The sequence below is a fragment of the Flavihumibacter stibioxidans genome, assembly GCF_014332695.1.
GTDB lineage: Bacteria > Bacteroidota > Bacteroidia > Chitinophagales > Chitinophagaceae > Flavihumibacter > Flavihumibacter stibioxidans.
On record NZ_MBUA01000030.1, the window covers coordinates 115,343 to 173,013 of the forward strand.

45 protein-coding genes and 1 CRISPR repeat array (2 of these 46 running past the window's edge) are annotated in these 57,671 nt (G+C 47.9%); of the genes, 27 read left to right on the top strand and 18 right to left on the bottom strand.

Annotated elements, in window-relative coordinates; translation table 11 throughout:
- Window position 1, top strand: a 1-nt sliver of a protein-coding gene (locus BC349_RS18600; protein ID WP_187258301.1) for an endonuclease/exonuclease/phosphatase family protein. Its footprint begins 776 nt before the window's first position; a 1-nt sliver of its 777-nt coding sequence is all that appears in the window; the start codon falls outside the window, past its left edge; only part of the stop codon is in view: it crosses the left edge, with 1 base visible at window position 1.
- Between the two features lie 138 nt (window positions 2-139).
- Here the strand turns inward: BC349_RS18600 and BC349_RS18605 are convergent, their stop codons facing one another.
- The 5 genes from BC349_RS18605 to BC349_RS18625 all read right to left on the bottom strand — a co-directional run bounded on the left by BC349_RS18605 (window position 140) and on the right by BC349_RS18625 (window position 6,438).
- Window positions 140-2,140, bottom strand: a complete 2,001-nt coding sequence (locus tag BC349_RS18605; protein WP_187258302.1) for a protein-disulfide reductase DsbD family protein — start codon at window positions 2,138-2,140, stop codon at window positions 140-142.
- A gap of 86 nt (window positions 2,141-2,226) precedes the next feature.
- Complete coding sequence (locus BC349_RS18610) at window positions 2,227-2,679, bottom strand: protein-disulfide reductase DsbD domain-containing protein (RefSeq protein WP_187258303.1); 453 nt, start codon at window positions 2,677-2,679, stop codon at window positions 2,227-2,229.
- Window positions 2,680-3,174: 495 nt separating this feature from the next.
- Window positions 3,175-3,849: a phosphoribosylformylglycinamidine synthase subunit PurQ gene (gene purQ, locus BC349_RS18615; RefSeq protein WP_187258304.1), complete on the bottom strand. Its 675-nt coding sequence runs from the start codon at window positions 3,847-3,849 to the stop codon at window positions 3,175-3,177.
- A 49-nt stretch (window positions 3,850-3,898) separates the two neighbouring features.
- Window positions 3,899-4,888: a hypothetical protein gene (locus tag BC349_RS18620; RefSeq protein ID WP_187258305.1), complete on the bottom strand. Its 990-nt coding sequence runs from the start codon at window positions 4,886-4,888 to the stop codon at window positions 3,899-3,901.
- Window positions 4,889-4,899: 11 nt separating this feature from the next.
- Entirely contained in the window at window positions 4,900-6,438 is a 1,539-nt protein-coding gene (locus tag BC349_RS18625) for a hypothetical protein (RefSeq protein WP_187258306.1), read from the bottom strand.
- A 194-nt stretch (window positions 6,439-6,632) separates the two neighbouring features.
- On the opposite strand from BC349_RS18625, the gene BC349_RS18630 reads away from it, so the two are divergent.
- Window positions 6,633-8,624: a KUP/HAK/KT family potassium transporter gene (locus BC349_RS18630; RefSeq protein WP_187258307.1), complete on the top strand. Its 1,992-nt coding sequence runs from the start codon at window positions 6,633-6,635 to the stop codon at window positions 8,622-8,624.
- The gene (locus BC349_RS18635) at window positions 8,621-9,406 is read left to right on the top strand and encodes an alpha/beta fold hydrolase (protein WP_187258308.1); all 786 of its coding nucleotides are present in this window, start codon (window positions 8,621-8,623) and stop codon (window positions 9,404-9,406) included. Before BC349_RS18630 ends, BC349_RS18635 begins: the two co-directional genes overlap by 4 nt.
- 28 nt (window positions 9,407-9,434) lie before the next feature.
- Here the strand turns inward: BC349_RS18635 and BC349_RS18640 are convergent, their stop codons facing one another.
- Window positions 9,435-14,417, bottom strand: a complete 4,983-nt coding sequence (locus BC349_RS18640) for a PKD domain-containing protein (RefSeq protein ID WP_187258309.1) — start codon at window positions 14,415-14,417, stop codon at window positions 9,435-9,437.
- 117 nt (window positions 14,418-14,534) lie between these two features.
- Window positions 14,535-14,978, bottom strand: a complete 444-nt coding sequence (locus tag BC349_RS18645; RefSeq protein WP_187258310.1) for a hypothetical protein — start codon at window positions 14,976-14,978, stop codon at window positions 14,535-14,537.
- Between the two features lie 170 nt (window positions 14,979-15,148).
- Between BC349_RS18645 and BC349_RS18650 the strand changes: the two genes are divergently transcribed.
- From BC349_RS18650 to BC349_RS18735, 17 genes are all read left to right on the top strand, one after another.
- Complete coding sequence (locus BC349_RS18650) at window positions 15,149-16,537, top strand: S41 family peptidase (RefSeq protein ID WP_187258311.1); 1,389 nt, start codon at window positions 15,149-15,151, stop codon at window positions 16,535-16,537.
- A 117-nt stretch (window positions 16,538-16,654) separates the two neighbouring features.
- A complete protein-coding gene (locus tag BC349_RS18655; RefSeq protein ID WP_187258312.1) occupies window positions 16,655-17,815 on the top strand; it encodes a serine hydrolase domain-containing protein in 1,161 nt (386 codons plus the stop codon).
- 17 nt (window positions 17,816-17,832) lie between these two features.
- On the top strand, window positions 17,833-19,002 hold the full coding sequence (locus tag BC349_RS18660) for a threonine aldolase family protein (protein WP_187258313.1): 1,170 nt from the start codon (window positions 17,833-17,835) through the stop codon (window positions 19,000-19,002).
- 105 nt (window positions 19,003-19,107) lie between these two features.
- Entirely contained in the window at window positions 19,108-19,431 is a 324-nt protein-coding gene (locus BC349_RS18665; protein WP_187258314.1) for an antibiotic biosynthesis monooxygenase family protein, read from the top strand.
- A gap of 16 nt (window positions 19,432-19,447) precedes the next feature.
- Complete coding sequence (locus BC349_RS18670; RefSeq protein ID WP_187258315.1) at window positions 19,448-19,903, top strand: MarR family winged helix-turn-helix transcriptional regulator; 456 nt, start codon at window positions 19,448-19,450, stop codon at window positions 19,901-19,903.
- A 234-nt stretch (window positions 19,904-20,137) separates the two neighbouring features.
- Complete coding sequence (locus BC349_RS18675; RefSeq protein ID WP_187258316.1) at window positions 20,138-20,995, top strand: alpha/beta fold hydrolase; 858 nt, start codon at window positions 20,138-20,140, stop codon at window positions 20,993-20,995.
- Window positions 20,958-22,148 (top strand): subclass B1 metallo-beta-lactamase, encoded by a 1,191-nt coding sequence (bla, locus tag BC349_RS19870; protein ID WP_222840228.1) that lies wholly within the window; start codon window positions 20,958-20,960, stop codon window positions 22,146-22,148. Before BC349_RS18675 ends, bla begins: the two co-directional genes overlap by 38 nt.
- A 12-nt stretch (window positions 22,149-22,160) precedes the next feature.
- The gene (locus BC349_RS18690; RefSeq protein WP_187258317.1) at window positions 22,161-22,700 is read left to right on the top strand and encodes a GNAT family N-acetyltransferase; all 540 of its coding nucleotides are present in this window, start codon (window positions 22,161-22,163) and stop codon (window positions 22,698-22,700) included.
- Window positions 22,697-23,077, top strand: coding sequence for a diacylglycerol kinase family protein (locus tag BC349_RS18695; protein WP_187258318.1), 381 nt, complete (start codon window positions 22,697-22,699; stop codon window positions 23,075-23,077). The genes BC349_RS18690 and BC349_RS18695 overlap by 4 nt, the downstream gene beginning before the upstream one ends.
- A gap of 4 nt (window positions 23,078-23,081) precedes the next feature.
- Complete coding sequence (locus BC349_RS18700) at window positions 23,082-23,654, top strand: Crp/Fnr family transcriptional regulator (protein WP_187258319.1); 573 nt, start codon at window positions 23,082-23,084, stop codon at window positions 23,652-23,654.
- A 65-nt stretch (window positions 23,655-23,719) separates the two neighbouring features.
- A complete protein-coding gene (locus BC349_RS18705; RefSeq protein WP_187258320.1) occupies window positions 23,720-24,865 on the top strand; it encodes an FAD-dependent monooxygenase in 1,146 nt (381 codons plus the stop codon).
- 47 nt (window positions 24,866-24,912) lie between these two features.
- On the top strand, window positions 24,913-25,743 hold the full coding sequence (locus BC349_RS18710; protein ID WP_187258321.1) for a helix-turn-helix domain-containing protein: 831 nt from the start codon (window positions 24,913-24,915) through the stop codon (window positions 25,741-25,743).
- A gap of 63 nt (window positions 25,744-25,806) precedes the next feature.
- Window positions 25,807-26,688: a hypothetical protein gene (locus BC349_RS18715; RefSeq protein WP_187258322.1), complete on the top strand. Its 882-nt coding sequence runs from the start codon at window positions 25,807-25,809 to the stop codon at window positions 26,686-26,688.
- A gap of 32 nt (window positions 26,689-26,720) precedes the next feature.
- Entirely contained in the window at window positions 26,721-27,116 is a 396-nt protein-coding gene (locus BC349_RS18720) for a VOC family protein (protein WP_187258323.1), read from the top strand.
- On the top strand, window positions 27,113-27,736 hold the full coding sequence (locus BC349_RS18725; protein WP_187258324.1) for an L-2-amino-thiazoline-4-carboxylic acid hydrolase: 624 nt from the start codon (window positions 27,113-27,115) through the stop codon (window positions 27,734-27,736). Before BC349_RS18720 ends, BC349_RS18725 begins: the two co-directional genes overlap by 4 nt.
- Window positions 27,737-27,808: 72 nt before the next feature.
- Window positions 27,809-28,393, top strand: coding sequence for a GDP-mannose pyrophosphatase NudK (nudK, locus tag BC349_RS18730; protein WP_187258325.1), 585 nt, complete (start codon window positions 27,809-27,811; stop codon window positions 28,391-28,393).
- A gap of 19 nt (window positions 28,394-28,412) precedes the next feature.
- The gene (locus BC349_RS18735; protein ID WP_187258326.1) at window positions 28,413-29,225 is read left to right on the top strand and encodes an alpha/beta hydrolase; all 813 of its coding nucleotides are present in this window, start codon (window positions 28,413-28,415) and stop codon (window positions 29,223-29,225) included.
- 139 nt (window positions 29,226-29,364) lie between these two features.
- Here the strand turns inward: BC349_RS18735 and BC349_RS18740 are convergent, their stop codons facing one another.
- The 4 genes from BC349_RS18740 to BC349_RS18755 all read right to left on the bottom strand — a co-directional run bounded on the left by BC349_RS18740 (window position 29,365) and on the right by BC349_RS18755 (window position 34,913).
- Window positions 29,365-30,300, bottom strand: coding sequence for a hydrogen peroxide-inducible genes activator (locus tag BC349_RS18740; protein WP_187258327.1), 936 nt, complete (start codon window positions 30,298-30,300; stop codon window positions 29,365-29,367).
- An 85-nt stretch (window positions 30,301-30,385) separates the two neighbouring features.
- Entirely contained in the window at window positions 30,386-32,053 is a 1,668-nt protein-coding gene (locus BC349_RS18745; protein WP_187258328.1) for a putative transporter, read from the bottom strand.
- Window positions 32,054-32,056: 3 nt separating this feature from the next.
- The gene (locus BC349_RS18750) at window positions 32,057-33,922 is read right to left on the bottom strand and encodes a phosphoenolpyruvate carboxykinase (GTP) (RefSeq protein WP_187258329.1); all 1,866 of its coding nucleotides are present in this window, start codon (window positions 33,920-33,922) and stop codon (window positions 32,057-32,059) included.
- 82 nt (window positions 33,923-34,004) lie between these two features.
- Window positions 34,005-34,913 carry a S66 peptidase family protein gene (locus BC349_RS18755; protein ID WP_187258330.1) on the bottom strand — a complete coding sequence of 303 codons (909 nt, stop codon included), beginning with the start codon at window positions 34,911-34,913 and terminating at the stop codon, window positions 34,005-34,007.
- Between the two features lie 125 nt (window positions 34,914-35,038).
- Here BC349_RS18755 and BC349_RS18760 point away from each other — a divergent pair, with 125 nt between their 5' ends.
- Complete coding sequence (locus tag BC349_RS18760; RefSeq protein WP_187258331.1) at window positions 35,039-36,511, top strand: sulfatase family protein; 1,473 nt, start codon at window positions 35,039-35,041, stop codon at window positions 36,509-36,511.
- A gap of 255 nt (window positions 36,512-36,766) precedes the next feature.
- Here the strand turns inward: BC349_RS18760 and BC349_RS18765 are convergent, their stop codons facing one another.
- The gene (locus tag BC349_RS18765; protein WP_187258332.1) at window positions 36,767-37,627 is read right to left on the bottom strand and encodes a class I SAM-dependent methyltransferase; all 861 of its coding nucleotides are present in this window, start codon (window positions 37,625-37,627) and stop codon (window positions 36,767-36,769) included.
- A 115-nt stretch (window positions 37,628-37,742) separates the two neighbouring features.
- Here BC349_RS18765 and BC349_RS18770 point away from each other — a divergent pair, with 115 nt between their 5' ends.
- Entirely contained in the window at window positions 37,743-39,032 is a 1,290-nt protein-coding gene (locus BC349_RS18770) for a hypothetical protein (protein ID WP_187258333.1), read from the top strand.
- 30 nt (window positions 39,033-39,062) lie between these two features.
- The gene (locus BC349_RS18775) at window positions 39,063-39,851 is read left to right on the top strand and encodes a PhzF family phenazine biosynthesis protein (protein ID WP_187258334.1); all 789 of its coding nucleotides are present in this window, start codon (window positions 39,063-39,065) and stop codon (window positions 39,849-39,851) included.
- A 44-nt stretch (window positions 39,852-39,895) separates the two neighbouring features.
- On the opposite strand, the gene katG is transcribed toward BC349_RS18775, so the two are convergent.
- Window positions 39,896-42,136, bottom strand: a complete 2,241-nt coding sequence (gene katG, locus BC349_RS18780; RefSeq protein WP_187258335.1) for a catalase/peroxidase HPI — start codon at window positions 42,134-42,136, stop codon at window positions 39,896-39,898.
- Window positions 42,137-42,374: 238 nt separating this feature from the next.
- On the opposite strand from katG, the gene BC349_RS18785 reads away from it, so the two are divergent.
- From BC349_RS18785 to cas2, 4 genes are all read left to right on the top strand, one after another.
- Window positions 42,375-42,647, top strand: a complete 273-nt coding sequence (locus tag BC349_RS18785) for a DUF4242 domain-containing protein (protein ID WP_187258336.1) — start codon at window positions 42,375-42,377, stop codon at window positions 42,645-42,647.
- 330 nt (window positions 42,648-42,977) lie between these two features.
- A complete protein-coding gene (gene cas9, locus BC349_RS18790) occupies window positions 42,978-47,579 on the top strand; it encodes a type II CRISPR RNA-guided endonuclease Cas9 (protein WP_187258337.1) in 4,602 nt (1,533 codons plus the stop codon).
- A gap of 111 nt (window positions 47,580-47,690) precedes the next feature.
- Window positions 47,691-48,596, top strand: a complete 906-nt coding sequence (cas1, locus tag BC349_RS18795; protein ID WP_187258338.1) for a type II CRISPR-associated endonuclease Cas1 — start codon at window positions 47,691-47,693, stop codon at window positions 48,594-48,596.
- A complete protein-coding gene (gene cas2, locus BC349_RS18800) occupies window positions 48,589-48,924 on the top strand; it encodes a CRISPR-associated endonuclease Cas2 (RefSeq protein ID WP_246457062.1) in 336 nt (111 codons plus the stop codon). Before cas1 ends, cas2 begins: the two co-directional genes overlap by 8 nt.
- A gap of 91 nt (window positions 48,925-49,015) precedes the next feature.
- Window positions 49,016-53,290: a CRISPR direct-repeat array (repeat unit 47 nt; unit sequence GTTGTCTGTAACCGAAGCTACCACATAATTTGAAAGCAAATCACAAC).
- Window positions 53,291-54,173: 883 nt separating this feature from the next.
- On the opposite strand, the gene BC349_RS18805 is transcribed toward cas2, so the two are convergent.
- The 5 genes from BC349_RS18805 to BC349_RS18825 form a co-directional block, all read right to left on the bottom strand.
- Entirely contained in the window at window positions 54,174-54,650 is a 477-nt protein-coding gene (locus tag BC349_RS18805; protein WP_187258339.1) for a hypothetical protein, read from the bottom strand.
- 180 nt (window positions 54,651-54,830) lie between these two features.
- Window positions 54,831-55,181 (bottom strand): ASCH domain-containing protein, encoded by a 351-nt coding sequence (locus BC349_RS18810; RefSeq protein ID WP_187258340.1) that lies wholly within the window; start codon window positions 55,179-55,181, stop codon window positions 54,831-54,833.
- A gap of 35 nt (window positions 55,182-55,216) precedes the next feature.
- The gene (locus tag BC349_RS18815) at window positions 55,217-55,966 is read right to left on the bottom strand and encodes an HIRAN domain-containing protein (protein WP_187258341.1); all 750 of its coding nucleotides are present in this window, start codon (window positions 55,964-55,966) and stop codon (window positions 55,217-55,219) included.
- Window positions 55,967-55,968: 2 nt separating this feature from the next.
- The gene (locus BC349_RS18820) at window positions 55,969-57,453 is read right to left on the bottom strand and encodes a class I SAM-dependent DNA methyltransferase (RefSeq protein WP_187258342.1); all 1,485 of its coding nucleotides are present in this window, start codon (window positions 57,451-57,453) and stop codon (window positions 55,969-55,971) included.
- Between the two features lies 1 nt (window position 57,454).
- On the bottom strand, window positions 57,455-57,671 hold the 3' portion of the coding sequence (locus BC349_RS18825) for a hypothetical protein (protein WP_187258343.1). Its footprint extends 128 nt past the window's final position; only the last 217 of its 345 coding nucleotides appear in the window; the start codon falls outside the window, past its right edge; its stop codon occupies window positions 57,455-57,457.

Consider the following 57,671-nt stretch of genomic DNA (forward strand, 5'->3'; position numbering starts at 1 on the left):
GGGGGATTAAGCAGTATTGTTGTATTAGCTCATGATTTCACCCGTCGGGAGGGTATTGGAAGTTATTCGCTGTGCCCACCCGACGGGAGAAATCTCCACCCGACGGGTGAAATCTCCACCCGACGGGTGAAATCAACGATTAGTATTTGCTGCTGTCGGCGGCCTTTTTACCGCATTCCAGCCAATCGAGGTAATCCTTCTCATTGGGAGTATAGCCGATTGGTTTGTTCAGGAGCCGTTCTTCCGGCGAGATGATCACATAAAGGGGCTGGGAGGCATTGCGGAAATTCTCAACTTCCATGGTGGCAAACTTATCCCCCACAGTAATGATGTTCTTCTTCTCCCCCTGCGCGTTGGTAAAAATAAATTGCTGGTCTTCCGGTAATTTCTGTCGATCATCCACATACAAGGACACGAGGATGAAATGCTGACTGATCAACTCTTTAACCGCAGGCTGTGTCCAAACATTTTCTTCCATTTTGCGGCAGTTAACACAGGCCCATCCCGTGAAATCGATCAGCAAGGGCTTGTTCTGTTCCCTGGCCAGCGACAGCGCTTTTTCATAATCATTTACCACCTGCGGTTCCACCCCTTTACCGGAGGCGGCCTCATGACCATATACACTATAAGTGAGTGGTGGCGGGAAGCCGCTGATCAAAGCCCGGTTGGCATATTTCGTATTGGTTACACCCGGCAACAGGTAAATGGTAAAAAGACTGAAGAATACGGCAGCGATCAAACGGACAGGTCCGAGTTTCCTGACCGGCGCCTCATTTTTAAACCGCAGGATTCCAAAAAGGTACAGGCTTAAAGCGGTTCCGATCAGTATCCAGATGCCAAAGAACACTTCGCGGGGAAGTATGCCCCAGTGTTTAACCAGGTCAGCATTGGAGAGGAATTTGATCGCCAGTGCCAGTTCCAGAAAACCAAGGACAACCTTCACGGTGGTCAGCCATCCCCCGGATTTCGGCATAGCACTAAGCCAGTTCGGGAACAGGGCAAAAAGGGCAAAAGGAAGTGCCAGTGCCAGTCCGAATCCAGCCATTCCAATAGTCAATTGCATGGCGCCTCCGTCTGAGGACAGGGAGCCCGCCAGCAGGGAGCCAAGGATCGGACCAGTACAGGAAAAAGATACCAGGGCCAGGGTCAAAGCCATAAAGAATATCCCGATGGTGCCGCCAATGCCCGATTTATGGTCAACGGAGTTGGAGAAACTGCTGGGAAGGGTGATCTCAAACAGTCCGAAAAACGACAGGGCAAAGACCACGAAAATGACAAAGAACACCAGGTTCAGCCAAACGTTGGTAGAAATATTGTTTAGTATCTCAGGATTCAGGCTGTCCAGGAAATGGAAAGGTGTGGACAGAATTACATATATCAGGAAAATGAAAAAACCATAGAGCAATGCGTTGCCTATTCCTTTTTTACGGTCCTGTGATTTTTTGGTAAAAAACGAAACGGTCAGCGGAATCATCGGAAACACACAGGGCGTAAATAATGCAATGAGCCCTCCCAGGAAACCAAGCACAAAGATGCTCAGCAACCCCTTTTCGCCGGATTCTTCCAAACCGGTTCCACCACATGGAGCAACCGGGTTATTAAGATCAATGGCAGTTCTCTTTAAGCCCTCAGCGGCTCCGCTTACCTCTTTAAGTCCCGCCTCTTTGGTACTGATCGTGCCGGTGGCATCCACCGAAAACCTGAAAGGCACTTCTTCGGGACCCACAACGTCCTCCCCTTTCAGCGCCATAAAGTTGATCACGCCCCTGATATCCGAACCATTGGCTATTCCTGAGAGCGGCAGTTCGATCACCAGTTCATTTTCAAAAAAGGGGATTTCTGCGTTATCAAAGAGTGGTTCAGGCTTTTTCTGAAGGGTGCCTTTTTCAGTAAGTGTTCCTGCATTTAGCTGAATGGCGGAATCCAGCACCACCCTGGTATTGGGTTCATCATCTTTCGCGGTTGTGGAAAACAGTTTCCATCCGGGCTGGATGGCGGCTTTCAGTTGTAGCAGGTACTGTCCATCGGCCTGTTTCCTGGCGTCGAAACTCCAGTTTACAGCTGCGGGTATACTATCCTGGGCAAATGCTGACAGGAAACCAATGGTCGTAAATAAAACGAATAAAATTCTTTTCAGCATGATCACTATGGATTCGGGGTCTTGAAAAAACAAACGAGTCCTTTCAGTCAGAACTCGTTAATTATTTTAGAGAGACGGCCATCGGATTAACCGCCGATCTGGACTTTAAAGTTTACAGTTGCAGGGGGCAGGCATTCCTTATCATTGCAGACCATGAATTCCACAGCACCTGCCAGATTTGTCCTGGCCTTGCCTTTGACTTTCACCACCTGAATAAAGTCGACCTTATTTTCATAGTACCGCACTTCAGAACTGAATGCCTCCTCAAATACTTTTTTCATTTTCCCCTGCTCCTTCACCTTACCATCCAAAGAAATCAATGGGTTTTTGGTAAACTGGAAGGCTGTGGAAACGGGTCCATCGCCACCATCCTGCGCATATATATGGTAATTTCCGCCAATATTTGCAGTCATTCTAACTTCATAGGTATTTTCAGCGATTTTCTTTGACTGAAAGGTCCATTGAACCTGTTTATTACTCTGAGCGAACAATGCCACCGTTACAACCAGGGCAAGAAGGGTAGTAATGATTTTTTTCATGACACAAAATTCAACGAAAAAGTTCAAATTATATGTTAACCTAGTCACATAAGGAAAGGGTTAGCGGGGCGGAAGTGTCAGATGTCGGGTTCATAAGCGTCTCATAAGCGTCTGACGTTGGTATTAACTGATTTCCGTGGGCACAAACGTCAGACGCTTTTCCGTGGGACACAAACGTCAGACGTTGGGCTCATAAGCGTCTGACGTTGGTATTAACTGATTTCCGTGGGCACAAACGTCAGACGCTTTTCCGTGAGCACAAACGTCAGACGTTGGGTTCATAAGCGTCTGACGTTGGTATTAACTGATTTCCGTGGGCACAAACGTCAGACGCTTTTCCGTGGGCACAAACGTCAGACGTTGGGTTCATAAGCGTCTGACGTTGGTATTAACTGATTTCCGTGGGCACAAACGTCAGACGCTTTTCCGTGGGCACAAACGTCAGACGCTTTTCCGTGGGCACAAACGTCAGACGCTTTTCCAGGGACGCAGACCTCAGGCGGTTATTCCCATGCCCAGCAGGGCTTCCAGGATGATGCGACCATCGATATTGCCCAGCTCGGAAGTGCAGGCACGTTCGGGGTGGGGCATCATACCGAATACATTTCCGGCGGCATTGCGGATACCCGCAATGTTCCGGCTGGCGCCATTGGGGTTGGCGGCAGCAGTAATATTACCGTTCTCATCACAGTAGCGGTAGATAACCTGGCCATTGGCTTCCAGTTGGTCGAGGGTGGCTTCATCGGCAAAATACCGGCCTTCCCCGTGTGCAATTGGTATTTTCAGGGCTTTGTCGGAACCAATGCCCTTGAGATAAACATTCTTGCAGATGAACTGCTGGTTGGCGTTACGCAGGAGTACCCCGGGCAGCAAGTGGGCCTCGCAGAGGATCTGGAAACCGTTACATACACCCAGGACCTTTCCGCCGCGGTTGGCAAATTCGATCACGCTCTGCATCATGGGACTAAAACGGGCTACCGCACCGCAGCGCAGGTAATCGCCGTAGGAAAATCCACCCGGCAGAATGATACAGTCTTCTGTAGAAAACATGCTCAGGTCTTTGTCCTTATGCCATAACATGATCACTTCCTGGCCAAGATCATTTTGCAGGGCTTCCTGCATATCTCTGTCACAGTTGGAACCGGGGAATACGACTACACCGAATTTCATGAAGTTGAATTAATTGCCCGCAAAGTTAATCCATCCCCCTGAAAAGGCATCAGGTTAAATGGGGGAAATAATTTACGACTATGCAAAAAGCGAAAACCAGCCAGTGCAGGATCAGGGGAAAGGCTTTTTTATCGGGATAATAATAGGTTGCCGCGTGAAAACAGGCAATGGGCACACAGCTCAGCATCCAGTGCTGGTAGGTATTCCCGGGGTTTACCAGGATGATAATCAGACCTACCAGCATTACAGACAGGAGCAGGCTCCAGTTTTTCCTCACCTGTATCAGCATCTTGTTCAGGTTATCCTGTACAAAATAGCCTCCCACCAGGAATGGCACCACCATCAGCAGCATTCCGCCGGTTACCCAAAGCGATTCCGGCAGCCTGGGCAGGTGGAAACTGATCTTTGGCAGCAGCCCGTCCGGCTGCAGGTTATCTGTGAGAAAAAGCACCACCATCAGGAAATAATAGGGTACCAGAAAGCCGACCGCAGCCACCAGCCACTCCCCGATCCGCATCGGTCGGGTAATGATCACTCCCAGCACCACCATCACGATGAAACCGATGGACGGGCTGTATAAGAGGGGTAATATGCCCACCAGCAGGCTGGTATTGAAGATCGCGGACAGTGGCTTGTTATTGTTATACCATCCCACCATACCATACCAGATCCAGATCAGCAGGAAATTGACCAGGAGGGTGGATGAAAACTGGTTCCATTCGGGTAAAAGAGAGGTGACGAGCAGGAAGGACATGCCCACCAGGAAATTGGGCCTGGGAAACAGTTTGACCGAATTGGCGATCCGGTTCAGCAGGCTGGCCTGCAGGAAAAGGAAAATAAATGCCAGGAAGCTATATAAAAATCCCTGCTGCCCCCCGAGGGGAGCAAGGACTTTAAGTATCAGTTTATACAGATAATTATCATCAGCCTGCTGTAAGGGTGCAGGTGTATGCAGGAATAACGGAAATTTCAGGATCAATGCATAGATCAGCAGACCAATCGCATTTCCTGGATTCTTTTGCCGGAATACTCCAATCACATTGGCAGGTTTTAAAAGTCAACCCTGGAAAAGCACAGGTAGTTCCTGTACAGGCAGGGGATGAGTATTTGCCTGGCACTTACCTGTTTGGCAAATCTTGGCATGAACTCATACCCTTTATCCAGGTTTTTAAAAGTCGGATATCGTGTGATCTTACCAGTTGCATCCAGGCTTTGGTCGGTCAGCACGAAAGTCCTTCTCTCGAAAGTATTAAAAAGAAAGTGTACTTCACCGCCTGTATTCATATTTCCGTAAGAAACCAGGTTATCGCTTTCATCGTCGTACTGGCTTTTCGTGATCACGTTGCTCCATTCCATCTTTCCGGTGCGGTCGAAGGAAAGCACCAGTACGTTCTCGGCAAAATATCGGTTCTGGGTATTGTTGTTCCAACCATAGCGGTTCCAGGGCATGCCATAAGGGCTGTACATCGGGGACCAGTATCCGTAGTTCAGCGGGCTCATCCAGGGGTTGCCCCAGCCCATATAATCCCAGCGGTTGAAATTGCTGTACCGTGAAGTGGTGTACAGTGCCTCGCTTATAATCACAAATCCACCGTCTTTTCGGGTCAGGATATTTTTGATAAAAAAATCATTGAAAGCCGTTTTCTTATTGGCATCGTTGCCCTTGGCCAGCACCCGCAATTCATCGCTGAAGAATATGGCGGTATCCATAATCTTTTTATTGGCGGCCTTGTCCCAGTCCACAATATAAACCCCTTCCATATTTCCTCTTTTCTGTTTTGAGTAGAAGGAGGAGATGAGCACCCGGTTGTTGTTGTTATCGATTTTCATCAGCAGGTTGTCGAGTATCTGCTTACCGATATTTACATCCTGCGTGCTGAAGCCCAGGGAATCGGGATACTTGATCATCATCGTTACTCCGGCAATAAAATCGCTGTTACTGCCCGCCCTTGAGAATTTCGCCACCACCAGTTCACCGGAATTGCTCAGGTGAAAATCAGAGAAATACTCATTTCTTTCCTGCATGGGAATTTCGCTGCGGTTGCGGGTAATCTGCTCCAGCCGGGCATTGTAGAGGAAGGATGTAAGGATGAATTTCCTCGGGTCGCTGCTGTTCACCTTGAACAGCATTATCTTCTGCTTGTCGTCACTGTTGACAACTGTATAGATCTTATTATTGGAAGAGAAGTTGATTTCCGTGGTATCAAGGGTGGCGGGCTGGGTCAGCAGCCTTCCATTTTCTCCAACGACCACGTAATCACAGTAAACCACCCGCCTTTTCTGGTACTGGTAAAACAGCATTACCCGGTCGGGGTAGGCGATATAATCCATGTTGATCATCTTATCCGGCATGAAATCAAGATTCACGTTCTGCAGCAATTTCATGTCGTTATCATATACCCCGATAGTATGGCTGCTGCGGTTGTTTTTGTAAATCAGGAACTCATTGCCCAGTTTACCCAATATCTCAAAATTGGTGCGCCGGGTATCATCCTTTTCCGGTTCCGAATAAACCACGCGCGGCCCCTGGGCCTGGATGCCCGTTGCTGCCAGCAAAATAAGTCCTATGGCGAAAAGCCTGATTTTCATGACGTACGCTTTTAATAAAGTTAACAAGCTATCTATAATATAAGTGACAATTTTACGAACTGCCTGGTTGTTTATCTGCAAAACATATGAGTATAGTATCATATTTTTAACTATACCTTTGCATTACAGCTACGGGAAACCGTGGTTTTTTCTTTGTACCTGCCGGTAGTTAACCCGGCGCAACCATTCCAACTGTGGGAAAAAACACGAACAAAGTCACTATTGCGGGATTGTTAATTGCTCTTGGGATTATTTACGGTGACATTGGCACCTCTCCTCTTTACGTTTTCAATGCGATCATTTCAGGCCGTACGGTAACCAGTGACCTGATCATCGGATCACTGTCCTGTATTATCTGGACCCTCACCATGATCACTACTGTAAAATATGTATGGCTGGTGCTGCGGGCAGACAACCGGGGTGAAGGCGGAACCTTTGCCCTCTATGCCCTGGTGCGGCGAAGGAAAAAATGGCTGGTGATACCCGCCATGATCGGCGGCGCCTCGCTGCTGGCAGACGGGATCATTACCCCTCCCATGACCATCACTTCCTCCATCGAAGGCCTGAAAGAACTTCCTGTTTTCCATGAACTGCATACCAGCACCATTGTGTATATCGTACTGGGCATCATCAGCCTGTTCTTTTTCATGCAGCAGTTCGGAACGGCTTCCATCGGGAAAATGTTCGGGCCAATCATGGCGATCTGGTTTACGATGCTGGGCGTACTGGGAATATTGCATATCACAGATGACCTCAGTATCCTCAAAGCCATCAACCCCTATTATGCCATCGAATTCATTGCCACTTACCCGAAAGCGATCTGGCTGCTGGGAGCAGTATTTCTCTGTACAACGGGTGCCGAAGCGCTTTACAGCGATCTTGGACATTGCGGACGCGACAATATCAGGATATCCTGGATTTATGTAAAGATCTGTCTGCTGCTGAACTATTTTGGGCAGGGTGCCTACCTGCTGGCCAACCGGGCGGGCATAGAAGTAACGCCGGAAAACAAGGCGGCCATGGGAATCAATGCCTTTTATGACCTCATGCCACAGTGGTTTATCATTCCGGGTGTAATCATCGCCACTACTGCCGCCATCATCGCCAGCCAGGCCATGATCTCAGGAGCGTATACCCTTATCAGTGAGGCCATGCGACTGAATCTCTGGCCCAGGCTCAAGATCCGTTACCCCTCGGAAGAAAAAGGCCAGCTGTTCATTCCCGGCATCAACACAATGATGTTCGTCGGTTGTGTGGGCATCGTACTTTATTTCAAGGAGTCTTCCAAAATGGAAGCGGCCTACGGTCTGGCGATCATCGTAACTTTTATAACCACTACCATACTGTTCTCCAATTACATGGTGGCAAAGCGGGTACCCTCTTACGTTATATACCTCTTCCTCGCAACTTTCTTTATCATAGAGACATCATTCCTGGTGGCGTTGCTGGAGAAATTCACGCATGGCGGCTACATTACACTGCTGATCGGTTTCGGCATGTTCATCGTCATGTATGTTTCTTACCGGAGCCGTAAGATCAAGAACCGCTATGTGGAATTTGTTCGGCTGGAACATTATGTTCCCCTGATCCAGGAACTGAGCAACGACAAAACAGTTCCCAAACATGCCACGCACCTGGTTTATATGACCAGCGCCAATAATCCCAAGGAAATTGAACATAAGATCATTTATTCCATCCTGAATAAAAAACCGAAACGTGCCGATATTTACTGGTTCGTGCACGTGGATACACTGGATGATCCCTACACCTGCGAATATGTGGTGGACCATATCATCCCGAATGATATCATCCGGGTCGAATTCAGGCTGGGCTTCAGGATGGAGCCCAAGATCAACCTGCTGTTCCGCAAGGTGGTGGAGGAGTTGGTTAGCAATAAGGAAGTGAATATCTACAGCCGTTACGAAAGCCTTGAACGGAACAATGTGGTGGGCGATTTCCAGTTCATCGTAATGGAAAAATACCTGAGCCAGGATAATGAGCTGCCTTTCTTTGAAAGGATTATCATGAAATTCTATTTCTGGCTGAAAGAGATCAGCCTGTCGGAAGAACGCGGCTTCGGACTCGACCCCTCCAATGTAGTGGTGGAGAAGTTTCCGCTGATCGTAGCCCCCGTTACCAGCATCCGGCTGAAAAGGGTCTACCATGAGGAGGACGGAGACCTGTGAACGCAGTCATCCTCATAGCCGGCGTGGTCCTGCTGCTCAGCATACTGGCCTACCTGCTGCAGGAGAAGCTTATTTTTAAACCGGAAAAACTGCACCAGGATTTCAAATTCCAATATGACATCCCCTTCCGGGAATTATTCTTCGATGTAGAGCCGGGTGTGCGGATCAACGGATTGCATTTTCACCGGGAGAACCCTCTTGGACTTGTATTATACCTGCATGGCAATTCGCGCAGCATAAAGGGCTGGGCGAAATATGCCCGCGATTTTTACCGTTACAATTACGACGTGGTGCTGGTTGATTACCGGGGATTTGGCAAGAGCACCGGCAAGCGAAGTGAAAAGGAAATGCTGAAGGATATTCAGTATGTTTATGATACCCTGGCTGTTCAATACCCCGAACACCATATCATCGTTTATGGCCGGAGCATCGGAAGCGGATTCGCGGCCAGGATAGCTTCGGATAATCGTCCCCGTTACCTCATCCTGGATGCCCCCTATTACAGTTTCAAAAAGGTGGTGGAGAGATTTCTTCCCATTCTGCCGGTATCACTGGTATTGCGTTATCACCTGCGCACTGACAGGTGGATTCGTCATGTGAACTGTCACACCTATATTATCCATGGCACCCGCGACTGGCTGATACCCATCCGGCACAGCGAGAAACTGCAGCGCATCAGTCCGGGTAAGATCACCCTGATCCGCATCCACGGCGGTGGCCACAACAACCTGCCGCAGTTTCCCGAATACCATAATTTCATCAGGGATATCCTCAAATATTAACCCTTCTCACGGCGGAAAGTATGGCATATCAGTACAGTACCACTACAGAGCCCTTGCGCTGAAAGCGCTGGTCCATGCACTGGAATTCAATCATGTACACATAGGCACCCGATGGTACCGCGCTTCCGTTGAAACGGCCATCCCAAACAGCTTCCTGGTCATTCACCTGGAAGTTCTTCCGTTCAAATACTTTCTGCCCGAAGCGGTTGTAAACCATGATATAGTTCACCTGCGTAACGCCATCCGCCCTGATCCTGAAGCCTTCATTTTTTCCATCTGCATTGGGTGTAAAGGCATTGGGTATATAGATTCTGCTGTCGTTACAGAGAACGGTAAAGGACACCGTATCGGTGGCCACACAGCCATCTGCAGTGGCAGCGGTTACCCGGTAGGTAATGGGCCATTGCGGCCTGGTTTCCGGAGCCGGGCAGGTGGTACAACTCAGGAAATCGGAGGGCTCCCAGCGCCAGGATACTACATTACTGCCGGATTTGGTGCGTATCAGGTAATTTGATCCGGGCTGCAATTCCATATCTGCACCCGCATCAATCACAGGCAGTGGCAGGACCCTTACAGTAATATCGGAAGTATCGTTGAAACAACTGCCTTCTCCTGTTCCCACCACCGTATAAGTGATGGTGGAATCCGGCCGGACCCTGGGGTTAGCGATACCAGTATTGCTGAGGCCATTTGTCTGGTTGATCCATTGATAGGATACGGCGCCGGCGGCGGACAATTGAACAACCTCTCCTTCGCACACACTAATAACGGGGTTCACCTGCAGACTGAATGGCCTGATAACAGTTATTTCCGCCGAATCGGTATTGCTGCAGTTGAATTCATTGGTACCGGTAACAATGTACCGGGTATCTGCCTGGGGTGATACCACCACCTCAGAGCCGGACGTGGTGTTTAATCCCGCTGCAGGCGACCAGGCATACCGGACAGCGCCACTAACGGTAAGGGATACCGGAATCCCTTCACAAAGCGTAATATCCTTTTGCGACAATACCAGGCGGGGCTTTCCCCTCACCTCCAGCTGGTGCAAAACTGTATCGGAGCAACCATTATTATCCACCACCAATTTTACCAGGAAAGAACCGGGCTCATTGTAGTTCCTGGCGGGCGGTTGCTGTTGTGAGGAGCGCGAGCCGTCTTCAAAGATCCAGTTGTAGGAAGGCTGTCCGGGTAATTGGGTAGAGGCCCTGAATAACACCGAACCATCTTCACAGATTTCCTGCGGCGCGGTAATCAAACCTCCCAGACCCTGGAAGGCTTTCAGGGTGGCGCCGACCTCTTTACGGCAGCCGGCTGATGATTTAACCAGCAGCTTCACTTCATATGTGCCGGCAGACTGGTAGGCAAAGGAAGGCGATTTCAGTTGCGAGGTATCAGCTGGATTGCCCGTGCCGAAATTCCAGTGATAACTCAGTTGATCTGGCGAAACTTCACCGGTTATGCTGCTGATGACCGGATCAAAAAGCAATTGTTTGGGCGCGCAGAAACTGGCGCCGGGATTGGGAAGCGTCACCTGCAGGTCATCGATCACCACCTGCTGGTCGAGCTTCACCGAAGCGCTGCAACCAGAGGCATCCGTCACCACCAGAAGTGGTGTATAAATACCCGGATACCGGTAATGATGAACCGAAAAACTATCTGTGGTTTGCGCGAGTGTACCATCACCAAAATCCCAGTGATAGGATTGTACGTTGGAGGCATCGGAGCTTAAAGTGATGGTTTGTTCAGTACAACCCCTGAGCAGGTCCGCAGCGAGATCAGCAGACATGGACCGTATCCTGACAGAATCAATCGTTGTATATTTCGTGCCATTATCACTCCAGGTGTTCAGGGTTACGAGGTAAAAACCTGGTTTCGTGTATACGTGACTGGGATTAAACACATTTTCCACCACCGTGCCGTCGCCAAAATCCCAACTGTAGCGGCTCGCGTTACTGGAGTGATTGGTAAACTGCACCAGTACGGGCGGGCAGGAACTGTTGCTTACAAAGGACGCATTGATGGAAAAGGCGGCATTGATATATTTCACCAGGATGGATTGGCTGGCCGTATCGGCGCAACCGCTGAGAGTATTCCGCGCGATCAGTCGCACCTGGTAGGTCCCGGGCCGGGAGTAGGTTTTATCCGGACTGACACTTGCGGAACCGGTGCCGTCACCAAAGGTCCACTGGTAAGAAGTATTAACCGGATCCGAGCTGCTGGAATTGTTTTGAAAACTGATGGTGGAGCCCGGTGAAATGGTGGTGGCTGAAGGAAGGAATCCTGCTTTCAGTTCAGAAAACTGTAAATCCAGCATTTCTCCCTTTATATCAATACAACCGTCTGCATCCGTTACCTTATGGGCCACATAATAACTGCCGGGCCACTGGAATTCGCGGGAATAGAGCTGTTGTTGCGGCACGGTTTCATAGTTACCATACCACCATATTTGTTCCCTTTTTACAATAGGTGCATTTCCTGTACCCCCGGAGAGGTCTTCGATGGTGATGGTATTCCCGCTTTTACAAATATCCGGTGTTACCCGCCTGAAATCGGCCACCGGGCCCCTAAAGGAAATGGGCACAATATTGGTGGTATCATAGCAGCCAAACCCCTGCGAATAAAGGATAACCTGTACATCTTTTTTAGTACGGTCAAATCCCTTCCGGGTAAAAAGGATATATTCAGGAGTATTCTCGCGGAGAGATACCCCGGGATCGTTATCCAGTGAAAAAGGCACCAGCTCTGTACCGTCACTGTGCTGCCATCTGGGTGTGCTGTACCCGAAATAATAACCGGTGTTACGGGGGTTCTTCTCCACATTTGAAATCTTAAACTCTACATGGTCTTCGCGCCAGCAGGCAATGGACTTATTTATGGTGAGTAATGGCTGCTGTTTCAGCAGTACCGTTACACCGATGGAATCGGATACTGTACAGGCGCCTCTTTTGGTGGTGAGTTTGGCCAGGTACCAACCGGAGTTTTTATACTTATGCTGTATGCTTTCCTGTTCCTGGTTAAGGTTAACCACTGTGCCGTCGCCAAAATCCCAGGTCCAGCTATCTGTGAGGGCGGAATTCTGCCGGAAAGTAACCAGTCCCCTTGTTCCATCGCAGGTATTGATAACTTCCGAGATGCGCGGGAAGGGCGCCGTAACTTTCACCAATGCCTCTTTTACGATGGTGTCTGCACAGAACAAATCTGTACTGATGAGTTTTACAGAATAAACCCCCTCTTCCTGGTATTTATGTTCGAACCGGCGCTGGTAAGAATAGCCTTGCACAATAGTACCATCTCCAAAGTCGACATAATTGTACATGAAATCGTTGTTCACTGTTTTATCCTCCAGGATGAATGGTGTATTGCCACAAATCTCTGTGGCGGAAACGGTGAAATCAGCCTTGAAAGGGTCTCTTATGGCAAGGCTGCCATCCAGTAAAGCTTCGTTGGTACAGCCTTTATCGGTAGTGAAGGTTAATTTCGGCCGGTAATTCCCTTCTTTCGTATATACATGCTCGGGACTAGCCTCAGTTGAGGTGGTACCATCCCCGAAATCCCAAAGGTAAGTGCGAATAATTTCCTGGGTAACTGCCTCGAAGCGCACTTTCATGGGGCCACAGGAGCCTCGTTCCCATGGTTCAGCATCCAGGTTGGTCATGCGAAGCTCGGCATAGGGCTTCCGGGTATCCACATATTGATGCACCTCGGCCCTGCAGCCATAAGCATCCTTCAAACGAAGGGTTGCCCTGAAGGTTCCCTGATATTCATAATTCACTTTTCTACTGTTATTGCCGGAGTCTGCACCATGATACTCCATATCCCATTCCCACTTCACTGCAGAGGCTGTTGTATCCCTAAAGGTTACTTCTACCGGGCCGCCACAGGGATGGGCAAAGTCCATAATAAAGCCTTTCAATTCCGGAGACTGCCGGATGGCAAGCACTTTGGAAACCGACTGCCGGCATTCGCCGAACTGGTTGGTAAGGGTTACGGTATGATTGCCGGGGGTCGGGAATTGATAGTACATCTCCTGCCCGATCCATGCAGGATAATCAAATCCATCCCCGAAATTCCAGGTTACCTGGCTGGCACCGGGAGTACTGAGGTTGGTAAACTGCATACTGGGCCAGGTACAGAGCGAATCATCCACCCTGAAATCAGTAACAAAATTAGCCACATTGATGGCCTCAGACAGGGTGGTGGTATGGGTGCAGCCTTCGGAGCTGGTAACCGTTAGTTTGGTAAAGAACTCGCCTTTGTCTTTGAATACGTGGCTGGGATTTTTCTCCGTGCTGGTGGTTCCGTCACCAAAATCCCAGGTATAAGTCAACTGCCCGGGGCCGACGCTTCCATTGACAAATGTTACCGGATCTGACACCGAACAGATAAATGATTTTTCAGGAGAGAAAACGGCCCTGGTTTCGGGCAACACCTGCAGGATGTTTTCCTTTAACAGGGTTGACTGGCATCCGCCACTGTTGGTGACCGTTAGACTAACCGAACGATTGCCTGCCGAGGTGAAAGTATGGCTGATACTGGCTTCCCGGGTACTGAGCACATTGCCATCGCCGAAATCCCAGAAATAATCAGCTATGTCACCATCACCGGCAAGTGCTTTAGCAGAAAACTGTACTTCCAGGGGAAAGCATCCTTTGATTATGGAAGATTCAAAATCTACTACCGGTGGTTTGAACACCTGGATGGTTTTTGAAATAGTGGAAGTCTGCGAGCCATCCCTGACGGTGAGGGTTACCGTATAAGCACCTTCGTCGGGGAAAATGGAAGAAGGACTGGCTATCACCGCTTTGTTGCCATTACCGAATTGCCATTCATAGGTAGCAGCAGGCGAAACGCCGGTACTGGTATTGGTGAAAGCCACTACCAGGGGGGCGCATCCGCCCGTTTTACCTGCATTGAAATCGGCTTTTACCTGTGCGCTTACAATTGCCGGGCAAAGCAGGCAAAGGCTTGCCAGGCATAAAAAGAGGATAAGGGTCCTGAAATGAAAAACCACAGAATCAATAATTAAGTTCCTGAATTGGCTTAATGCCGGCGACAAGATATGGCAATACCAATAAGAATCAAATACCCCGGATGAAGGAATTGTTTATTCAGACAGCCATTTCCAGGTTCAGTCAAACTGGCCCTCCAGACTACGCAATTCATTCATGATGCCATCCAGTTTCTGTTTTTCCTTTTTCAGAATCCTTTTCCCCAGGTAAAACCAGGCAAACAGCATCCAGGCTGCATAGACCAAAAGAAAAATCGTGATATTCAGCAATGGCCTGCCCTGCATCACTTCTATGAAATATATACCCATGGCAATGTTCAGTCCAATGAAGTAAGCCGGCATAATAATGGTCGCCTGTTTCTTACGCAGGGCATAATAGTCCTCCCATTGCCTGAGGTGCTGGTCCGGCGGTGCGGCATCATCGATCAACCTGATTTGCTTATAGGTGTAAAACAGCAGGGAAGCCTGAAACAGGCAAATCAGGACGACCATGCCCATGCATAATTTCAGGATGCCCGGTGAGTACTGCCTGTATAACTGTGTAAATTCTTCCTGTTGGTTCATGCCGGCTACTTCACATTTTTGTGTTTGGGTTTGGACGCACCATTCTGTTCAGGATTACAGAATTAGCAAAAAAAATTCCATTTATCCCCCGGCACTTGCCACCTGTACTTATTACTTGTACATGGAATCAAGGCTCGCTATTTTTATCATGACAATATTTTGACCATTAAATGAATCAGAAAATTACGCGGGTCTTATGCCTGCTGGCCATAAGTCTTTGCCTGTTTTACCCGGTTGCCAGGGGTCAGGGGCCTGTTTTCACCAGGAACCAGGTAGTGGAAGACCTTAACCATTACCATAAAACCCTGGAAGAGGTGCATTTCAATCCATGGCTGCACATCAGCAGGGAAACCTACCTTAAGAAATTCGACAGCCTGAAAGCAGCCCTTCCGGACACCATTTCTGCCAACGAATTATTGGCCCGGCTGTATCCGTTATCGGCCCTGTTAAAAGATGGCCATGCCATGCCGGCCATTGTACAACCGGTTCTCAGAAATGAATACGGCAAAAAACAGTTCCTGCCCTTTGTACCGGAATATGATGAAAAAGACCGGCTGTATTTCCCCGTTGGCTTTGCCGGCAAAAACCAGTTGAAACCCGGCGCCAGGATTTTGTCTGTCAACGGATTGGATATGGCTGATTTTTCGCGGAAGATAAAAAGGTATCATGGCGGACTGGATCATTACAGCCGGGAGATGTCTGTCAAATTATTACCGTTGCACCTTTTCCTGGCGGACATCAAAGCCCCCTTCATCATCCGTTACCGGGAAGCGAAAGGACGCACCAGGACCCTGGAACTGGCGGAAGGAATCACCTATGCCGAGGCCCTGTCTGAAGGCATGCCGCATATCCGGGATAAAGCATATTCCTATAAGATCATCGACAATAAGCTGGCCTATTTCAATTTTAAGAATATGAGTGGCGACTGGAAAGTGCTGGGCCAATTCCTGGATTCATTATTCACGGAGATACGCACCCGTAAAATAAACATACTTGCCGTTGACCTGCGCCAGAACAGCGGAGGGAACAGCCTGCTGGGTGACCTCCTGCTGAGTTATCTCACCCGAAAGCCACATGCACAGATGGGCACAAAATTCTGGAAAATAAGTCAGCCCTATAAGGAGCACCTGCTCAAAAATGGTAATAACGGCCATGCCTACCTGCAGCAACCCAATGGCAGTACCTGGGAGATGGGCAATTGCAGTTCACATGAACCCATGTTCAGGGTTGACTCCATCTTTGAAGGCAGGATTTATTTTATTACCGGGGCTTTTACTTTTTCCAGTGCCAATATGCTGGCAGACGCCGTCAAACATTACCGCATCGGCACCATCATCGGCGAGCCCACCGGGGAAAGCACCAATGATTTCGGTGAAACCCTGAACATAGAATTGCCTGCTACCAAAGTCCGTATGCAGTTGACAACCTCTTTTGAAGTTGGGGCGGATTGTGACCAATCACATAACAAGCCGGTGATGCCGGATATCCTCATTCGCAATACCATTGCAGACAAAATCGCAGGCAGGGATCCGGTGCTTGAATACCTGCGCAGGCTATAGCATGGCTATTACCGAAATTTATTCCGGTCAGTGCAAAAGGACGGTTTGCAGTTTGATTTCCTTAACACCAGGCCCTAATAACGCAGTGAACCGATACAAAGGTTGTAAATTGTATACATGGTAAAAACATTCTACTCCCGCCTGCTGCTTGTAACAGGCAGTTTTTTCCTGGGCGTTTTATCAATTGCCCAGCAGCCGTATTATCCCGACAAAACCTGGAATACCAAACAGGCATCGGAACTTAAGATGAGCCGCATCTGGCTCGACAGCGCCGTACAACTTGCCTTGAACAACGAGATCAAACTGGATCGCGACCTGCGGGTGGCCATCCTGAAATCTTACCAGCAGGAGCCGGATTATAAAATCCTGGGGGCAACCAGGCACCGCGGAGGACCTGCCGGACTGGTCATCAAAAACGGGTACATCGTGGCACAATGGGGCGATGTGGAACGCCCAGACATGACCTTCAGCGTTACCAAGAGTTATCTTTCCACCATAGCCGGACTGGCACTGGACAATGGTTTGATTGGCCAGGTAACGGATAAGGTTAACCGATATGTGTGGGATGGCAGTTTTGAAGGCCCGCACAACAACAAAATCACCTGGGAACATCTGCTGACCCAAAGCTCTGACTGGTCGGGTGAATTATTTGACCAATACGACTGGGCCGACAGGCCGCCGAAGACGGGAACAATTGACGACTGGAGGAACAGAAAGCTGGTGGAACCGGGTACAGTGTTCGAATACAATGATATCAGGGTGAACCTGCTCGCCTATTCTCTGTTGCAGGTATGGAGAAAACCGCTTCCCGTTGTATTAAAGGAAATGATCCAGGATCCGATTGGCGCTTCCAGTACCTGGAGATGGTATGGTTATGATGACTCTTTCGTTAATGTGGATGGAACCATGGTGCAATCGGTCAGCGGCGGCGGGCATTTCGGTGGCGGGATGTTTATCAGTGCGCTTGACCAGGCCCGTTACGGACTGTTATTCCTGCGCAAGGGCAAATGGAAGGACAGGCAGCTCATTTCAGAAAAATGGGTCAATTCCGTTCACCAGCCATCTGCTGCCAGCAAGGAGTACGGTTACCTGTGGTGGAATAACCAGATGAACAGCCTGAAAGGCGCGCCGGCGGGCTTGTATTATGCCGTTGGCTATGGCGGGAATTACATCATCATTGACCAGGAGCATGACCTGGTGGTGGTCACCCGGTGGATGGACACCGGCAAGATCGGAGACCTGATGCAACTGGTGATAAAGGCGGCGGAAAACAAATAACCATAAACCATCCTGATATGTCAAACATCCATCGCAGGGACTTCCTGAGGTCTTCAGGAATGGCAATAGTGCCGGCAATGATCCCTTTCTCCAGCACCCTGGCCAATGATCCGGCAAAAAATGAATCAGCTTCCCCGGGCATCATCAAATTTTTTGGCGATGGAGAAATGTTTGAACCGGCAGATTACCTGCAGGAACTGAACCAGATCCAGGGCAACTCACCCATTGTAAAAGACAGGTATGGAACAGGTGGTGCCGTAGAAGCGCTGGAGAAAAAATTTGAAGCGATCACAGGAAAAGAAAAAGCCATCTTCATGCCAAGCGGAACCATGGCCAACCAACTGGCCATTGCTGTTTTAAGCGGAAGCAATGCCAAAGTGATCGTACAGGAAACCAGTCATGTATTTCGTGATGAAGCAGATGCCGCTCAATCGGTATTCAGTAAAAGGCTGGTGCCCCTGGCAAAAAACGAAACCGGTTTCACCGCACAACAATTAAAGCAAGCCATTGAGGATTTAAAGAAGGAGGAGGTCTTCTTTAGCGGCATCGGTGTCGTCTCGGTTGAAAACCCTGTCCGCAGGGCCGATGGCCGCATGGTTCCGCTGGATGAAATCAAACAGATCAGCGCTTACTGCCGCAGTAATAATATCAAACTGCACCTGGATGGCGCAAGGATTTACATGGCCTCCGCGTGGTCCGGCATTCCAGTGAAGGAATACGCCTCTTATTTTGACACGGTCTATATTTCCCTTTACAAATACCTTGGTGCCAGCGGAGGGGCTATATTATGCGGAGACAAAAAAATAATAGACCAGATGCCCCACCTGGTAAAGATCCATGGTGGCAATATGTACGGGAACTGGACAAATGCGGCAATGGCATTGCACAGGCTGGAGGGTATCGAAACCAGGCTTCAGGATGCCAGGAAAAGGGGAAATGAAATTTTCAGCGGCCTCCACAAAATACAGGGAATAAGTATTGAGCCGCTGGAAAATGGCACCAATATCTTCCGGATGAAACTGGGAAATAATCTCAATGGAAAAAACCTGCAGGAAAACCTGAACAAACAATTCAATATCAGGATTGGGGCGCCGGACAAACAAAACCAGGTTTTACTTTCCGTAAATGAAACACTCCTGTACAGGAATGCGGAGTATGTGATCAACGCATTCAGAAACAGCCTGTAAAATATCACCGACAGTCCGCATAAAAAGCATCCTGACCGCTGGTCATACTATCCGTATAATTATGTTGTCGCGTATACTATATTTACGGCAACTAAATCTTATATTATGGCCACCATTCAAGCGGGCAGGAATGTTCTCACCTTAATTAATGTTTTTACTGTTACCCCTGAGAAACAGGAGGAACTATTGAATTACCTGATCAGCAACACAGATGAATTCATCTCAAAATGCCCGGGGTTCATCTCGGCTAACTTTCACAGAAGCCTTGACGGCAAAAATGTGGTCAACTATGGTCAATGGGAATCCATGGAAGCCTTCCAGGGAATGTTACAATCTGAGGCCGGCAGGAAAATGATTGAGGAGGGCAACAAAATTGCGGAAGCAATACAGCCAAACCTTTATTTTGTGCATGATACCAGGGAGGTCTAAAACCCGGTTCCCAAACATGGCCGAAAAAATCAACTTTCACTTCTCAAAACCTGAAGAAAGCACAGGTTACCTGCTCTGGCAGGTAACCATGTTATGGCAGCGGACAATGAAACGGGAGCTGGATAAAATTGACATAACCCATACCCAGTTTGTTCTTTTGGCCGCGCTGGCATGGTTATCGAAATCTAACGGGATTGTCACCCAGGTTGACATAGCGCAGCATAGTAAAACAGACCGGATGATGGTGTCTAAGGTATTGCGTACCCTTCAGCAAAAAGGCATGGTAACCAGGCAGGAAGACAAAACTGACACAAGGGCCAAGTCTGTTACCCTGACAAAATCGGGTGAAGCAGTTTTACAAAAGGCATTGAAAATAGTAAAGCAGTCCGACCAGGACTTTTTTTCCGTTCTGCAAAACAGGATTGGCAGTTTCAATTCAAATATGCGCAGGCTAATGTCGGAAAATGAATAAAAGAAACCAGCCGTCAACTGCGCCTACCTGGCTGCCCGGCACAATATCCAGGAACCTGGTTGAGATAAGGGCATTGGGATCGGTTATCCAACCTGTATCCATGACGAAAAGTAAGCAGAAATTGTGTGCGGAAATTGTAATGCGGCCACTTACACCTCACTTGTTACCGTTGCTGTAAGAACTATCAGGAATTATAAAAAAATCAGGAATTTCCGTTCCCAAAAATCTATCCTGATGATTGCAAACCGAACCGGTGCCGTAGAGATCGATGGTTTTCACCTTAACTATTCCATAGAGGGTGAAGGCCAACCCATCCTTGTAGTGGGCAGTATGCTTTATTATTCGCGCACTTTTGCTGCCGAGTTAAAGGAGAAGTTCCGGTTTATATTCATCGATCACCGGGGATTTGTTCCTCCCCCCCGGCCTGAACCAGGCCTGGAAGCATACGGACTGGACCGCATCCTGGATGATATTGAAACCATCCGGAGAAAACTGCAACTACAGGATTTCATCATCCTTGGCCACTCTGGTCATGCATTCATGGCACTGGAATACGCCAAAAAATATCCCGGCAATGTAAAAGGGGTTGTACTAGTCGCGGTAAGTCCCAGTTACAGCACCGAAAACCATGCCCTGGCCGACCTGTTCTTTGACACCCTGGCCAATGCCGACAGAAAGAAAAAATTGTCAGAATCCATGGCGTCCTTACCTGCCATGATTGAAGCCGACCCTGACCACCGGTTCGTGAGCTATTGCCTGGCCGCCGGACCAAAAAGCTGGATGGATGCCGACTTTGACGCCAGCCCGCTCTGGGAAGGCATTTATACCAATATGCCCATGATCGATTTTATGTGGGGGATCGTATTCCGGGATATTGACATCACAGAGAACCTGGACCGGTTCGACAAACCGGTATTACTGATCCTTGGCAAATACGATTTCCTGACAGGCCCGCCTGAATTATGGGAGGGCCCATCCAAAAAATTTAAAGAACTTACCATTGAAATATTTGAAAACAGCGCCCATTGCCCACAATATGAAGAATCAAAATTATTTGAACAGGTATTACTTGAATGGAGCAGCCAGGTGTAGAAGCATCCTGTTGCTGATACTACTGTCATGCATAACCGCAAATACCTACAGCCAGTCAAAAAAAGGCATTTCAGACTACCGGTCAGGAACACTTGAAATAAAGATGATCCGGCCCGGCGTGTATCTGCATATTTCTTTTCTGAATACGCAGCAATGGGGTAAAGTTGCCTGCAACGGCATGGTGTACATCAACCAGGGGGAAGCCATTATCTTCGACAGCCCGACCGGTGACACGGCCAGCCGTGAACTGATCAGCCTGCTCCAGAAAAAAATGAAGGTAAAGATCAGGGGCATTGTAGTGAACCATTTTCATGATGACTGCCTGGGTGGACTTAAAATCTTCCACCAGGCGGGGATCCCCTCCTATTCATCTGTCCTGACACAGGAACTGGCAAGGAAAACGGGAGCCACAATACCACAACATGGCTTCACGGAAAATCTTGAACTGAAAGCAGGCAATAACACCGTGATCAACCGCTATTTTGGGGAAGCGCATACCAGAGACAATATCGTCAGCTACCTGCCGGCGGAGCAGGTCCTGTTCGGCGGATGTATGGTGAAAGCTCTCAATGCATCAACCGGCTACCTGGGGGATGCCAATGTGAACGAGTGGTCTGCTACGGTCAGCAGGGTAAAGTCAGCCTACCCCGACATAAAATATGTAATACCGGGGCATGATGATTTCGGAGATGTATCGTTGCTTGATTACACCATTGAACTGTTCAAACCCAAACCAGCCAGTGCTAAAACCTATACACCAGTATCACAGGAACTATTTGATACCATTGCCAACCTGGACAGCCTGATGTTCGATGCCTTCAACCGGCGTGATCTCAACAATGCGATGCAATTTTTCGATGAGGACCTCGAATTTTACCACGACAAAGGCGGGGTGGACAACTACTCCGTAACCCGCAACAAATTACAAAGCCTTTTCACCAATAATGCCGGCACCGGTCTTCGCAGGGTTCTGGTACCCGGCAGCCTGGAAGTTTATCCCATTGCCAACTACGGTGCCGTCCAGACCAACCTCCACCAGTTTTGTCATATGGAAAACGGGAAGAATGACTGTGGCACTTTTAAAAATATCATGATCTGGCAAAAGAAAGGGAATCAATGGAAAGTCACCCGGGTGATCAGCTATGATCACTAAAAAAATCCATCCATGAATTTTACCACCAGGAATAATAAGGTCATCCGCATCAGCAAATACTGTCCGGGTGACCTGGACGATCTCTTCCACTACCTGCAACACCTGGGTGAAGCCACCCGGAAACGCTTCGGTCCTCATCCTTTTGACAGGTCTTCCCTGCAGGATTTCCACGCGAGCCCGGAACACGCCGGATACATTGCCACAGAAAATGATGCCGGAAGGATCATAGCTTATGCCATCATAAAAAATGGCATGCTGCATCATGATATTCCAAGGCTGCAGTCTTACGGGCTTCAACCAGATGCATCTGGTGATTGTACCTTTGCCCCATCGGTTGCAGATGACTGGCAAAGTTTTGGCATCGGTGATGGTTTATTCCGGTTTATACTTTCTGATGTGTCAGAGAAAAAGCAAAAAAGGATCATTCTTTGGGGGGGAGTGCAGGCAGACAACCAGAAAGCAGTAAATTATTATCTTAAAAACGGCTTTAACATGCTGGGGCAGTTTGACTACAACGGTCCCAATTACGATATGATACTTAACCTGCCATGAAAGACAAAAAGTTTTCTATAAAAAGCAGGCTGCATAGTTTCAAAGCTGCTTTCAATGGCTTGAAAATTGTTGTCAGCAAGGAGCACAACGCCCGCATCCACACCGTGGTGGCCACCCTGGTAATTATTGCGGGCTGGTGGGCAGGGATTTCAAAAACAGAATGGATCGCTTTACTGCTTTGTATAGGTTTTCTGTTTGCGATGGAACTGTTTAATACCGCCATAGAATACCTCGCTGACCATGTTACACCCGACCAGCACGAGCAGATCAGGGAGGTCAAGGACCTGGCAGCGGCAGGTGTACTGGTGGCAGCCATCATTACGGCCATCACAGGTGCCATTGTTTTTCTGCCCAGGATACTATCCGCTTTCAAATAATAAAATGAAGCATCTGCCATTCATACAAGTCCTGCAGCAGGCCAGTCCGCTTTCCCCTGAAGCTGCTGCAGCTATGGATGAGATCACCTGTTTCAACCACTATCCCAAAGGACACCACCTGTTAAATCTCTGGCAGGTGGATCGATACTTTCATTTTATCGGCAAAGGATCGGGCAGGGTTTACTACCTGAAAGATGGAATGGATATCACAGATTATTTTGCCATGGACATGCAGTTCATCGGCGGGGTAGAAAGCCTGTTCACCAAACAACCCTCGCACAAAGCCATTGAACTCACGGAGGATTCGGAAGTTTATTCCTTTCTGTTTGATGATTTTGAAAAACTCTGTGTCCGATACCATGATATAGAAAGGCTGGGAAGAATAATGGCCACTTACGCCTTCCTGGAGATCCAGAAAAGAATTGAAGGCATCCGGTTTTTATCGGCCGCAGAGCGATACCAGGAACTGGAAAAGAATTACCCCGGAATATCAAATCGAATTGCGCTGAAACATATTGCCTCCTACCTGGGCACCACCCAGGTCAGCCTGAGTCGCATCCGGAGCGGAATACAATAGTTTTCCGCCCCCCTTTTTTAACATATGTAAAATATTGTTCGGGAGGATGGAAGGAACTTTGTGTCATGAAACAAACAGAATTCACCATAATCGGTGGCGGAATTGCGGGATTAACAACAGCCATCGCATTACAGCAGACCGGAATAAAAGCCGCCGTCTTTGAAGCGGCACCCGTTATCCGTCCGGTTGGTGCGGGGCTGGTACTGGCCGCCAATGCCATGAAAGCGTATCAGCACCTGGGCATCGCAGAGGAGATCATCCGGGCGGGCACCCGGTTGAAACAATTCAGCATTTACAATGAGCATGGCAGGATGATCAGCCACACCGATTCGGAAAAACCAAGCCTGAAATACGGGATAAATAATTTCACCATCCACCGGGCCGAATTGCACCGGGTACTGGGTTCCAGGCTGGAGCCGGGGCAGATCCGCTTAGGGAAAAGGGCCATTGATATCGTGCCGGATGCAGATGGATACAGGGTCCTTTTTGAAGATAACAGGGAGCACTATACGAAATACCTGATAGTGGCGGACGGCATCCATTCTCCTATCCGGAAAAAACTACTGCCGCAAAGCAGGATAAGGTATTCCGGTTATACCTGCTGGCGGGGCATTGCCGACAACAGGAGACTGCAGGTGAGGGAAAGTTCTGAGACCTGGGGACTGAAAGGGAGGTTCGGCATTGCGCCACTGGCAGGAGATATTATATACTGGTATGCCTGCATCAATGCACCGCAGAACAACCCGGCATTCAGGAACTATACGGTGGAAGACCTGCATCACCTGTTTAAGGACTTTCACGAGCCTGTCGGTGAGATCATTTTGCAAACCAGGAAGGATCAACTGATATGGGATGATATCTGCGACCTGGAACCCATCGGGCAGTTCGCGTTTGGCAACCTGGTACTGATCGGTGATGCAGCCCATGCCACCACGCCAAACCTCGGTCAGGGCGCCTGCCAGGCCATTGAAGATGCCGTAATGCTGGCGGCTGACCTGAAGAGCCATTCCATGGTGGCTGACGCCTTCCGTTCCTTTGAACAAAAAAGAATGAAAAGAACCCGTCGGATCGTTGAATTATCATGGCAGATGGGGAAAATTGCCCAGACAGAAAACCCAATGCTGGCGGGCATCCGCAATACCCTATTCCGGCTTATGCCGGCGGCCGTAAATGAAAGGCAGTTGAAAATGCTTTACGAGGTTGAATTCTGAAGCCGGCCGATGCAGGAACATTACCGGAAAAGAGTATTTTTAAAGGAATGTTCAGCACCCGGACATACCAGCCCCATCCCGCCCTGCAGGAATTTGTCAGCGGCATCCGCATCGTTCATGCCATCGTGGATGACGCGGACCTGGACATAGCATGCCCCTATCCGCCAACTCCGCAACATTGTCTCTTCTTTTATATCGATGATCTTGTGCAGGTACAGAAAGAGGGTGAGCATGGGTTTGCCCTCCAACCAGATGCAGTGATTGTTGGCCCGCAGGTAACCCGGGTGAACCTGATCGTTGGAAAAAGTCATAAGGCAGTGGCTGTCGGATTCCATCCGGGTGGATTGTACCGGCTGCTGGGCATTCCAATGACCGAGATCTATGATGAAGGATTTGATGCACGCGAACTCATCGGAGCAGAGACCAGGACAGTAAACGACCAATTGAAAGAAGCGAAGGACTTTGATGCCATTAACCAGGTGGTGGAAAATTTCCTGCTGCAAAAACTGGCAAAACTGAAACTGGCACTGCCATTTGATGAAGCCATGAAAGAACTGTTGCGGCACAATGGAAATATTCCCATTGAAAACATCGCCTCCCTCTCCTGCCTGAGCCTTCGGCAATTCGAAAGAAAGTGCCGGGAGCGGATCGGACTTCCCCCCAAAGTATATGCACGCCTGGCGCGTTTTTCCAAAGCCTACCGCCTTCGTGAAAGCAGGCCCGATTTATCCTGGACACATATCACCTATGAGTGCGGATATTTTGACCAGATGCACCTGATCCGCGATTTTAAACAATTCGCGGGTGTATCGCCGGGCATCATTGCCGGCACCATTTCCAGCACACCTGTTCCGCTTCAGTCGAGTATCCATATCTGAAACTTGTCGTTTTCATACTATTTGGGGAAAGGGCACCTGGGTAGTTTTGGGAAAACGATTCACATGTACAAACAGCTCCTATTCGCGATGGCCTTCCTCTTTCAGCTATTGCCATCCAAAGCCCAGGATTACAGCAGGCTGCAGCAAATCAAGGGACATCCATTCCCCGTATACCACAGTAACGGACAAACGAACAGGGCCGTAAATATCTCCGGGCGCTGTGCAGATGCCATGGCTTATATCAGCCGTTCGCTGAAAACAAAACCCCGCTTCACCCTGCTCGTACTAACGCAGGAAGACTGGCCGCATTTCACCAAATTCCCGGTTTATGGCATGCCACATTACAACGATGACAGCACCCTGGTAGTGGCTGCGGAGGACAATGCATTCTGGAAAAGTTTCATTCCCAAAATGGATCAGCTGCCTGAAACCATGAGGCAAAAAATCAGGCAGGCGTACAGCAGCGCTGGCGGGGAAATCAGTATGGCTCCCTTCTTTGACCTGCTGGTTTTGCATGAATTGGGACATGCCTTTCATTTCCAGGGCGGTCTGAATATGCCCCGTAAATGGATGGGCGAATTATTCTGTAATGTGTTGCTGCATACCTATATCGCAGAGAAAGATCCTGCTTATTTACCCGCGCTTACCGTATTCCCGGAAATGGTTATCGGCGGTGGAACCGATGGCTACCGGTACACCAGCCTGCTGGATCTTGAAGCTTATTATGATGAGATCGGAATGAATCACCCGAACAATTATGGCTGGTACCAGAGCCGGTTGCATGCCGGCGCCAAAACGATTTACGATGCCGCCGGAGCGGGAGTACTGGATAAATTATGGAAATCGCTGCTGGTAAAGTCTGGCTTCCCGGATGATAAGTCGCTGGCAGCCTATCTTGGAAAAAATGTACATCCAAAAATGGCCGAACTTATCCTGAACTGGTAGATGCAAGCGGCAATCTTGGTATATTGGTCTGTATGAAACAGAATTTGGCATTGATCGCGCTGGTGGTGGCAAATTATGATGATGCCATAGCGTTCTATACCGGGAAACTTCATTTTACCTTACTGGAGGATACTGTGCTGAGTGAAACCAAACGATGGATTCGTATTGCGCCACCCGGTTCAACAGGAACCTGCCTGTTGCTGGCAAAAGCCACGAATGAAGAACAAAAAAGCCGCGTGGGCAACCAGACAGGCGGCAGGGTTTTTCTATTTCTGCATACAGATGACTTCTACCGCGATTACCAGCACCTGCTGGACAACGGAATCAGGATCGTACGACCACCATCAATAGAACCCTATGGAACGGTGGCGGTTTTTGAAGACCTGTATGGAAATCTTTGGGATCTGATTCAACCTGAAACAGCATGAAAAACTACAGGCCATATTTCAGAACAGTAATCAACCGATATTACCCTGCAACGACCTCCTTACTGGTGGAGGAGATAGAGCGGCAATTTGTGGCCATGGCCGGAGATATTGCATTTGCCAAAACATCCACCAACCCTATTGATAAAAGAATGGAAATAAGCGCTTATTTCCTGGCGACGGTGAAAGTGCTGGACGGGGAGCAGGCCGGATATGAGCGGATCCGGGAGATCCTGCTTACTATTGCCAACGATTATGTTCAACCGAAAAACAAACTGGCCGCAGCAGCCAGGAAATGGATGACCGGGTTGCTGTTCACAGCACCGGGGCGGATGCTCATCCGGCTGATGGCCGCAAGGACCAAAAACCCGTCCCACCCCGACGGGTTTGCTGCCAACCTCATCACTGATCCTGCGGAAACATACGGACTCGGTTACGGAGTAGATATAACAGAATGCGGCATCTGCAAACTGTTCAGCAAACATAACAGTAACCAATACACGCCGATACTATGTGAGGTGGACAATATCACTACCAGTCTGGCCGGACTGAACCTTGTACGCAAGAGTACCATTGCAAGGGGTGCCCGGGCCTGTGATTTCCGCTATACCCGAAAAAAATGAGATGAAGTTTTCATGTAAAATTTATTTTATACGATATGGTTGCGGTCTGTGATACACAATTATTTTTGATACATGAATAATGACTCGCGGATCAGGATAAGCAAATCTGAAATCCTCTCCGACAACTGGTATGTACTCCGGAAGATAACCTTCGATGTACGCGGAACCGACGGCCAATGGCGCACCCAGAGCAGGGAAGCCTATGACCGGGGCAATGGGGCCACCATATTGTTATACAACCGGGAACTGCGAACTGTGATCCTCACCCGGCAATTCAGGATGCCCACCTTCCTGAACGGCAATGAAAGTGGAATGCTGATCGAAGCCTGTGCGGGACTGTTGGACCAGGACAATCCCGAGGACTGTATCCGCCGTGAGACGGAGGAGGAAACAGGATATCGCATCCGCAATGTGGAGAAGATTTTCGAAGCCTATATGTCGCCCGGATCCGTGACAGAGATCCTGCATTTCTTTATTGCAGAATACAGTTCGGTGATGAAAGTGACCGAGGGTGGCGGCGCGGAGCACGAACAGGAAGACATTGAAGTGCTGGAGACCGGTATAGACCAGGCTATGGAGATGATCCGGACCGGTGAGATCAGGGATGCCAAGACCATCCTGCTGCTGCAATATGTAAAGCTGCATGGTATCCTGTAATATGCTGTAGTTTTGCGCCATGAAATTCTTTCGATGGCTTAAGATCCTGCTGCTGGCATATGCGCTGATTGGTATTGCTGCTTATTACCTGCAGGATTATTTCCTGTTTCACCCCGAACCGCTGACCAAGTCGGCAAAATTTGATTTCGACTATCCCCACAGGGAGGTCAATATCCCCTTTGATGCCGGTTCCAACCTGAACATTGTGCAGTTTATGCCCGACAGCAGCCGGGCAGCCGCGCCGGTGAAGGGTGTTGTGTTGTATCTCCACGGCAATAAAAAGAATATCAACTGGTATGCGCGGCAGGTGCCGGCTTTTACTGGTCGCGGCTACGAGCTCTGGATGATCGACTATCCGGGCTTCGGCAAGAGTACCGGCCCGCTCACGGAAGAAAGAATGTATGCATATGCGGAACAGTTGTACCGGCTGGCCCGCGCGAAATATTCAGCTGACAGTATTACGATCTATGGCAAGAGTATGGGAACCGGCATTGCCGCCTGGCTGGCATCACGAAGCAGCTGCAAACAACTGATCCTCGAAACGCCCTATTACAGCCTGAGATCACTGGTGCAGCGTTACCTGCCTGTTTATCCTGTGAGCCGTATGATCCGATACAATTTCCCTACCTGGGAATTCCTGCCCAAAGTAGTGGCGCCCGTGGTGATCTTCCATGGCACCGAAGACGGGGTCATCCCCTATTCCAATGCCGCCAGGCTGCAGCCATTGCTGAAGCCCGCCGACAAGTTCATCACCATAGCAGATGGCAGTCACAATGACCTTCCAGAATACGAAGGGTATAAGAAGGGACTGGATTCGGTGTTGGGGTTTTAGGCGTCTGACGTTTGGGGTCACGGAAAGGCGTCTGACGTTTGGATTCACGGAAAGGCGTCTGACGTTTGGGGTCACGGAAAGGCGTCTGACGTTTAGCATTACTGAATACCGTGAATCCAAACGTCAGACGCCTCCCCCCTTACACCGGCACCACATGCCGGGGTTTATTCTTGCGGAGTTTTTCCGGAATGCAATTCAGCAACTCCTCTTTCAACGCAAGAAAAAGTTTTTCCTTGACAAAGGTCTTCGAAGTAACCAGGCTGACCTCGCGCACAGGTGCCGGACTGCGGAAATGCCTGATCAGTTTCCGTTGCGAGGCCGACATATCCTGGGTAGCCAGTTCCGGCAGGATGGTGATCCCACGGTGCGTCTCCACCATTTTCTTCAGGGTCTCAAGGCTGCCCGCTTCATACTCAAATCGAAGCAGGTCCTTGTGGGCCTTCTGCAACTCGCAGAGGTTCAGCATCTGGGAACGGAAACAATGCCCCTCTTCCAGCAACCAGAGATCGTGCACATCAATATCGCCGGGCAACACATAAGTCTTTTTGTACGCAGCATTTTTCTTCGACACATAGGCCACCATCTCTTCATAAAAGAGCGGGTACTCCTTCAATCCCGTTTCATGCAGGGGCGTAACCACCAGGGCCATGTCGAGGTGCCCTTTCAGCACTGCCTCCAGTACCGGCTGGGTCGTCATCTCCTTTACCTTCAATTGCACGTCGGAATATTTATCAATGAACGACTGCAGGAATAGCGGCAGCAGGTAGGGTGCCAGGGTTGGAATGATACCCAGCCGCAGCTCACCATGAATCAGTCCCTGTTTTTCCTTGATCACATCTTCCAGCAGTTTCACCTCCAGCATTACCCGGCGGGCATGTGCCAGCACCTCTTCCCCGATGGGAGTAGGCACCACAGGCTGGCGGCTGCGGTCGAAGAGTTTGATCCCCAATTCCTCCTCCAGTTTCTGGATCTGCATGCTGAGGGTGGGTTGTGTCACAAAACAATGCGAGGCCGCCGTGGCGAAGTGCCGGTGTTCATCCACCGCCAGAATATATTCCAGTTGTACCAGGGTCATCAGATAGATATTTTCTATGCCAGCATAAATTTAATCAATTTCATAAATGATCGAAACAGAATAAGTTCCTGAGCCGGACCAGATATCAGGCAAGCATCAGGATCAGCAATTCCGCGGCAACAATGCGCAGGATCATTGTCAGCGGGTATACGGTAGCGTAAGTAGCGGATGGCACATCATTGCCGGCCATCTTTAGCGCGAAGGCAAGCGCGGGAGGATCGGTAGAGGCGCCGGACAGAAAGCCACAGACCTCAAAATAGGTCTTCCTGAAAAAGCGGTGCGCCACCCAGCCCATTACCAGCAAGGGGATCAGGGTAATGCTGATACCCATCCCGATCCAGTACCAGCCATCCCCACCGGTGAAGGCGGATGCCAGGTTCGAACCGCTTCCCAGTCCTACACTCGCAAGGAAGAGAGTGATGCCCAGTTCCCTGATCATCAGGTTGGCGCTGTTGGTTGTATAGGCATTGAGATACACCAGTCCGCCGAAACGGCTCAGCAGGAGCGCCACAATCAGCGGACCGCCCGCCATTCCAATTTTCACCGGCACCGGAATATTCGGTAAATAAAAAGGGATGCTGCCCACGATCACCCCCAGTACGATGCCGATGAAGATCGGCGCCAGGTCGGGCACTTCCAGTCTCTTTAATGAATTGCCCAGCGCATTGGCCACCTGGTTAACGCCTTCTTCGGTGCCCACCACTTTAACGGTGTCGCCCAGTTGCAGAAAGAGGTTGCCGTGCGGAACAAGTTCCACGCCCGCCCTGCTGAGGCGGGTAAGGGTGAACTCGTGCTGGTGGATCTCCGTAATATCGCCCAGCCGCCTGTGGGTCATTTCCTTTCGGGTCACCACAATGTGGCGGGAGATCAGGTCGCTGCCGGGTTCGTTTTTCAGGTTCATATTGCTGGGTGCGCCTACCAGTATTTTCAATTGCTCGATCTCCTGTTTGGGCGCCACGATCAGCAACACATCACCCTCCGCCAGCAACTGGTCTGGAGTGGGTGTGATGACTTCGCCCTTATGGAACATGCGTGACACCACGATGGGCTGTTTCATCAGTTCGAAGATCCTGCGAAGCGGCTTGCCCACCAGTTGAGGGTTATCGAGATGAAAGTGCAGGGAAACCGGGCGACCCGAGCGGATCACACTGAGTTTGCGGTGCAGTTCATTTTCATTTTCGATGTTGACGCGGAATATCTTTTTCAGCAGCACCAGTGCCAGGATGATGCCGAAGACACCAAATGGATAGGTCAGCGCATAGGCAAGGGTGATACGCGCATTGTCTGTGCCCTGCACCTGCAGATCCTTCACAGCAGCCTGTGCTGCACCCAGTCCGGGTGTGTTCGTAACGGCGCCGCTCATCACTCCCGTCATCACACCAATATCATAACCGGAAGCAAGATACCATATAACGGTAATGATCACCCCAAGTAACACCACGCCGGCAGCCAGCAGGTTATTGGCCAGGGCATTCTTTTTCAGGGAAGCGAAAAAGCCCGGACCCACTTGCAACCCGATCGAGAACACGAAGAGGATGAGTCCGAATTCCTTCAGGAAATGTTCCACTTCGTTGTTCACGCGGATGCCTGCGTAGGAGAGCAGGAGCCCGATGAATAGCACCCAGGTAACCCCCAGGGAGATGCCGAATATTTTAAGGCGGCCCAGCCAGATTCCGAAGGCGATCACGACTCCGTAAATCACTACTGTCTGGGCCACCGATACTTCTGTAAACAGCCTGATTATCCAGTCCATTGTTTAATGATGTTCCGCCCTCTCCGGCTGTTGTCCCCAATGTTCGGGTGAGCGCCACAGTGAGGAGAGCATGAGTTCGCGCATGAAGAAGAATTCTTTCGGCAGTTTGTCGTACATCCTGGAGAAGAGTTCTTCATGGGAGAGCAGCTCTTTTTTCCAGGGTTCACGGTCCACTGACATGATTTTATCGAAATCGGCCACGGAGAAATCTTCCATACCGGTCCAGTCGAGGTCTTCGAAGCGGGGCATCCAGCCGATGGGACTTTCCACTGCGCTGGCCCTGCCATTGATGCGGTTCACGATCCACTGCAACACGCGGATATTCTGGCCGAAACCGGGCCAGAGGAACTGACCGTTCTCATCCTTACGGAACCAGTTCACACCGAATATCCTCGGGGCATTGGGCAGGTTGCGGCCGAACTGCAACCAGTGGTTCACATAATCGCCGATATGGTAGCCGATGAAGGGCAGCATGGCAAAGGGGTCCTGGCGTACTTTGCCGATGTCCCCGAAAGCGGCGGCGGTCATTTCACTGCCCATGGTAGTGGCCATGTACACGCCGAAGTTCCAGTTGAAGGATTGGTACACCAGCGGAACGGTGGTACTGCGTCTGCCCCCGAAAATAAATCCGGCGATGGGCACGCCTTCCGGTGTTTCCCAGGCATCGTCAATGGCGGGGTTCTGGTGGGCCGGCGCAGTGAAACGCGAGTTCGGGTGAGCGGCCGGTTTACCGCTGGATGGATCCCAGGGTTTGCCGTGCCAGTCGGTGAGTCCGGCTGGAATTTCCTTGGTCATTCCTTCCCACCATACATCGCCATCGGGTGTAAGAGCCACGTTGGTGAAGATGGTATTGGCGCGGATGGATTCCATCGCGTTGGGGTTGGTCTTGAAGTTAGTGCCGGGAGCCACACCGAAATAGCCGGCTTCGGGGTTGATGGCATAAAGCCTGCCGTCCTTACCCTTATGAATCCAGGCGATGTCGTCACCCACTGTGGTTACTTTCCAGCCCTCAAATTCTTTCGGTGGGATCATCATGGCGAAGTTGGTCTTGCCGCAGGCGCTGGGAAAGGCCGATGCCACGTAGGTCTTCTGCCCATCGGGAGCTTTCACACCCAGGATCAGCATGTGTTCGGCCAGCCAGCCTTCTTCCTTACCCATCACGGAGGCGATGCGCAGGGCGAAACATTTCTTACCCATCAGGGCATTGCCGCCGTAACCGGAGCCATAGGAAATGATCAGCCGGTCTTCAGGGAAATGGGAGATGTATTTTACATCCGGATTACAGGGCCAGGACACGTCTTTTTGTCCGGGTTCCAGCGGTGCGCCCACGGAATGCAGGCATTTCACATAATGTTTGCTGATATGTGGCAGCACCTGTTCCCCCATACGGGTCATGATGCGCATGTTGACCACTACGTATTCGGAATCGGTGATCTGTACCCCATACCGGGATAAGGGAGAGCCCAGGGGACCCATGCAGAAGGGAATCACGTAAAGTGTGCGGCCCTTCATGGAGCCATCGAGCAGGTTGTTGAGGATTTTCTTCATCTGGGCGGGCGCCATCCAGTTGTTGGTGGGACCGGCATTTTCCTGCAGGCGGCTGCAGATAAAGGTCTTGTCTTCCACGCGGGCCACATCACTGGGATCGCTGAAACAGGCAAAACTGTTAGGACGCTTTTCCTGGTTGAGCCGAATGAATGTTCCCTTTTTCACCAGGAGATTACAGAGGTCGTCATATTCTTTCTGGGAACCATCACAGAGATGGATGTGATCGGCTTCACACTGGGCCGCAATCTGTTTGGCCCAGTTCTCGATCTCACTTAGGATCGCAGATGACTTGAACTGCGAAAAGTTGCTTTTGAGTGCCATAGTAATGGTGTGTTGGTTTTGATACTACGTAACAAATATCACAGCCTGTTAACCAAAAATTTCTGACCTGCTACTAATCGCGTTATGATTCTTGTAAGATTACTTCATGATTTTTGACTTCGAGCCGATACTCCGCTCCCACTTTAAGCGCATAGTTTTCTTTTTCGTGACTCACCGGGAAGTTAAAGCATACCGGAAACCGATAGCCGCTGACGGCATGATGTAGGATCTCTTCAACGGACTGTCCGAATGGACGATCCGTATCCTTGTTATCCGTGAAGCCACCGAATATCAGTCCGGCCAGTTGATCCAGCACCCCTGCCCTTTTCAGTTGAAACATCATGCGATCGATGTTGTAAAGTTGTTCTCCCACATCTTCCAGGAAGAGGATCCTATCCTTTGTCTTGTAGGCGGATGGCGTTCCTACCAGGTGGGCGATCAGGGTGAGATTACCACCGATCAGCCGGCCTTTTGCCACACCCGGATTGTTCAGGTGATGGGCCGCGGCAGTATAGCGGCACTTTTCACCGGTCAATACCTTCCTGAGTGATTGCACAAATTCGTTCTCATAACCACCATCATTAAACGCAGCGGCCATGGGTGCGTGCAGAGTTGCAATTTTGAGGTTGCGGTTGATATGGGCGTGCAGCACCGTGATGTCGCTGAATCCTATGATCCATTTGGGATGTTTCCGGAAGGCCTTAAAGTTAATTTGATCGATGATACGGCCAACACCGTATCCTCCCCTTCCACAGAGGATGGCTTTAATGTTGGGATCATCGAGCATAGTCTGGAGATCGTCCAGTCTTTCCTGGTCTGTTCCGGAGAAATAGTTGGCGGATTCGCTGGTCATCGTGCTGCCCAGTTTCACCTGGAAACCCCATTCCAGCAATTGTCCCACACAGGTCTGCCATTTTTCCGGCGCCATGAACCCGGCCGGGCAAACCAGTCCGATCGTATCGCCTTTGGAGAGGTAGGGAGGTAAGGTCATAAATTCAGGTGTCTGACATCATGTGCATCATGTGCATCAAGTGCCTGACAAATATAATGCAGGTCGCTAAAATAGCCGCGATATCACGCAAGGTTAATACTTACCTTCATAAAAATAGTGACCAAATGCGACCGATCAACCTTCCACTGTTTTTCGTTTGTACTATACTGGTATCGTTTAACCCTTCCAAACTCCATAAAAACATTCAACCTGTTCCTGACAAACCCAATGTCATTTTAATCTTTATGGATGATATGGGATATGGTGATCCCGTTTGTTACGGAGGCGGACCTTATCAGACACCAAACATTGACAGGCTTGCCAATACAGGAATACGATTTTCCAATTTTTATGCCGCGCAGGCAGTTTGCAGTGCATCGAGAAGCGCCCTGCTTACCGGTTGTTATCCAACACGCATCGGAATATCCGGAGCCATCGATCATAATGCAGGTTTCGGGCTGAATCAATCGGAGGAAACCATCCCTGAACTACTGAAAAAAAACGGCTATAAAACCGGTATGGCAGGGAAGTGGCACCTGGGTCATGTAGAACCATACCTCCCCCTGCAGCACGGGTTTGATGAATTTTTGGGAATCCCCTACTCCAATGATATGTGGCCGGTGTATTATGACGGAACACCCTGGACAGACAGCACCAGCTACCGATCAACCTATCCTGTATTGCCACTGATAGAAGGAAACAAAGCCGTTGGATATATCCGAACACTGGAGGATCAGTCTAAGCTGACCAGAATGTTTACAGAGCGGGCGGTTCAATTCATTCAGACCAACAAAAACAATCCGTTCTTTTTTTACCTGGCCCATCCAATGGTGCATGTGCCACTTGCCGCAAGCGAAAGATTCAAAGGCAAAAGCAAAGGCGGATTATTTGGTGATGTAATGGAAGAAGTTGACTGGTCGGTAGGCATTATATTGAAAACGCTGGAGGAGAATAAATTACTGGAAAACACCCTGGTGATTTTCACCAGTGACAATGGCCCCTGGTTAACATTCGGAAACCATGCGGGTAACACCGGCGGATTGCGCGAAGGAAAAGGAACAGCCTGGGAAGGCGGAGTAAAAGTTCCCTGCATTATGAGCTGGAAAGGAAAATTACCCGCCGGAGTAGTAAATAATCAATTAGCCACCACCATGGAAATCCTGCCCACACTCGCCAGTTTATGCGGAGCGCCGTCACCTCAGCAAAAAATTGATGGCATTGATATGGCGAATGTTCTATTGGGCAGAACCACTACCATCGGGCGAAATGAGTTTGTATATTATTATGATAAAAACAATCTCAAAGCCATTCGCAACCATCGTTACAAATTGGTGTTCCCGGCCCTGTCACAAACATATGGACCGCCGGCAGTTATAGGGAAAGATGGCTATCCCGGAAAATATGGAACCGATTCGGTGAAATTGGCATTATTTGATTTGTGGACAGATCCGGGTGAGGACCGAAATGTGCTGGCGCTGTATCCGAAGGTGGCTGAAGAGTTGAACAGCAAAGCGGATCAATACAGAAAAGAATTGGGTGATGGATTAACGAAAGCAACCGGAACATCTGTCAGACCGGCCGGACTTTTGAAAAATTAAGAAATAATCCTTGACAGTTTCATGAATCCGGGGATTATATGAACTTATCTTGTCAACGGTAAAAAGTACAGATCCTTAAAGATAAAACCCAAACATTTAAATTGCCCGCAGCTGTAGATTTCTACAGGCCCGCTGGATACAGAAGCCGGATTTCAATCAAGGTTATCAATGGGCACAACGATTACATTATTCCTTTGCACAATGCCCTGAGGTATGTGACCAAACTTAAACAGGTAATTAAACTGTTCAGCCCCATCACTTTTTTACTGTAACACGCAGAAAGGTTGCCGGAACATCCAGTGTATTTTCATCCTTGCTCCTGTTGTGCTGGTTGAATAAAACCTCCAGTTCCTGTTGCAGTGCTTCGGCTTTGCCATTTTTTTCGGCCGCTTCAAATGCGTTCATGGTTGGACCATAATAATGCCTGAACCTGTTTAAAAATTCGGAAGCCGAAATAGGAGCCTGAAATCTGAAGCTGTCTTTTTGAAAAGAAATATTTTCTTCCGGAATACCCGCTGCAGTGAAACGCTCCCTTACATTCGTCTCCACCCCCCAGGTCATGGGACTAATAAAGCCTTCCGGAGGTGGTGGTGCATAGGAAGAACTGATCTTTAACAGTTGCGCCACCATTGTTGGATCGCCCGGTATCCAGTTACCCATGATGATGCGTCCGCCCGGACGGGTAACCCGTACCATTTCCCTGGCCACGTCAAAAGGCCGGGGAGCGAACATGGCGCCAAAGATGCTCATCACCACATCAAATTCATTATCCGGCAATCCTTGCAGATCCGTACAGTCGCCCTCCCTGATGCTGATATCGTTTAATCTCTCCTCCTGGATGCGGGCGTTTCCTGCCGCCACCAGGTTCCGGGCAATATCAATCCCTAATACCCGGGCACCCAGCCGGGCAGCCGGTATGGCGGTGGTTCCATCGCCGCAACCAAGGTCAAGCACTTTAATACCCGGGACAATTCCAATATCTGAAACCAGTTGGGCTCCACTTTCACGCATGGTTTCTGCGATACGGGTGAAGTCACCTTTTTCCCATAATACTTTATTGGGATTGCTGGCAGAAGGGGATGCAGCACCACCCTGAAGAGAAGTTGTTTCCGGCATAACTTAATAGTTGAAGGTTAAAAGATGTACAGATCCAAAGGGTAATATCTATGGCAGGGAAAAGAAGGCTGGTAATAAATATACAATTTAATTTAGTTGTATAAACATTTTACCCATGCCTGGATTTAAACTTGTCGCTGTCCTGACGCTGTTCATCGCTTTCTCAGCATGCCAAAACGAAAAGGGAATATCCTTCCGGCTCATTGACACCGACACCTTTCATTTCAACAATTTCGTGGACTGCAATATGGCGGAAGCCTGGATCGGCGACACCTTCCGCATCTTTCCCGGCAAATACGGCGAAGACCCTGTCTGGGGCGCCGCACATGACCTGAAATTTGCAAGCGGTCGTCATGCCGATGAAACATTTTCACAACCTGCCGCCGCTTATACGGCACCGTTACTGCCACAGAACGCGGCCGTTGGGCAGGCGGGCCTGCATGGCGCGGTATGGTTTGAAACCGTGCACCAGGACAGCAAAGATGCCAGTGGCAAAACCCTTTATGCCATTTATCACAACGAAAACTATCCTGAAACACTTCCATACGATTCGGTTACAGGTGAAGGTTATATCGACCGGCACTGGCCTCTGGGACTAACGGAGAGGATCACCCCGGCGGCAGTGTGCCGCATCGGCATCATGAAATCCATTGATGGCGGCTGGAGCTGGGATAACCGCGGGCTTTTCCTGGAAGACAAACAGCCGCGCATGATCCTGAAACCGCACAACACTTCCAAAACCTTCGGTGGTGGTGTGGGTGATCCCTCTGCGGTGGCCGTGGGAGATTATCTCTACCTGTTCTATGGCGAATATGGTTATCCGGGTGTTTATGATTCATCCACTTATGATCCGCAACTGGAACGGGGCGGACAGTGCATCAGTGTGGCCAGGATTGCCATATCGGACCTGGACGATCCGCAGGGAAAAGCGAAGCGCTGGGACGGCTCCGGATTTACTGCTGACTGGGATGGCATTGGCAAGCCAGTAGCTTCCCTGCAGATACCGGTTTCTGAAGGCGGCGGACCCGCATCCTCCCCAGGCGGCGGATTTCACTGGGGTCCATCCGTCAGTTGGAATGAATACCTCGAATGTTGGGTCATGATGATGGGAAGAGTGGAAGGACAATCCTGGGTGGGCGATGAATTGTACATCTCATTCAACGAACATAAGGACCTCGGCACGGGCACTAACTCCCAGGCATGGTCGAAGCCGCAGAAGCTGCTGGAGAAACCCGGACATGTACTCTGGTATCCATCCCTTCAGCCCATGAATACGGAGGAGGACATCCGCAGCAAACGCACCAGCCTGCGGGTCGGCAAAAAAGCCAGGCTGTTCTTTAAGTATTCCGATCTCGGGAAATATTTTTCAACCTATATTATTGAGTTTGAGAAGGGAGGAAAATGATGTTATCCTTTAATGCAAAACACCCCATTCATGTCAATCAAAATATATCAGGTAGACGCGTTTTCAGATAAGGTTTTTTCCGGCAACCCGGCCGCAGTTTGTCCCCTCACTGAATGGCTGCCGGATGAAATACTGCAGAACATCGCCATGGAGAACAACCTGGCAGAAACCGCTTTTTATGTAAAAGAAGACCGGCAGATCCAAATCCGGTGGTTTACGCCAACCACGGAAGTTGATCTTTGCGGACATGCCACCCTGGCCGCCGCTTATGTACTTTTCCATCAGGAAAATCACCCTGGAAATATTATTCACTTTTATTCGCCCAGAAGCGGAAAATTAACGGTGACCAAAGACAGCGATTTCCTGACACTCGACTTTCCCGTAGATATGTATGATGAAGTGGAAATCTCTGACGCCATCAGGGATTGTTTTGACCTGCAACCGATTTCCGCCTTTAAAGGCAAAACCGATTATTTATTGGTATTTGAAAACGAAACTGACATTGCAACAATACATCCGAGACTGGACAAAATAGAAAAATTAAATGCACGCGGAGTAATCATTACCGCAAAAGGAAAGGAGGTGGATTTTGTGTCAAGATTTTTTGGACCGCAGGTTGGGGTAAACGAAGATCCGGTAACTGGTTCAGCCCACACAACCTTAACCCCATACTGGGCAAATCAACTTGGTAAGAAAGAGCTAAGCGCCATTCAGCTTTCTTCCCGCAAGGGTTATCTGAAGTGTAGCTTGAAAGATGACAGGGTTGAAATATGCGGCAAAGGCAAACTGTATTTAAAAGGCGATATATATATAAATTAAAGTGGCCCGGATCCGGGCCACTTTTCTATTGACAGCTTTTGATCTTAAGCCATGTCGAAACGATCTAGGTTCATCACTTTGGTCCAGGCTGCAACAAAGTCACGGAGGAATTTCTCCTTAGAGTCTGAAGAACCATACACTTCCGCAATGGCCCTCAGTTCGCTGTTGGAACCGAAGATCAGGTCGGCACGTGTACCGGTCCATTTCAGCTCACCCGTCTTGCGGCAACGGCCTTCAAATACCTGCTGCGATTCTGAAGTAGCTTTCCAGGTGGTGCCCAGGTCCAGCAGGTTAACAAAGAAGTCATTGGTGAGTGATTCAGGCGTTTTGGTGAATACACCGTGCTGTGACCCGTCGAAGTTGGTGTTCAGCACCCGCATACCACCCAGCAGGACAGTCATTTCGGGGGCAGAGAGGGTCAGCAACTGCGCTTTGTCCACCAGTAATTCCTCAGACATCACCGGAACGCGGGGCTTGATATAATTGCGGAAAGCATCGGCCAGTGGCTCCAGCACTGCGAAGGAATCCACATCGGTCTGCTCCTGCGAAGCATCTGCACGACCAGGTGTAAAGGGAACCTTCACCTCCTGTCCGGCATTGCGGGCAGCCTGTTCAATGGCAGCGGAACCAGCCAGCACAATCAGATCGGCGATGGACACACGCTTATTGCCGGACTGCGCACCGTTGAATTCATTCTGGATGGCTTCCAGGGTATCCAGCACTTTACCCAACTGCGACGGATTGTTCACCGCCCAGAACTTCTGGGGAGCCAGGCGGATGCGGGCGCCATTGGCACCGCCGCGCTTATCGGAACCACGGAAGGTGGAAGCGGATGCCCAGGCAGTAGATACCAGCTCGGATACAGAGTGGCCGGAAGCCAGGATCTTTCCTTTCAGGGCTTCGATATCCTGTTCGTTAATCAGATCGTGGGTAACTGCCGGAATCGGATCCTGCCAGATCAGTTCTTCTGCAGGCACTTCCTTTCCGAGATAGCGGGCACGCGGGCCCATGTCGCGGTGGGTCAGTTTGAACCAGGCGCGGGCGAAAGCATCGGCGAACTCATCGGGGTTCTCGTAAAAATGGCGGGAGATCTTTTCGTAAGCGGGATCCATTCTCAGGGCGATGTCGGTAGTGAACATCATGGGAGCATGGCGCTTGTTCGGGTCGTGCGCATCGGGAACAGAATCTGCGCCCATACCATGTTTGGGCCTCCACTGGTGTGCGCCGGCAGGGCTTTTGGTGAGTTCCCATTCGTATCCGAAGAGATTCCAGAAATAGTTGTTGCTCCACTTGGTGGGAGTGGAAGTCCAGGCGCCTTCCAGGCCGCTGGTTATGGTATATCCGGCATTACCGGTACCGTAGCTGTTTTTCCAGCCCAGGTTCATTTCTTCTAATCCTGCTGCAGCCGGTTCCTTACCCACATATTTGGACGGGTCTGCTGCGCCGTGGGCCTTACCAAACGTATGTCCGCCTGCGATCAGGGCCACGGTTTCATAATCGTTCATAGCCATGCGGCCGAAGGTTTCGCGGATATCGCGGGCTGCGGCGATCGGGTCGGGATTGCCATTGGGACCTTCAGGGTTTACATAGATCAAACCCATCTGGACAGCCGCCAGGGGGTTCTCCAGGTCGCGCTCGCCTGAATAGCGTTCATCGCCCAGCCATTCCTTTTCGGAACCCCAGTAAATATCTTCCTCCGGCTGCCAGATGTCTTCGCGGCCACCACCGAATCCGAAGGTCTTGAAGCCCATGGATTCGAGGGCGCAGTTGCCGGTGAGGATCATCAGGTCGGCCCACGAAATCTTATTGCCGTATTTCTGCTTGATGGGCCAGAGCAGGAGGCGTGCTTTGTCGAGGTTTACGTTATCGGGCCAGCTGTTCAGGGGTGCGAAACGCTGGTTGCCGGTGCCGGCGCCACCGCGACCGTCGTGAATGCGGTAAGTACCCGCACTGTGCCAGGCCATGCGGATGAACATGGGGCCGTAGTGACCCCAGTCGGCGGGCCACCAGTCCTGTGAAGTGGTCATCAGTTCGACAATGTCCTTTTTAACGGCGTCGAGGTCGAGGGACTTGAAAGCTTCTGCGTAGTTGAAGTCCTCACCCATGGGGTTAGACAGGGGGGAGTGCTGGCGAAGGATGTTCAGTTTCAGCTGGTTGGGCCACCAGTCGCGGTTGCCTGTGCCGCTGCCTGCCACGGGCTTCATGGAGCCATTGTGGAAGGGGCATTTACTGATATCACCTGCGCTGTTGACATCGTGAGATTTGGGATCTGTGGGTGTGCTCATGTTATTAGAATTATCTGTTTGCAATCGTGATTGTTTCAGGAAGCTAAGGCAAATGTATCGATGAAATCAACAAAAGGTTTATCTATTTACTTGATTAACTCATAGATAATATCTATCGGAAACCGGCCTTCGTGTATCAGGATATTATAAAAATAATTCGTGTATCCTGTAATAATTGGTAACTTATGGAACCAATCCGGCCCTGCTCCTGGTCATTTGAAACATCAAAACCTATACCATGCCTAAGTATGTAATTGAAAGGGAAATTCCGGGTGCCGGCAATCTGAGTCCGGAGCAGTTAAAAGCCATTTCCCAGACCTCCTGTGGGGTGTTAAGCAAACTCGGTCCGCAGATCCAATGGGTCCACAGTTATGTAACGGGAGATAAAATTTATTGTGTGTATATAGCCCCCAATGAAGAGATGGTACGGGAGCATGCGAAGCAGGGTGGATTTCCCGCCAATTCTGTGAGCGAGGTGAAATATATGATTGATCCGACAACAGCGGAATAAGGTGGGATTGCTTTACTGGCCAGTGCCAGATAGCTGATAATAATACCACTAATTTTATAATTTTCTACCACCAAACCGATGAGTTTCCCATCATTCATCGGTTTGGCATCACCGTTATTATCTCCAGCAGGAGGTGATTTTTTTGTCCAAACCTACGGGCACAAAAAAAGGCGACTCTCGCCACCTTGAATGTTTTCACAACGGAATAATCCTTATTGTGATTTGCTTTCAGGAACTAAAGTAAAACTTACATTTCAAAAAAGCAAGTACCGGTCAAAACATTTTTTTAAATAGACAATTTTATATATTTAGTACCTAAACCTTAAACTAATGAAAAACATTCTGGGTCTTGACCTTGGAACTAACAGTATTGGGTGGGCGCTAATTAATTACAGCAAATCGGAAGATAAGGGAAACATAACAGGTATGGGGTCCCGGATCATCCCCATGAGCCAGGATCTCCTGGGCGATTTTGGCAAAGGTAATACTGTTTCCCAGACAGCAGAAAGAACCAGGTTGAGAATGATGCGCCGCCTCCGCCAACGGCATATCCTACGCAGGGAACGTTTACATCGTGTTTTAAATCTCATGGGTTTTCTCCCTTCCCACTTTAAGGAAGGTTTGGATTTCAACCAACGGCCAGGACAGTTCCTGAATGATACAGAACCCAAAATAGCCTACCGCAAAGAATGGAATGAAGCATTGCAGAAATTTCAGCACCATTTTATCTTCAAGACAGCATACCAGGAGATGCTGGAACAATTTGGAGTACAAAATCCAGAATTGTTACTAAAAGAAGATGGATCTCAACGAAATATACCCTACGACTGGACAATTTATTACCTGAGAAAAAAAGCACTAACTGAAAAAATTGAAAAAGAAGAACTAGCCTGGCTCCTATTGCATTTTAATCAAAAGAGAGGATACTATCAGGCGCGCGGAGAAGAGGAAGAAGAGCAGCCTAATAAAGATGTGCAGTTTCATAGCCTGCTCATAACCGATGTACAGGCAGATCCGGAACCAGGTCGAAAAGGGGAAACCTGGTATGCCCTGACGTTAAGCAACGGATGGATATACCGACGCTCCAGCAAAACACCATTATTCGACTGGAAGGGCAAAACAAGGGATTTTATTGTAACTACTGACCTGGAAGCAGATGGCTCTCCCAAACTTGATCGCGATGGGCAGGTAAAAAGAAGCTTCAGGGCACCTGGTCCGGAGGATTGGACGCTTTTGAAAAAGAAAACAGAGCATGATATCGAAATCTCAGGAAAAACAGTTGGCGCATACATATTCGACACCCTACTGGCACAACCCCGGGTAAAAATCAAGGGGAAACTGGTGAGGACAATTGAACGGAAATACTACCGTGATGAACTGCACCGTATTTTGGAAACACAATCCAGGTTTCACAAAGAATTAAAAGATACTGAACTGCTACAGCAATGTATCAATGAATTGTACAAGCAGAATCAACCCCATCAGGAATTATTATCGAATAAGAATTTTGCATACTTATTGGCGGAGGATATCATCTTTTACCAACGCCCGCTGCGAAGCAAAAAATCAACAGTTGGTAACTGTTCGCTTGAATTCAGACCCTCCCGGGATGAAAAAGGGCAACTGGTATATATTGATGGCAAACCAGCGTTATATCCCCTGAAAGCTGGACCAAGATCTAACCCATACTACCAGGAGTTCAGGCTATGGAAATGGATGCACGATCTGAGAATCTATAAAAAAGAAGATGAAACAGACCGAACTTCAGAATTTCTGGGGAGTATTGAACAAAAGGAAAAATTATTTGAATACCTCAACAACCAGAAAGAAATCACCCAGGAGAAGTTGCTAAAATTTCTATTAAGTCAACAAGGGTTAAAAGGGAAGCAATTAAATCTTGAAATAGCAGCAATTCGGTGGAACTATGTAGAAGGTAAAATTTATCCAGGCAATGAAACAAGAGCCATGATCCTTGGCAGGCTCAACAAATGCCTAGATCAACCGGAGGCATTTCTTGACGATGAAAAGTTATATCACCTGTGGCATATTATTTACTCAATAAATGACAAAGAGGCATTTGGAAAAGCACTCCGCAGCTTCGCCAACCGTTATGACCTGAATCCTGACAACTTTTATGAGGCATTTAAAAAAACCCCTCCGTTCGAAAGTTCATATGGATCCTATTCTGAAAAGGCGATCAAGAAATTTTTACCCCTGCTAAGGCTTGGAAAATATTGGAGTTTTGACAGAATTGATGCAGCAACCAGAAATCGCATTGAAAAAATTCAAACCGGAGAATACGATGAAAACATCCGTGAGGAAGTACGCAAAAAATCAATTCACCTGCAAGCAGATGCTGATTTCCAGGGATTACCTGAATGGCTGGCAAAGTATGTAATATACGACAGGCACTCTGAGGCAGACTCTGCCGGAAAATGGAACAGCATTGCTGATATAGATCAGTGGTTGAAGGAATTTAAACAATACAGCCTCCGAAACATGATAGTGGAGCAGATTGTTTTGGAAAGTATGCGTGTAGTGAGGGATATCTGGATGCATTATGGAAAAGGTGCAGCCGGATTTTTTGATGAGATTCACATTGAGTTAGGGCGGGACCTGAAACAAACCAATGACGAGAGAAAACGCATGACGGACCAGATTTCGGAAAACGAAGCCACCAATTACCGAATCAAACATTTGCTGGTTGAAATGCAGCAATCGGGGCAGGTAGAAAATGTCCGCCCTTACTCCCCTATGCAACAAGAAATACTTAAGATATATGAGGAAGGTGTATTGCGCTCGGGAATTGAAGTGGATCCGGAAATTTTGAAGATTTCCAAAACGGCGCAACCTGGTGCAGCCGATCTAAGACGGTACCGGCTCTGGCTGGAACAGAAATACAGATCACCCTATACAGGACAGGTAATCCCCCTAAGTAAACTATTCACGCCAGAATATCAAATAGAGCATATAATCCCAAAAGCCAGCTACTTTGATGACAGTTTGAGTAATAAGGTTATTTGCGAAGCTGCGGTAAACAAGCTTAAGGACAATCTTACCGGCTATGCATTTATTCAGGAAAAACAGGGGCAAATTGTTGAATTAGGATTCAACAAAAAAGTTAAAATCTTCACCCCTGAGGAGTACAAGGAGTTTGTACAACAACATTACGCCTCTAATCCTGTGAAAAAAAGAAAGCTGCTGATGGAAGACATTCCAGAGGAGATGACTGAGCGGCAGTTAAATGACACCAGATATATCAGTAAACTTATTTCCCAGGTTTTGTCCAACATTGTGAGGGCCGATGAAAATGATGAAGGCGTCAACTCCAAAAACATAATCCAGGTAAGCGGAAAAGTAACTTCCGCGCTCAGACAGGATTGGGGATTAAACGATATCTGGAATGAGATGCTGGTGCCTAGATTTGAACGATTGAATGTATTGTTGAAAACTGACCAGTTCCTTGCCTGGAATCAGCAGCACCAGAAATGGCTGCCGACCGTACCCCTGGAATTCGCAGCAGGATTTAATAAAAAAAGAATTGATCACCGGCATCATGCGCTGGATGCACTGGTAATTGCATGCGCCACCCGGAGCCATGTCAACTACCTGAACAATACAAATGCCAGGCGTGGACAAAAAAATGGAGAGACTCAAAATGGCACCCGATATGATTTAAGATCGACTTTGTGTTATAAGCGCAAAAACTCAGACAACAAAGATGGTTACGAATGGATATTCAAGAAACCATGGGAAAGTTTCACTGCTGATGCAGCCTTGACTTTGCAGGGAATAGTAATCAGTTATAAGAAAAACCTGAGGGTCCTCAACAATACCAGTAATCGCTATACCAGGTGGGAGTTACAAAATGGAGAGTTGGTCCGTGCCATTGAAAAGCAGACAAAAGGGGAAGCAAAAGCCATTCGTAAGCCACTGCACAAGGACACAGTATTTGGTGCCGTAAGACTTCGAAAGAAGAAAATGGTTTCAATTTCAACAGCGTTGGACGATATCGGGTCTATTGTTGACGCGGAGTTCCGTAAATACCTGCAATCCCTGCAGCAACAGGGCTACGACAAGAAAAAAATTCAGTCCCAGTTAAAAACCATGCAAATGGAATGGAAGGGACAATCCATTTCAAGATTGGAAGTATGGTATTGGGAGAACGAACTGGTTGCCAGCAGGAAGACCCTGGACACCAGTTTCAATGAAGAAGGCATACAATCAATTACAGATACCGGGATTCAGAAAATCCTCACCAGGCATTTGGAGAATTACAAAGGCAGGCAGGATGAGAACGGAAAACCCATTTCTCCGGAAACCATTGCATTTTCACCGGAAGGGATTGAGGAGATGAATGCAAACATGCGCACAATTAACAATGGAAAGGATCACCAGCCAATTGAAAAGGTGAGGGTATACGAACCTAAGGGCAACAAATTTCCGGTAGGTGAAAAGGCAAACAAACGAAGCAAATTTGTAGAGGCGGCAAAAGGAACCAACCTGTATTTTGGTGTGTACCAAACAGGGACTGGAGGCAGAACCTACGAAAGTATTCCCTTAAACATTGTCATCGAACGCTTGCGCCAAGGACTCACCCCTGTACCGGAAATAAATGAAAATGGGGATCGTCTTTTGTTTGATTTGTCGCCGAATGACCTCATATATGTACCCACGGAAGATGAAATACAGGCAGGGGGGAAACCGAAGGTTTCGGAAGGGGAAAAGCTGAATGTGGATCGGGTGTATAAGATGGTGAGTTGTACTGGAAATAGAATGTTTTGTTTAAAGCAGGACGTTGCAACTTCAATTATAGATAAAGTAGAGTTCTCTAGTTTAAATAAAATGGAAAAGGCAATTGATGGCTCCATGATAAAATCCTGTTGTTGGAAGATTTCCAACGACAGGCTAGGGAATATTACTATTGAATAGACCCCCGTTTAAATTGCTCTGGCCTAACAAATTGCCAGAGCAATTTTTTATTTATCCACACGTTTTAACCATAGCTCCAATATTCATTTTGAAATCCCAACACCCGGAACTATGGTCAAACGCACATTGTACTTTGGCAACCCGGCTTATTTGCGTGTGGAAAATGAACAGTTAAAGATTGAGTTACGCGAAAGCGGGGAAATCAGGCAGATACCAATAGAAGACATTGGTTATATTATTTTAGACAACCAGCAGATTGTTATTACTCAGGTTGCCATTGCCAAACTCCTTGAAAATAATACAGCACTAATCACCTGCGACCAGACCCACCATCCTGTGGGCCTGATGTTAAACCTCGATGGCAATAATTTGCAATCCCAGAAATTCCAGGCTCAGATTGATGCTTCCGTACCTTTAAAAAAGCAACTCTGGCAGCAAACTGTAATGAGTAAAATCCAGAACCAGGCATCCGTTCTGGAAAACCAGCGCATTTCTGGCAAGGCCCTGCGTCATTTAGTTCAACAGGTAAAGAGCGGAGATGCTGAAAACCACGAAGCACAGGCGGCGGCCAGCTACTGGAAGCAGGTATTTCCGGAATATTTATCCTTTCGCCGGGAGCGGCATGGCCCTCCTCCGAATAATTTACTCAACTATGGTTATGCGATTTTAAGGGCAATGGTTGCCCGGAGCCTGACAGGATCCGGGTTGCTGCCTACCCTTGGCATACACCATCGGAACCAATACAATGCCTATTGCCTGGCTGATGACATCATGGAGCCTTTCCGCCCCTTTGTAGATTTGATAGTATGCCGGATCATCCGGCAAAATGGCCAATACCTGGAAATGACCCCGTCAATGCGGGCAGAATTATTGAAAATCCCGCAAATGGATGTTTTGGTTGAGGGCAGGAAAAGTCCCATGATGGCTTCGATCCAGAGAACAACAGCCTCCCTGGCGCGCTGTTTTGAGGGTAAAGCCAAAAAAATCATATATCCAGAACTGGAAACAAATGTTTGACCGCTTAAATGCTTATCGGATCATGTGGGTAATTGTATTTTTTGATCTTCCTACCGTAACCAAGCGGGACCGAAAGCGCTATACCCGGTTCCGCAAGGATATTATGCAGGATGGATTCGAACTTTTCCAGTGGAGCATCTATTTCCGGCACTGTATGAGTCGGGAAAATGCGGATGCGCATGTGTCCAGGGTAAAAAAACTACTTCCCAATAAGGGGCATGTGGTTATAATGAGCATCACCGACAAGCAATTTGGGATGATGGAAGTATTCCGGGGAGTGGAGCCAATTAAAACACCTGATGCTGCCACCCAACTGGAAATGTTTTAAAAACAGGATTGAAAAAATGGTCATTACTCGCATTTTTTCAATCCTGTTTTAGGCATTAAAGCGCTGATTTTCACCAGCTTGCAGCATTCGTGTTGTCTGTAACCGAAGCTACCACATAATTTGAAAGCAAATCACAACTCTGCAAGCCATGTGAATAGGTTAGCTGTAGTTGTCTGTAACCGAAGCTACCACATAATTTGAAAGCAAATCACAACTCTTCTGCTCCTGCTGTTCACGTTCGGCATGTTGTCTGTAACCGAAGCTACCACATAATTTGAAAGCAAATCACAACCCTTGTTCGATCTTCTCACGCATCCCCTGGGTTGTCTGTAACCGAAGCTACCACATAATTTGAAAGCAAATCACAACGCCAACCTTGGTAGTGTTGAGTTTAGTATAGTTGTCTGTAACCGAAGCTACCACATAATTTGAAAGCAAATCACAACTACGCGTCACTCATGACTTTATGCACGGGTGTTGTCTGTAACCGAAGCTACCACATAATTTGAAAGCAAATCACAACTGTTTGCGATCAGTAACGCCCGCACCTTCTGTTGTCTGTAACCGAAGCTACCACATAATTTGAAAGCAAATCACAACACTTGGACAACTCTTCTAACTGCTTCTGGAGTTGTCTGTAACCGAAGCTACCACATAATTTGAAAGCAAATCACAACAGCACATTATAACTCTACCTATACTCCACAGTTGTCTGTAACCGAAGCTACCACATAATTTGAAAGCAAATCACAACGGTCGCCCATTCCCGTAGTTCGGCGGGGTTGGTTGTCTGTAACCGAAGCTACCACATAATTTGAAAGCAAATCACAACCACAGGCGCGAAAAGAGTAATTCTACAATAGTTGTCTGTAACCGAAGCTACCACATAATTTGAAAGCAAATCACAACTGAAACGCAGGCGCAAAAGCAATTACAGAGTTGTCTGTAACCGAAGCTACCACATAATTTGAAAGCAAATCACAACTTGCCCGGAAATTAGGCATCAAAGACAACGTTGTCTGTAACCGAAGCTACCACATAATTTGAAAGCAAATCACAACTGGATCTGTCAATTCCAACATTCTTAGCTAGTTGTCTGTAACCGAAGCTACCACATAATTTGAAAGCAAATCACAACGTCTTCCATACTTGAAAACAACTGGAATGGGTTGTCTGTAACCGAAGCTACCACATAATTTGAAAGCAAATCACAACCATTTGAGCAGGAGTACGCTCAACTGAAGGGTTGTCTGTAACCGAAGCTACCACATAATTTGAAAGCAAATCACAACAGGATGAGAGGTTGATGCCTGAATTGTGTAGTTGTCTGTAACCGAAGCTACCACATAATTTGAAAGCAAATCACAACTCGTCGCTGCCATCCAACTCGAATATAATTGTTGTCTGTAACCGAAGCTACCACATAATTTGAAAGCAAATCACAACCCCTACTGCAACTGCAATGGTGCAGGGATGGTTGTCTGTAACCGAAGCTACCACATAATTTGAAAGCAAATCACAACATCGAAGTTCCTGTACACCGTAATACCGTGTTGTCTGTAACCGAAGCTACCACATAATTTGAAAGCAAATCACAACTCATTATGGAACGGGCATAAGCCTACATAGGTTGTCTGTAACCGAAGCTACCACATAATTTGAAAGCAAATCACAACATATTGTTCTCTATCTTCTTCGCCTTCTTGGTTGTCTGTAACCGAAGCTACCACATAATTTGAAAGCAAATCACAACGCACAAGCCTATATCTTCCAGCAGGTATTTGTTGTCTGTAACCGAAGCTACCACATAATTTGAAAGCAAATCACAACCGCTGTGGCAGCGGCCTTTTCTCCGATCACGTTGTCTGTAACCGAAGCTACCACATAATTTGAAAGCAAATCACAACCAGGTTCGGCAACCAGTCGCTGAAGATCAAGTTGTCTGTAACCGAAGCTACCACATAATTTGAAAGCAAATCACAACTACTTTCCATTACGCAATCGTTGTGTACGAGTTGTCTGTAACCGAAGCTACCACATAATTTGAAAGCAAATCACAACTATACCCCTCATAGTCTGCCCCTGCATATCGTTGTCTGTAACCGAAGCTACCACATAATTTGAAAGCAAATCACAACCGTGCCGGTAGCTGAACTATCCACAACACGGTTGTCTGTAACCGAAGCTACCACATAATTTGAAAGCAAATCACAACCACTTGATTTCCGTTGCTGTCCTTCCACTGTTGTCTGTAACCGAAGCTACCACATAATTTGAAAGCAAATCACAACTCTGCTTAATTACTGGATCATCCGCATACGGTTGTCTGTAACCGAAGCTACCACATAATTTGAAAGCAAATCACAACTGCGGTGTACCAATATCAATACTGCCTTGCGTTGTCTGTAACCGAAGCTACCACATAATTTGAAAGCAAATCACAACGTAGGCAGAGCAAATGCTGCCAATCATCATGTTGTCTGTAACCGAAGCTACCACATAATTTGAAAGCAAATCACAACTTGGTATGTCTATTGAAATATGCCCTCTCAGTTGTCTGTAACCGAAGCTACCACATAATTTGAAAGCAAATCACAACACGCGCTCACACAAACCACCAATACGAGTGGTTGTCTGTAACCGAAGCTACCACATAATTTGAAAGCAAATCACAACAAGCACCGCCTCCAGACGCTGGAATTCTGGTTGTCTGTAACCGAAGCTACCACATAATTTGAAAGCAAATCACAACGATATGCCGCAACGGGATAGGATTACGCATGTTGTCTGTAACCGAAGCTACCACATAATTTGAAAGCAAATCACAACTCAGGTCAGTAAGCCTCACAGGAGATGTGCGTTGTCTGTAACCGAAGCTACCACATAATTTGAAAGCAAATCACAACCTCAGGTGCTAAGCTAGCAACGGGTCAGGGTTGTCTGTAACCGAAGCTACCACATAATTTGAAAGCAAATCACAACAACTGTGTTGAATCCCATGCCACAAGGTTTGTTGTCTGTAACCGAAGCTACCACATAATTTGAAAGCAAATCACAACATGCCTCGCATATCTGCGCGCCGCCTTAACGTTGTCTGTAACCGAAGCTACCACATAATTTGAAAGCAAATCACAACTAGATGCCATCCTGATAGTACAACTCTGAGGTTGTCTGTAACCGAAGCTACCACATAATTTGAAAGCAAATCACAACGCTATCACCCTGGCCCTCCTTAATGCCAGCGTTGTCTGTAACCGAAGCTACCACATAATTTGAAAGCAAATCACAACGCTGTATGTCCTTACCCCGCCGGTGCTTATGTTGTCTGTAACCGAAGCTACCACATAATTTGAAAGCAAATCACAACGGGTAGTCAGATAAGGGAATTACCTGACAGGTTGTCTGTAACCGAAGCTACCACATAATTTGAAAGCAAATCACAACAGGTTTATGAAGGTGAGTACCGCACAAAGAGTTGTCTGTAACCGAAGCTACCACATAATTTGAAAGCAAATCACAACTACCTGTATCATCGAATCCTATACCCAACTGTTGTCTGTAACCGAAGCTACCACATAATTTGAAAGCAAATCACAACTCAGGCTAAACAGCGTATCAACGTTATGATGTTGTCTGTAACCGAAGCTACCACATAATTTGAAAGCAAATCACAACTGTGGCTTTCAGGCTGCTCAACTCTTCGGCGTTGTCTGTAACCGAAGCTACCACATAATTTGAAAGCAAATCACAACAACATGAACATCATAAATATGAAGAAAAAGTTGTCTGTAACCGAAGCTACCACATAATTTGAAAGCAAATCACAACTGACCTCCAGGCCGACCCAAGGGCAAACCTGTTGTCTGTAACCGAAGCTACCACATAATTTGAAAGCAAATCACAACCGCTTACTCTATTTATTGCGGGACACTTTGGTTGTCTGTAACCGAAGCTACCACATAATTTGAAAGCAAATCACAACAATTGGCTTGATCATGGTACGCAGCCATTCGTTGTCTGTAACCGAAGCTACCACATAATTTGAAAGCAAATCACAACCATTGCGAAGAGCGTTGGTGCAAAGAATATGTTGTCTGTAACCGAAGCTACCACATAATTTGAAAGCAAATCACAACAGTGACGTGGAGCGAGCAACTGGTAAAGTGTTGTCTGTAACCGAAGCTACCACATAATTTGAAAGCAAATCACAACTGACACCAGTGGCCACATCTGCGCTCTTTGGTTGTCTGTAACCGAAGCTACCACATAATTTGAAAGCAAATCACAACTTTAACCGCCTAATATTGATGCACGTTCTAGTTGTCTGTAACCGAAGCTACCACATAATTTGAAAGCAAATCACAACGCGGGAATGTCCCTTGACATATTAAATTTCCTCCAACTTGGACCCATCATTAAGAGCCTTTTCATAAGGCACAACTGTCCCCACAACAACTGCGGCCTAATTGCATCTAATCACCCGAATGGAATGCCATAACCAGTCTATGTCGATGAGGGTGGCCCTCCGCTTTTTTAGACCCCCATTTGGCGGAATATTTTCGTTACTATCAAGGCTTAACCGTATATTCCTACCATACCCGCCTGCGGAAATTTTCCAGGCTTAAATTCATCACATCATCGTCAGCAAGGACCGGAAGGGGGACAATTGCGCCCATTACGCGACATTCAATTTCATTAATCGGCTAAACAATTTTGCGATTATCCATAACATGAGTATATTTACAATACAGAGTCCTTCCGGGGACACTGTGCCCCCCGCCAGAAATGGCGGGGCTTCTTTTTTATAAAACTTCTCCTCTCACGAATTTGGAATATTGACCTGCACTTCTGAACATGATCACCTCCAATATCGCGAGAGCAATTCACCGCACGTTGCTGATTGAACAATAGCACAAAAAAAAGGTATGCCTGAAAGCAAATCACAACAAAGTCTGCTAAACATATTGCCAAACTGAAGCTGTCTGTAACCAGATTTACATTTTTTTAAATCCTTTGTCTTCTATATATTTTGATGGCACCTATAATCAGCGATTTCAGCTCAGGCGAATCCGCCGGTGGCGCATCACTAATTAAAACATTTCCATTATGATCTAAGAATGGATGTTAATCACACACCAACAATCCGGACATTGTCCAATTATTGCAAATCAGTAAATGTTTGCATTAAATGTAGGTCGGCGCGGGTTAAAACAAATTGTTCGCAAAGTGGCGCAATGGATTTGAAGGACTTATAATTTATTTCTAAGATTTGAAAGAAGAAATCGCTCTAAATTTCCTGACGATGCAGCTTCCATAAAACGCCAATCGGCATCCATTGATTTATCCGACATCGCCTCTACATCAACAACCTTAACAGATACCAAAGTCTTTCCATTCTCCCGGATGACGATAGCTTGAAGGCGTCCAGTTATTGTTAATGGTTGTAAACCAAACTTTCTTTTAAGAAGAATAGCGTGAACAGTATCCTGTTTTTTCTTATCATCATAATATTTCCAGGACCTGAAAAAATTTTGACTGGTTGAAATGATCAAACCATTATCCCTATCAACCCTATCAATTCCAATTCCGGATTTAAAAAACTCAACTACTAATGCGTTAATAACTGTTTCACGATCCTTGTCTGTATATATCGAATAGTTATCTTGCGCGTATCCTGTTACGGTTTTCAGGAAAACAATAATTATTACAAATGAAAATCTTTTCATAAACTGAAACAATTATGTGATTTGATGACAACTACCACTTTTTAGAAGCATATTTATTCAACTACATTTCCAGTATTTTATCATTAAAAACCAGAAACCATATAATTATGCACTGAATACTTCTTCAGGTGTTAAGATTGCCTTGCCCGCAATACTTAATTACCCTCCTAAGCTTTCATTTTAATAATTGTGTTCCAATACCTTTCCCAGCCGGTATTCAACAATGGCGGCCAGATATATCTCCCCGTCTTCTTCTAATTCTATATCCTGACCATTTTCATCCGCAACGATCAAAATTTCAGCACCCAGCACTTCTACCAGCGCTTTTTTTCTATTGACATTATAACCGGCATAAAACTGTATAGCATCATATTGCTTCGGCGCTATATCCTTCTCCCCATCAGGCAATTCAATATCAACAATATAGCGACTAGCATTTTTGGGTCGAATATCCCGCGTTTCTATCAGTTTCGTACCACTTACAATCTCAGCAAGAAATTTCTCTTTTATGATCAATTGTAATGTTTTCAATCGATTATGTTTATGGTAATGGCAATCTTCAGATTCTACACAAGGAAAAACTCCATATACTCCTCACCCTTTTCACCCTTCACCCATTCAATGGCCTCGCCAACCTCATACATATACGCATATATGCCATCGTTACTAACCTGAACATAACGTCCGGGTTTGTTGATGGCGACCGGGTAAGCGGAATAGTATTCTTCGTAGTAGGCTTTGGCTTCTGACAGGTGATCCGGAATGGCATCCAGGTTGATGACCCGATTTGTATTGTCAAACAAATCATCATAAGTAGGCTGAACCAGTTGTGCCGGCTTTTCTTTCTTCCTGTTGCCAAGGGTCCTATAATGCGGTGCTTCTATCCTGGTGAGATGACCGGCATGAGCCGGCAGGTCTTTATTCACTTCCTGCACAAAATAGATGGCCACGGCCACATTCTCCCAGGGCTGGGACTTCTTTTCGAGGTGAGTGATCACCGCAAATAGGCTGAGGGCATCTGTATCCAGCAAATAACTCAACATCTCGTTAGTATCGGCAGGAACAAAGCCTATTTTCTTCCCCTGCCAATGCAAGGCGATGGCACATGGGTCATATTCATTTTCCGGTTCCCGCACGAGCTCCAATAAATCACCGGTTTTCATTGCATCCAGGAGTTTCATGCCTTCATAATGCCGGAATCCCGCTACAAAACATTGAAGCAGATAGATCTTCCGAAAATCTTTGGTGATGGACACCGGTAATTTACCGATGGTCATGGAACCGATGAGCTTTTTAAGGAAAGAGGACCTGTCCATGCTTATTTTTTTCCGAGTGAGACCATAATTTCCCTGAAACCGGCAAGGGCTGATTCAAGATTTTCAATAATATCACCCGCCAATTCATCCGGATCGGGAAGATTGTCCAGATCAGCGAGGGACTTATCCTTTATCCAGGTGATGTCAAGAGACGTTTTATCTCTTTCAAGAATCTCTTCATAAGTGAATTTCCGCCAACGGCCATCCGGGTTGGATTCAGCCCAGGTTTCTTTGCGCTTATTTCGTTTGCCGGCTTTATAACAATCGATAAAATCCTGCAGGTCCTCCAGTTTGAGCGGATTCTTTTTTAGCGTATGATGGATATTGGTTCGATAATCATAGAACCAAACCTCTTTGGTCCAGGGATTCCTGGAAGCCGGTTTGTTATCAAAGAACAGCACATTGGCCTTTACGCCATGGGCATAAAATATACCGGTGGGCAGTCGCAGGATGGTGTGCAGGTCGGTGGTTTCCATTAAACGTTTGCGGACTGTTTCGCCGGCGCCGCCTTCAAACAACACATTATCCGGCAGTACCACAGCCGCCATTCCGGTGATTTTGAGCATGCTGCGAATATGCTGTACAAAATTCAACTGTTTGTTACTGGTAGTAGCCCAGAAATCCTGGCGGTTATAAGTGAGTTCTTCCTTCTCCTGCTCCCCTTCTTCATTGGTGAAAGTCTGGGAGCTCTTTTTTCCGAACGGGGGATTGGCCAGCACATAGTCATAACGACCGGGCGCAGGGGCTATGAGGGCATCTGCGGGCGAGATGAAATTATCACTGTCGATATCACCGATATTATGCAGGAAGAGATTCATCAGTGCCAGGCGACGGGTACTGGCCACAATTTCATTCCCAAAAAAGGTCTGGTATTTCAGGAATTTGTTTTGCTCCTTATCGAGTTTATAAGTATCTACCAGGTAATCATAAGCGGCCAAGAAAAATCCACCAGTGCCGCAGGCGGGATCCGCGATGGTTTTCATGGGTTCGGGCTGTACACATTTCACCATGGCATGAATCAGGGGCCGGGGAGTGAAATACTGTCCCGCGCCGCTCTTGGTATCTTCTGCGTTTTTTTCAAGAAGACCCTCGTAAATATCGCCCTTGTCTTTAACCCCCATCATCAGCCATTGTTCCGCGTCTATCATGGCGATAATCTTACTCAGCTTGGCCGGGTCCTGGATCTTATTCTGGCTCTTGGTGAAGATTTGTCCCAGGATACCCTTTTGTTGCCCGAGTTCACGCAGCAGGATGGTATAATGTGATTCCAGTTCAGCGCCCTTCAGGCTGGTAAGACTTTCCCAATTGTATTTAGCGGGGATGGGCATTTTCCGCGAATGGGGCGGCCTGCTATACTCGTCTACCATTTTCAGGAAGAGCAGGTAGGTGAGTTGTTCCAGGTAATCGCCATAGCCAACCCCATCGTCGCGCAGGGTATTACAGAAGGACCAGACTTTGGAAACGATGGCGGAGTTGTTGTTGCTCATGTCAGAATTTTTGGATCGGGGCTTTTTGGGTATCGAATATCATTGTGTGGAGGGTATAGTGGAACCAGTTCTGGAACATATTGAATGTTCTGTTTTGCGGCCACATTGATTCATCCATGTACCATCCGAAGAGTTTCGGCGTAAACAGTAGGTCAAAGTTTTTATTCAGCCGCTTTTCCATTTCTTCCGGGGTTTCAAAATCAGGCAGCAGGTAAATA

Excerpts from the sequence above, each read along its gene's own strand:
- BC349_RS18605 (WP_187258302.1), bottom strand. The coding sequence starts at position 2,140 with ATGCTGAAAAGAATTTTATTCGTTTTATTTACGACCATTGGTTTCCTG.
- BC349_RS18610 (WP_187258303.1), bottom strand. The coding sequence starts at position 2,679 with ATGAAAAAAATCATTACTACCCTTCTTGCCCTGGTTGTAACGGTGGCA.
- purQ (WP_187258304.1), bottom strand. The coding sequence starts at position 3,849 with ATGAAATTCGGTGTAGTCGTATTCCCCGGTTCCAACTGTGACAGAGAT.
- BC349_RS18625 (WP_187258306.1), bottom strand. The coding sequence starts at position 6,438 with ATGAAAATCAGGCTTTTCGCCATAGGACTTATTTTGCTGGCAGCAACG.
- BC349_RS18645 (WP_187258310.1), bottom strand. The coding sequence starts at position 14,978 with ATGAACCAACAGGAAGAATTTACACAGTTATACAGGCAGTACTCACCG.
- BC349_RS18650 (WP_187258311.1), top strand. The coding sequence starts at position 15,149 with ATGAATCAGAAAATTACGCGGGTCTTATGCCTGCTGGCCATAAGTCTT.
- BC349_RS18655 (WP_187258312.1), top strand. The coding sequence starts at position 16,655 with ATGGTAAAAACATTCTACTCCCGCCTGCTGCTTGTAACAGGCAGTTTT.
- BC349_RS18660 (WP_187258313.1), top strand. The coding sequence starts at position 17,833 with ATGTCAAACATCCATCGCAGGGACTTCCTGAGGTCTTCAGGAATGGCA.
- BC349_RS18665 (WP_187258314.1), top strand. The coding sequence starts at position 19,108 with ATGGCCACCATTCAAGCGGGCAGGAATGTTCTCACCTTAATTAATGTT.
- BC349_RS18670 (WP_187258315.1), top strand. The coding sequence starts at position 19,448 with ATGGCCGAAAAAATCAACTTTCACTTCTCAAAACCTGAAGAAAGCACA.
- BC349_RS18675 (WP_187258316.1), top strand. The coding sequence starts at position 20,138 with ATGATTGCAAACCGAACCGGTGCCGTAGAGATCGATGGTTTTCACCTT.
- BC349_RS18690 (WP_187258317.1), top strand. The coding sequence starts at position 22,161 with ATGAATTTTACCACCAGGAATAATAAGGTCATCCGCATCAGCAAATAC.
- BC349_RS18695 (WP_187258318.1), top strand. The coding sequence starts at position 22,697 with ATGAAAGACAAAAAGTTTTCTATAAAAAGCAGGCTGCATAGTTTCAAA.
- BC349_RS18700 (WP_187258319.1), top strand. The coding sequence starts at position 23,082 with ATGAAGCATCTGCCATTCATACAAGTCCTGCAGCAGGCCAGTCCGCTT.
- BC349_RS18705 (WP_187258320.1), top strand. The coding sequence starts at position 23,720 with ATGAAACAAACAGAATTCACCATAATCGGTGGCGGAATTGCGGGATTA.
- BC349_RS18710 (WP_187258321.1), top strand. The coding sequence starts at position 24,913 with ATGTTCAGCACCCGGACATACCAGCCCCATCCCGCCCTGCAGGAATTT.
- BC349_RS18715 (WP_187258322.1), top strand. The coding sequence starts at position 25,807 with ATGTACAAACAGCTCCTATTCGCGATGGCCTTCCTCTTTCAGCTATTG.
- BC349_RS18720 (WP_187258323.1), top strand. The coding sequence starts at position 26,721 with ATGAAACAGAATTTGGCATTGATCGCGCTGGTGGTGGCAAATTATGAT.
- BC349_RS18725 (WP_187258324.1), top strand. The coding sequence starts at position 27,113 with ATGAAAAACTACAGGCCATATTTCAGAACAGTAATCAACCGATATTAC.
- nudK (WP_187258325.1), top strand. The coding sequence starts at position 27,809 with ATGAATAATGACTCGCGGATCAGGATAAGCAAATCTGAAATCCTCTCC.
- BC349_RS18735 (WP_187258326.1), top strand. The coding sequence starts at position 28,413 with ATGAAATTCTTTCGATGGCTTAAGATCCTGCTGCTGGCATATGCGCTG.
- BC349_RS18740 (WP_187258327.1), bottom strand. The coding sequence starts at position 30,300 with ATGACCCTGGTACAACTGGAATATATTCTGGCGGTGGATGAACACCGG.
- BC349_RS18745 (WP_187258328.1), bottom strand. The coding sequence starts at position 32,053 with ATGGACTGGATAATCAGGCTGTTTACAGAAGTATCGGTGGCCCAGACA.
- BC349_RS18750 (WP_187258329.1), bottom strand. The coding sequence starts at position 33,922 with ATGGCACTCAAAAGCAACTTTTCGCAGTTCAAGTCATCTGCGATCCTA.
- BC349_RS18755 (WP_187258330.1), bottom strand. The coding sequence starts at position 34,913 with ATGACCTTACCTCCCTACCTCTCCAAAGGCGATACGATCGGACTGGTT.
- BC349_RS18760 (WP_187258331.1), top strand. The coding sequence starts at position 35,039 with ATGCGACCGATCAACCTTCCACTGTTTTTCGTTTGTACTATACTGGTA.
- BC349_RS18765 (WP_187258332.1), bottom strand. The coding sequence starts at position 37,627 with ATGCCGGAAACAACTTCTCTTCAGGGTGGTGCTGCATCCCCTTCTGCC.
- BC349_RS18770 (WP_187258333.1), top strand. The coding sequence starts at position 37,743 with ATGCCTGGATTTAAACTTGTCGCTGTCCTGACGCTGTTCATCGCTTTC.
- BC349_RS18775 (WP_187258334.1), top strand. The coding sequence starts at position 39,063 with ATGTCAATCAAAATATATCAGGTAGACGCGTTTTCAGATAAGGTTTTT.
- katG (WP_187258335.1), bottom strand. The coding sequence starts at position 42,136 with ATGAGCACACCCACAGATCCCAAATCTCACGATGTCAACAGCGCAGGT.
- BC349_RS18785 (WP_187258336.1), top strand. The coding sequence starts at position 42,375 with ATGCCTAAGTATGTAATTGAAAGGGAAATTCCGGGTGCCGGCAATCTG.
- cas9 (WP_187258337.1), top strand. The coding sequence starts at position 42,978 with ATGAAAAACATTCTGGGTCTTGACCTTGGAACTAACAGTATTGGGTGG.
- cas1 (WP_187258338.1), top strand. The coding sequence starts at position 47,691 with ATGGTCAAACGCACATTGTACTTTGGCAACCCGGCTTATTTGCGTGTG.
- cas2 (WP_246457062.1), top strand. The coding sequence starts at position 48,589 with ATGTTTGACCGCTTAAATGCTTATCGGATCATGTGGGTAATTGTATTT.
- BC349_RS18805 (WP_187258339.1), bottom strand. The coding sequence starts at position 54,650 with ATGAAAAGATTTTCATTTGTAATAATTATTGTTTTCCTGAAAACCGTA.
- BC349_RS18815 (WP_187258341.1), bottom strand. The coding sequence starts at position 55,966 with ATGGACAGGTCCTCTTTCCTTAAAAAGCTCATCGGTTCCATGACCATC.
- BC349_RS18820 (WP_187258342.1), bottom strand. The coding sequence starts at position 57,453 with ATGAGCAACAACAACTCCGCCATCGTTTCCAAAGTCTGGTCCTTCTGT.